Consider the following 48,224-nt stretch of genomic DNA (forward strand, 5'->3'; position numbering starts at 1 on the left):
GTGGTTGGCTTGCCAACTGCAGGGCTACCGAAAGCCCGCCCTGTACTGCGAAGCAGTCAGGGTCGGGTAGTTTACGTCTCGAATCAAAGTAGTGCGCAGAGGTGCTGGGATCAAAATCGCGTGTGAGCAAATCTGCCAAAGCTGCCTGCTGCTCTGGCGTAAGCCGCCGCAGATAAAAATCCAACTGCCGGCTCACCGTGCCATTGTGAGCAAACTGGGCCAGATCCTCCACGGGCAAGGAGAACTCAATCAAACAAAGGCGGCAGAAACACCCCCAAGCGCTCTGCACCCCCCATCTGGTCCAGACCGAAGAAAACTGTCCCCAATCCTAGAGCCAAGGCCAACAGTCTCCGTGGCCAGTTCATGCCTAGAGTACTCCCTTCGAACTGGGGATCCCTTCTTGTCGGCGGGGATCCCGTTCTACAGCCATGCGCAGGGCACGGGCAAACGCCTTAAAACTGGCCTCGACAATGTGGTGGGCGTTGAGACCGGCAGCTTGGCGAATGTGCAAGGTAAGCTGGGCGTGGTTGACCACCGCCTGATAAAACTCCCGCACCAACTGGGTTTCGTAGCGGCCAATGCGCTCTGTGGGCAGCTCCAGGCCATAGCTGAGGTGAGGGCGACCCGAAAAATCCAGCACCACCTGCACCAGGGCTTCATCCAAAGGCGCCCAAAAATGGCCGAAGCGATGAATGCCCCGCCGATCCTGCAAAGCCTGCGCCAGAGCCTGTCCCAGCGTGATGCCCACATCTTCGTTGGTGTGGTGATCGTCGATGTGCAGATCCCCTATGGCCTTGATCTGCAAATCGATCAACCCGTGGGTGCTGAGCTGGGCCAGCATGTGATCCAAAAAGGGGATCCCAGTATCGATCTCATGGCGCCCGCTGCCATCCAGGTTCAGATGAATTTGGACATCCGTTTCTCCAGTGCGACGGTGAACAGAGGCCGTTCTGGGCTGGAGCAGGCGCGAGGAGTCGAGGGCAGTCATGGGAAAAGTATCGAAGCAGGCGGGAAGTCCCAGCTCTAGGATCGCACAAGCCCGCCGCCATCGACACCTTCACCCATGCAGCAGGTGAGAATCCCTTCTCTGCCGGGGATCCTGATCCCAGCCCCCTGGACACGGGGATAGGTGTGACAGGGATCCCCTACAGGCAAGCCGGTGGGGCCGATCCTCTGCGCCCTCACCCCTTGGGAGAGGGGAGCTAGCAGGTTCAGCGGGATTTGAAATAGCCTATAAGACAGCTTCTCCCGAAATCGCTGTAGATTGCTGAAGGAAATTGTTGAAAAGGGGGTTGCCGTTTGCAAGATTGGCAGCAAATCCAACAGGCCCTCAAGCAACACTGGGGTTACGAGACGCTGCGCCCACCGCAGGATCAGGTGATCCAAACTCTGCTGGACAAGCGCGACGCGCTGGTGGTGTTGCCGACGGGGTTTGGCAAATCCCTGTGCTTTCAGCTAGTAGCCCTGCTGCAAACAGGGGTGACGCTGGTGGTTTCACCCCTAATCGCCCTGATGGAAGACCAAGTTCAGGATCTCTGGAAACGCAAGCTGCCGGCAGCCTGTCTCCACAGCGAACTGGATCCAGCCCTGCGCAAGCGGGTGTTGAAGGCCCTTGAGGAAAACCGACTGCGCCTGCTCTATCTGGGGCCGGAGACCCTATTCAGCCCCCCCGTTTGGCAACGGCTGCAACAGCCTCAGGTGCACATCAACGGCCTGATCGTGGATGAGGCCCACACGTTGGTGCATTGGGGAGGATCCTTCCGGCCCGACTACCGCCGTCTGGGATTGCTGCGCCCGGCTCTGGCCCCGGTGAAGTCCTCCTTTCCCATTGCCGCTTTTACCGCCACGGCTGACCCCCAAACCTGCAGCCGCCTCAGCCAAATCCTAGAGCTGCGGGATCCGGAGTGCATTCGCGCCGATCCCCTGCGGGCCAATATCTCCCTCAATGTCGCGATAGCCTGGAGCCCGGCGCATCGTCGTCGCCGTCTGCTGCGATTCCTGGGGGAAAATCCCGGCTCGGGTCTGGTGTATGTGCGCACCCGGCGGGATGGGGAAGAGCTGGCCGAGTGGCTGGGCCGACAGAACTTGAAAACCGCCACCTATCACGGGGGGCTGGAAGCGGGATCCCGCCGTCGGCTGGAACGGGCCTGGCTGCAGGGGGAACTGCGCTTTCTGGTCTGCACCAACGCCCTTGGCATGGGCATCAACAAGCCGGACGTGCGTTGGGTGCTGCACTTTCATCCCCCGCCCAGCTTGATGGATTATTTGCAAGAGGTGGGACGAGGCGGTCGGGATGGTGGCCCTTGTCGGGCCCTGATGCTGGTCTCGGAGCCGACGGGCATGCTGGATCCCAGCGATCGCCGGCGCCAGGCCTATTTTTATTCCCAGCAGGAGCGCCTTCAGGCCCGAGCACGCCACCTGCTCCAAACCCTACCCCAGCAGGGATCCTACGCCGACCTGCCGCCTGGAGAGGTACGGGTGGCCCTGGGTCTATTGCAGGAGATGGGCTGCCTGCACTGGCCGGATCCCTTTCACTTTCAGGTGTTGCACCGCCGTTGGCAGCCTTTAAGACGAGAGGATCCCTGGCAAGGGATGGAAGCCCTCATCCACGCCCGCGGCTGTCGGTGGCAGGCGATCTTGCCCTATTTTGGCTACCCTGGGGAGCAGCCCGGCCTGCCCTGTGGCACCTGTGACCGTTGTCGGCTTTCTCGTTAGCCCTCAACAGCCCGCTGCGAGCCGCAACCGGCAGGAGTGGCTATCATGATCTGCGTTTCTGCAAAGGGAGCAGTTCCCCTTGCTGACGAACTTTCGGCTGTGCCTATGAGTGTTTCCGGATCTCCGCTTGAGGAACTGGATCGACCCTTATCCCTAGCTCGGCAGGTAGCCCAACTGTTGGTGGTGCCGGTCTCGGCCCGTCTGGGATCCCAGTCTCCTCCCCGAGAGATCCTCAAACGGCTTATCCAGGAGGTGGGGATCGGGGGCATCTGGCTCACGGATGGCCACGTGGCCGAGGCCCTGCTGCTGATCGAGGAGGCCCAGTCTTGGGCGGCTCTGCCCCTTTTGGTGGCAGCCGAGGTCGGGCGGGGGCTGGCCCTGCAGGGGGCGACCCCTTTCCCCCATCCTCTAGGGTTGAGCCGCCTGGGGGCGGAAGCCGAGCGCTGGGCCGAGCAGTGGGGGCGGATCACGGCGCGGGAGGCGGCGGCCATCGGCATCAATTGGTTGCTCAGCCCGGTGGCAGAGCCACTGGGGGAGCTGGCTTTGGCGGAGGATCCCCTATCTGCTTTGCAACTGGCGCGAGCTTTTGTGCGCGGATGTGAGCAAGCCACCCCGGGCAGCACAGGCGGGATCCTAACCACAGCCAGCTCTTTTCCGGGCAAAGGCTGGAGGGATCCGGTTCAGGCCGGACTGAAGCCATCCCCAAAGACAACAGACACCCCCTGGTGCCCCCGATTAACCCTGACCCTAGCCCAGCTTCAAGAGGGGCCTTGGCTGCCCTTTCGAGGTTTGGTGGAGCAGGTGGGGGCGATCTTGGTTTCCCACGTGGTGCTGCCGGAGTGGGATGAGCGCTGGCCTATCACCCTGCTGCCGGAGCGGCTGACCCAACTGCTGCGCCAGGAATGGGGGTTTGGTGGGCTTATCGTCGTGGATAGCCTCGATCAAGGCTTTCTGGCAGAGCTGGCCGTTCGCGTTAGCGGGACGGAGTCCTTTCCCAACTCATTGGCCGTGCGGGCTTTCCAGGCCGGTGCCGATCTGATTCTGACCCCCCCCGATCCAACGGCATCCTTGGCAGCCGTTTTGGAAGCGGTGCAACAGGGATCCCTCAGCACAGACCAGCTTGCCCAGTCGGTGACGCGGGTGCTGCGGGCCAAACAGCGACTCCTACCCGCCGCCTCAGCTCTCCTCAAACAGGTGTGGCCGGCCCTGGCAGAAACCGACTTCAGCGCCCTTGGCGGATGGATGGGAGCCAAGGATCCCACGGATCCGGCCCTCAACCGTGGCTCTCCCGCCGAGCAACTGAAGCCTTTGCTGCTGGGGGATCCCATCTCCAAGGACAAGGACTCCGTTCCGCGGACGCGAACGGCGTTGGGAAAGTTGTTCAACAGGCGCTCCCACCTGACCTCTGCTCTGCACAGAGCCGCACAGCTGAGATCCCTCTTGGCCGAGAAGGATATCGCCCTCTGTCAAGCGGCTATGGCCCGCGGTGGCGTGGAAGGAGGCCGGCCCCTCAGCCCGCCCGCAGAGCCCGGATGGTTGAACTGGATCTGGCAGGATCCCCCCTTGGGTGCTGCCGATGTGCAGTTGCAGTCTCCCGCCCTCCATGTTCCGGCTGCCCTGGGCATGCTTCCTGTGCTCAGCGATGCCCTTACCCCCCTGCCTTGGTTGGAAGCCGCTCTAGACAACGCCCCAGGGTTGATTTTCCAAGGTTTCCTTGGGAATCCCTTGCCCAACTATGTGCTGGATTGGCTGCAACAGCATCGGGAGCGGGTGGCAGCCGTCGTCATTTACGGTAATTTATCTCTCTACCGTCGCCTGCGGGCGCACTTTCCATGGGCCAATGCCATCCACAGCCTCAACCGGGATCCCTGGGCCCAAGCGGAGGTGATGGGGCGGCTCTTTCCCAACCGTTCCCCCTCAGAGGGATCAAAGTCTCACGTGGCCCAGCCAACCATTAAGAAAAAGTAAATACCTTTACAGATTATTGGCAGGGAAAGGCTCCTGAGTTATCGTGTTGGTTGAAATGTAAAAGATTGAAACGGTTTCTCTCAGCGTTGTCTGTGTCTCCCTCCCTCTCAGACACTCCTCAATCCTGCAGCAGCCAGTCGTCAACTGGCAGTTGGGTTGAGTTTGAGCAAAAGCGACTTCAGCCTCCATCCCAACGACGTTTACAACCCTTTCTCAAATCCTTGCAGCGATTCTTTACAAGTGTCTGGTCTCAAAAAACTCGGCTGGGTCTTGCCCTCCTCGGCCTAGGGCTGGCGATATTGACCTGGGCTTGGCTAAGTGCTGAGGCTCGTCTGGATCCCTACACGGAAGCCGTCCTCAGCTTACAGGGGCAGGTTAGCCATGGTGCATCCTTGTTTGCCCTCAACTGTGCAGCCTGCCACGGAGAAGAAGCGGATGGCCGGGTAGGGCCCAGTCTGCGGGGGGTGAGCAGCCGCCGCTCGGATCGGTTTATTATTCAGCAGGTGACCGGTGGCAAAACGCCTCCCATGCCCCAGTTCCAGCCGGATCCTCAGGAGATGGCAGATCTGCTCAGCTACTTGAAAACCCTCTGAGGCCGTTTTATGGGCCTGGCCCAGCAGCTTGCTTGCTATGCTCTCTGGCTGGCCGCCGTATTTGCTTTTGCGGAATGGCTGCGCTCCCGGCAGGTGGACGGGGAATGGGTGCGCAAGGCCATTCACATTGGTGTGGGCAATATCATTTTGTTGGCTTGGGCTTTGCAAGTGCCTCGCTGGCTAGGGGTGGGATTCTCTCTGGTGTTTGCCGGCTTGGCGCTGCTCTCCTACCGGGTGGCCATCTTGCCCAGCTTGAATGGAGTCGGTCGCCGCAGCTTTGGCACCTGTTTCTACGCCATCAGCATTGGTCTGTTGCTGTTTTGGTTTTGGCGTCCCCAGCGACAGGTCTTCGCGGTGATCGGCATATTGGTGATGACGTGGGCCGACGCCTTGGCAGGGTTGGTGGGCAAAACTTGGGGCAAACACCCCTACCAACTGGGATCCATTCAAAAAAGCTGGGAGGGATCCCTGACCATGTGGGCGGTGAGCAGCTTGGTGATTGCAGCTCTGCTGCTGGGGTACTTTGGCTTCTCTCTCCCTTTGCTCGGAGTGAGCCTTTTGGTGGGAGGGATGGCTATGGGACTGGAGGTGTTCTCTTGGTGGGGGTTGGATAACCTGACCGTGCCCCTGGCCAGTGCCGGCCTCTGTTTCGTCTTGATCCAGATCCTCAATTATTTGTAACGCTTGCTACAAAACGTTCCTCTCCCGTCCCCGGCGGTATAGCGTGGAAACAGCCCTTTCTTCTTCTCCACCATGGCTGCAAGTCCCATGCTCGCCTCTTCTGCCCCTCCCTCTCCCGCCCACATCTGTCCCTTTGCCCAGGCTTGTAGCTACCTGGATTGGGCAGCTCGCGAGCTGAAGCTGGATCCCGGCTGGGTGGCGATCCTCAGCACCCCCCGCAAAGTGGTGACGGTGGCGATCCCCGTGCGGCTGGACAACGGACACATCCAAGTGCTGGCCGGCCATCGGGTGCAGCATTGCAACGTTCTCGGCCCCTACAAAGGGGGGATCCGCTACCATCCCGCGGTCACCCTTGAAGAGGTATCGGCCTTAGCGATGCTCATGACCTGGAAATGTGCCCTTATGGGCATTCCCTACGGTGGGGCCAAAGGGGGGATCCCCCTCGATCCCAAGCGTTATTCGGTCTCGGAGCTGGAGCGCATTACCCGCCGTTACACCAGCGAGCTGATCAAGGATATCGGCCCTGCAGAGGATATCCCCGCTCCAGACATGGGAACTTCCGCCCGCGAGATGGCCTGGGTGATGGATACCTATTCCATGAATGTTGGGCATGCGGTGCCGGGAGTGGTGACGGGCAAACCTCTCTCGATTGGGGGATCCCGAGGGCGAGAACTGGCCACCGGACGGGGGGTGATGATCACGGTACGGGAAGCCTTGGCCCGACATGGTGGATCCCTGGCAGGGGCAACGGTGTTGATCCAAGGCTTTGGCAATGTGGGCGGGGCAGCGGCCAGCTTGCTGCATGAGGCGGGAGCTAAGATTGTGGCGGTTTCCGGCAGTTCTGGGGGCCTTTATAACCCCAAAGGACTGGATATCCCCGCCCTCAAAGCTTACATGAAGGAACGGGGAGGCCGCATGGCGGGCTTTCCACAGGCTGAGCCCATTAGCAATGCCGACCTGCTGGTGCAAAAAGCGGATGTGTTGATCCCTGCTGCTCTAGAAAACCAAATTACCGAAGCCAATGCCCACCAAATTCAAGCCCGGATTGTGGCAGAAGCTGCCAACGGGCCAACCACCCTTGCCGCCGACCGGATTTTGGAATCGCGAGGGATCCAGGTATTGCCAGATATCCTAACCAATGCCGGTGGAGTGGTGGTGAGCTATCTGGAGTGGGTGCAGGGACTCTCTTACGTCTTCTGGGATGAAGAGCGAGTTTATCAAGAAATGGAAGGTCTGATGGTACGTGCCTTTGAACGGGTGGTGCAGGAGGCAGAACGGCGGCAAGTGTCGCTGCGACTGGCTGCCTACACCCTAGGGGTAGGCCGAGTGGCCCAAGCCCTACAGGATCGCGGCCTTTACCCGTAGACGCTCCCCCACCTGGAGACCGGGAACTCTTGGCTCAACAAGCCCACTTGCCAGGGTTCGGCTGCCCAAACTCTGCTGGAGGTAGTCCTTTTCTCAAGCCCGACGGCGTTCTTGCTCCTGCTTTTCCTGCTGCTGCCATTGCTTGAGCAGCTCTTTTGCCGCCTGCGGGGTAAAGTAGTCCAGCTCCATCAGCTTACGGTAGGTCAGAATTTGTCGCATCTCCAGGGGCATATCTGCTTTTTGGTAGAAGTAGCGAATGCGATTGATGTTTTGCTCCATTTCTGTAAACTCTTGCTCCCGCTTGATCTGCCTTTCCTGCTTGAGCACTTCATGGGGAGCGGACAGGCGGCTGTAGTTGGGGATCCGTTGCGTGCCTGTGGTTTTGCTCGCAGCAGGCACACGGTGGCCTCCGGTTTGTCGGTTGTTGGCCTTGTTGGAATTGAAGAAGAAAGAGAGCATCGGCAAACCTCACACAAACAGATAGACGGCCAGATAGACGGCGGCAGCTTAACGCCAAGTCAACAATATCAAGTTTAGGTGAAGAAGCCTGTGATCCAGATCCTTCTTGGAAAAACCCGTACTTCCGGCGCGGCGCTGTATCTCTCTGCTTTTCCCACCCCCGCGGATGGTCAAGGAAAAGCTGGGGTTTGGCCTCAAGCCAATCTATTCATGAGTCCAGCCTACCGTGTTTACACGGAAAATGACTGAGATCACGTCCGAGAGTACAAGGTATTTAAGTATCTTCACGTCCTTTTGTTCGGGATCCCTGTATCGGATGTACTTTCCCGCAGGCCGCTACAGGTGGGATTCATCTCCGCTCAGCAGCCAAGTGACCGATACCCCCAACGCCTTGGCAAAGGCCACCAGTTCTTTGTCAATGACGCGCCGTTTTCCCTTTTCCACCTGGCCAATTTTGACGTAGTCCAACTGCACACCGTACTTGGCCAAGCGACCCGCCAGTTGATCTTGGGTGAGTTGCAGCTTCTCCCGTACCCAGCGCACCCGTTCCCCAATCAAGTTGGCCGATGGATGGTGCCGGTCGTTAGACTCCATAGGAGCAGAAAGCCGTAAATATTCTTTGTCCAGACTGAGGAAGTTGAGGGATCCTCACATGGTAGCCTGAGCTGGCAAGGTTCCCTTTTTCTGGGATCCCACCCGGCAGCCGTTGAGCTAACCGGCTCACAAACAAGCTTACCTCAAGGTCTAGATCGAAAATCGCTTACCGCTTTTTGCCGGGCAACCCCTTGCCTGCAAAGACTTGGCGGACGGGACCCCTGCTGTTCCCGCATCCAAGCGGAAAAATCTCCGGACAAAAAAGAGGGTCATGATCGATTTTCGCTCGCAGCAGCAGCAGAAACCTTTTTAGACTGGGAGATGAAGTTCTCTCCTCACCTGGCCGTGGTTTTTTCTCGTCCTCATCCTGAACACTCTGCCTCTTCGCCTCAGGAGTTCGACGATCTCTGGTTCGACCCTGAGTCTGCCCCTCAAGACGACCTCGCAGAAGTTGACTCAGAGCCAGGGGCCGGCGGATCCCGGTTGAATGAAGACGCTGTCGATCACTACCTGAATACCATCGGTCGCGTGCCCCGCATCGATCACGCTGAGGAAATCGAGTTGTCGCGCAAAATTCAGCAAAAGCTCCTCATCGACCAAGCCCGGCAGGAATGGCGGCAACGGCGGGGGGAGGATCCCAGCGATGAGGCTCTGGCCGAGGCCCTGCAGATTTCCGTATCCACCCTTCGCTCCCGCATCCGACAAGGGGAGCAGGCTCAGCGCAAGCTGGTCAACGCCAACCTGCGCCTGGTGGTCAGTGTTGCCAAAAAATACCTCAATCGGGGGGTGCCCTTTTTGGATCTGATCCAAGAGGGCAATATCGGGTTAATTCGGGCCACCGAAAAATTCAATGCCGAACGGGGGTTTCGCTTCAGCACCTACGCCCATTGGTGGATTCGCCAAGGCATTACCCGCTGCATTGCCAACCAAGCGCGGACGATTCGCCTGCCGGTACACATGGTCGACAAAGTACGCCTGCTCAAGCGCACCAACCGCGAGCTGATGAAGCTGCAGGGGAGGCGGCCCACCGAAGCGGAGCTGGCAGAAGCCTTGGGCATTAAAGTCAAGAAACTGCGCATGATCCAGCAGGCTGCTGCTTTGCCCCTGTCGCTGGATGTGCCGGTCGGCCAAGAAGGAGAAAGCCGCCTTGGAGATTTGCTGCAAGATGAGCGGCAAGAGCAGCCCTTTCAAGGGATCCTCGTGCAATCGATGCAGCAGGATGTGCGTTCTGCCATGCAAACCCTGAAGCCGATTGAGAGGCAAGTGCTGGAGTTGCGCTATGGGTTAGACGGGCAACAGGCGAGAACCCTGCGGGAGGTGGGGGATCACTTCAACCTGACGCGGGAGCGGATTCGTCAGATCGAGCGGGATGCCCTGCGCAAGTTGCGGGTGGGATATTCTTCGCGGGCTTTGGCTCAGTACATTCGCTAGTGGCTACAGGCCTGGCAGACCGATTTCCGGGCCAGCTTCTGCCCAGGGATAGCCTTTTTTCAATCTTCTTGGGTTGAACACCATAGCCCCTTGCAGCGGCGATGATAAGGATCCCTTATCCCCTGAGCCTATTGGGGCTGATGACCCCCCGGCTACCTCATCTTCACGACCAGAGCCAGTGGGAAGGACTTTGGCAGCTAACCTCTTTGGTCGTTGAGGAGTTGGCTGATCGGTTTCCTCTGGCGCTCAGGCATTGTAGTCATTCCAAACGAGATTGAGACACTCCCGCTGCCGCCCAAACGCTTCGCGCCGCTGCCGCGACCCCTCTCCCAGGGGGAAAAGGATTGGTCTGCTGGCTTGACTTCCCAGAGGTGCCTAGGATTCGGAACACCTGTGCGCCGAGAAAGAAATTCTTAAAAAGCCTTCGCCAGCCACAAAACCGCATTTAGGATTGGCTTCGAGGAATAGTCAGCGAGTAACCTGCGTCTTTGTTTCCAGATGGCCCGATACCAAGCCGGCTAGGCTTTTTCAGCCCAGCCTCTTTTTCAGTGCAGATGCTCGAGCCGTCAGCCCAGTCTTTGCTATGCCTTCAACTGCAATGGATTCTTCGATCTTTCATCAATCCCAACCTTCTTCCCAGCGGAATCCTGTGCTCTCAGACAAGCTTTCCCTGCGTATGGGACAAGCCCTACTGGGGTTAGCATTGGCCACTTGGCTGCTGATGGGGTTAGGCAGTGCCACCCGCGTCATGAATGCTGGGCTGTCCTGTCCAGATTGGCCCCTTTGCTACGGGGCAATTGTGCCCAGCCAGCAGATGAACCTACAAGTCTTTTTGGAATGGTTTCACCGCATGGTGGCTTCTGGGGTAGGCTTGGCTACGCTGGTTCTGATGGGGTTTGCTTGGCTGAAGCGTCAGGCATTGCCCACTTGGCTGCCCTGGGGTTTGAGCTGGGCTTTTGTTCTGGTCTTGATGCAAGGGATCCTGGGTGGGCTGACGGTCACGGAGCTGCTGCGCTTTGATATTGTGACGGCCCACTTGGGCACGGGCCTGCTGTTTTTTGCCACTTTGCTCACCCTGGGATTACTGATCTGGACAAGAGCCGGTTCTAAGGACTCCATCCTGCCGCTGCGACTGGGTGAAGGGCCATTTTCCGTCGGCTACTTGCCTTGGCTGGGCTTGGGGGCGGTGCTGCTGGTGTATGTCCAGAGCCTTCTGGGCGCCTTGGTGGCCTCCCAATGGGCTTTGCATCAATGCTTTGCTGCCGGCGAGCTGTGCTGGGTGATGAATAGCCACTTGCTGGGGGTTGCTCCGGCCACCCTTGGGGTGTTGGCGGTAGCGGTGGCCACCGGGCTGCGGCGCAAGCGGATCCCCCGCCTTCTCAAGTTCTTGGGCCATGGGTCTGTTGGCCTGCTGTTGGCCCAGGTGGGGATCGGTGTTTTGACCTATCATTACCGGCTGCAGGTGGAGCCTCTGACGGTGGCCCATCAGATGACAGGGGCAGCTTTGCTGGCCTGTCTGCTGGGTTTTACGGTGCTGGCCTGGCGAATGCGAACCCAGGGGGAAGAAGGCCAGTGGATGGCCATGACCACAGAAATGACCGGTGAGTGAATTTCATGCAAGATAGCGTTTTAGTCGACCGTCAGGCTTCCTACCAGAACCCGATGGGGGGGATCCCCTCTGAGCAGAGCCCATGTGCTCTGGGGTGCGAGCGCCAGGCGCTTGTCCAGGTTTTGCGCAGCTACAGCCAGTTGGTGAAGCCCAAGATCATCGCCCTCTTGCTGATGACGACGGCTGGGGCCATGTGGATGGCAGGCAACACCGACCCGTTCAGGTTTTTCATCACCCTTTTGGGGGGAGGAATGGCGGCGGCGGCAGCCAACGTCATCAACATGGTGTATGACACCGATATCGATCGGATGATGGAGCGAACCCGCCATCGTCCCCTGCCTTCCGGTCGAATCCGGGCGCGGGATGCTCTGATTTTTTCGGGGATCCTGGCTTTGGCTGCCTTTGGGTTGTTGGCTATTTTCACCAACCTGCTGGCTGCCGGTTTGGCCATGTCGGGGATCCTGGTGTATGTGGGGGTCTATACCCACTGGCTGAAGCGTTCCAGCACGCAAAATATTGTCATCGGTGGAGCGGCAGGAGCGATCCCACCTTTGGTGGGCTGGGCAGCAACCACAGGCGAGCTGAGTTGGGCCGCGTGGGTGATGTTCGCCATCATCTTTTTGTGGACTCCACCCCACTTCTGGGCTTTGGCCATTCTGAAGCGGGAAGACTATGCCCGTGCCGGGGTGCCGATGCTGCCGGTGGTAGCGGGCGAAAGACTCACTGCCGCACAGATTTTGCTCTACGCGCTGCTGATGGTTCCGGTCAGCCTGTTGCTGGTTTACCCCTTAGGGATGCTGGGATCCTTTTATCTGAGCGCGGCGGCGCTGCTGGGATCCCTCTTGGTTTGGAAGGCGGTGCAGTTGCTGCAGGATCCCTGCAATCGAGATCGGGCGGCCTCGCTCTTCACGTTTGCCAACCTGTATCTGCTGCTGTTGTGCGGGGCCATGGGTCTGGATAGGTGGTCGTTAACCCACATCCTCTGGAGCCAGGCCACTGCGTCCCTCCAAGGGATTTACACCACCCTCATAGCGCTGGCCAGCTGACTTGCGCGAATGGGGGATCCCTGGGTTGATAACCCCCGTTGGCCAGCCGGTTTTTCCTCAAAATTGCGGCCCATTCTCAGAGAGTGACACTCCATACCGTGCAGGGTAGAATGAGCTAATCATTAGCCAAGCAAGACACACCCGGCCATGACCAATGAGGAAATTGAGACGCGCTTTGTCCAGTTGGCCGAAGCTGTGACCAAGGTGGCCAATACAGTTGCCCAGGTTACCGATGCTCAGCTTGCCTTGCAGACTCTTTCGGGGCGTCTCGCTGAGGTTGTCCTGGAATTGCGGCAGGAAGTGCGGGAATTGCGGCAGGAGCTGAGAGAATTGAGGCAGCGGCAGGCTGAATCGGATCAACGCTTTGAGGTTCTCCTTCAGGAAATCCGCTTCTTAATCCGCCGTCAGGGAGAGGGGCAAGCGTGAGTTGGGAAATCGCCTGGTGGAAGCCCCTGAGATAGGTCAGGATCCTCTCTGTGGAAAGGGTGAAAACAGCGGAGGATCCCTTGCTGCCTAAGGTTTGCTCCCAAGCAGAATACTTTCATTATTTCAAACAGCAATGAAACGGCTTGCTGCGTCGATCCCTAACTCCCCTCTCCCAGGGGAAGAGAAGCCGGAGGTGAGGGAAGGCCGCCTTACAGGAGAGGAGTTGGGGGTAGATTTTGCCGAGCCTTTGTGGACACTTAAGAAGCCCAGAAGCCTTGCTGGATAGGACTGTCTGGGCTTGGGGAGATGTTGCTGAACCGTTTCGCAACGCATAGTCACTTATCTCACCGTCAAGGTGAAACAAACAACCGCTTGCTTCCTGCTAAGGCCTCCGGCCCGCTAGCGCAAGCAGTAGAAATAGATGGTAATAGAAGCCACGACTGCTATCAGCCCTCTGGGGATGGAGCTTAGCGGACTTGAACCGCTGACCCCTTCAATGCCATTGAAGTGCTCTACCAACTGAGCTAAAGCCCCAATCACTTGGCTTCGAGCCAGAATCCCGCTCAAGGATCCTACCCTCTACTCCAGCTTACACTGGCAACCTGCAGAAGATGCCTCAGCGGTAAAAAACGCTGGAACCTGATCGTAAATAAGTGGAGGATCCTTGTCAATAGCTTGGATGGCTCAACCGAGATGAGGAGTTTGCTTGGTTCTCAGCCTTTTGGTGTCAGACGTTGCGAGAAGCCCGCGGGGTGGTAGAACGGAGTCAGTGGCAATTGAGGGGCCTGTGACACAAGAAACTCAGCTTAACCGCATTTTGGCGGCTTCTTTGCTGGTCGTCTGCCTTATTGCGGCCATTGTCGGGGGCACGCGCCCTGCCCCAGAGTCTACCCGAGGCGGGGTCGGTCTAGAGGCCGCACGGGGGGCGGAGCGCATCGAGGTGGTCACCCTGGAAGGAACGATAGGCGGCCCAGGGGGTTCGACTTTGGTAGGCCTGCCCACTTCTCCTGTGGAACAGTTGCGGGAGGCAGCACGGGATCCCTCTGTCAAGGCTGTATTGCTGCGCATCAACAGTCCCGGCGGAGCTGTGGGATCCAGCCAGGAACTCTACCGTGCCGTAACTGCTCTGCACGAGGCGGACAAGCCGGTGATCGCTATCCTAGAAAACATTGCTGCCAGTGGGGGGTACTACGTGGCCAGCGCTGCCGACAAAATCTATGCCAACCCTGGCACCCTGACCGGCAGCATAGGGGTTATCATCAGCGGCCTCAGCTTTGGTAAGTTGCTGGAGAACTACGGCATAGAGCCGCAGACCTTCAAAACCGGCGAGTACAAAGACCTTCTCTCTCCTTTCCGCAGTGCCACTCCTCAAGAGCAGCGCCTTCTGCAAAACTTGGTGGAGGATACCCTCGAGCAGTTCATTCGCGATGTGGCCCAAGGACGCCAGCACCTGCCAGAAAAGGCAGATGAGGTGCTGGAAGCAGAGATGATCGCGCGACGGCAGAGCTTGGATGAAGACCGGGTGCGACAATTGGCCGATGGACGCATCTTCACCGGGGCGCAAGCTGTGGAGGTGGGCTTGGTGGATGCTTTGGGGGGGTACACGGAGGCGGTGGAGGATCTGCGGCGCATGACCGGGGATCCCTCTTTGTCGCCGGCGGGTGAGGGAGAGGGCTTCCAACGAGTCCTGCGACGCCTGTTAAGCCAAGGACTGTCCTCGCAAAGGCAAGCCGCTTGGCTGGGCCGGCTGTTGGAGAGCAACGAGGCTGTTGGGATCCCAGACGTGCCGTTGCTGTGGATGGCGCCGGAGTGGACTTTGCGCTAAACCTAAATCTAATCAGGACGGGTTTTGGGTGTGGGGGGTGAACGGTGAATCGAGAACCGGTCGCGCCGGCGGCGCAGGGCACTTTGAGAGCAGCTGCTCTGGGAGTGCAGGGCAATACTTGGAGAGAGGGATCCCAGAAGGCCAATTCCTTGGCGGAGCTGGATTGGGCCATCGACCTGGAGCTGTTGACCAGTCGGGCTTGGGTGGAAATTGACGCAGCCCAGCTGCGAGAAAACCTGCGGCTGTTGCAGAGGCGCCTAGGCTCAAACGTCGAGATCTGGGCGGTGGTGAAGGCCAATGCCTACGGGCATGGGGCGCAGTTGGTGGCTCCCGTGGCTATTGCGGCTGGGGCCAAGGGGCTATGTGTGGCCACCCTGGCCGAAGGGATCGAGTTGCGGCAAACGGGGCTGCAGGCTCCGATTCTGGTGTTGGGAGCTTTGAATACCTGGGCAGAACTACAGCAGGCCATGGCAGCCCGGTTGGAGGTCAGCCTCACCTGTGCAGAGCAAATCCCGCTGATGCGCCAGGTAGCCCGTTGGGCCGGGCGACCCATCCCGGTGCATGTCAACGTGGATACGGGTATGACCCGTTTGGGGATCCCCTGGAAGGAAGCTGCAGCCGTGTGGGGGCAGATTTGTCGGATCCCGGAGCTGGAAGGCTGTAGCTTGTTTTCCCATTTGGCGACGGCGGACGAGCCCCATTCTCCAGTCATGGAACAGCAGCACGCCCGCTTTGCCCAGGTGGTGGAACAGATCCGCCAAGCCGGGGATCCCTTACCGGCGCTGCATCTGGATAACTCAGCCGGTGCTTTAACCCATCTCCACTACTCCCGTGTGCGTTTGGGGTTGGTCCTCTATGGCCTGTCCCCTGCCCCTCACTTGCCGGTGCCAGGTCTGCAGCCAATTCTGCGGCTCAAGGCGCGGCTGTCCCACATCCAAACTGTGCCTGCTCAAACTGGCGTGAGCTATGGGCATCGCTACATCACCTCTCGCCCCAGTCGCATTGCCACTCTGGCCATCGGCTATGCGGATGGGATCCCACGGCGGCTTTCCGGCTGGCTGCGAGGATGGGTGCGCGGCGGCTTGATCCAACAGGTGGGCACAATCACGATGGATCAATGCATGTGGGATGTAACCGAGAGGCCGGATATCCAGGTGGGGGATGTGGTGGAGCTGCTGGGCCCCAATCTGGCAAATGCGGGTTTATCTGTGCAGGATTGGGCCGATCAGTTGGGTACTATTTCCTATGAGTTGCTGTGTGGACTTTCTGCCCGTCTGCCAAGAGTGTTGGTTAATTCTCTGGGTTTTGATGATGCCTGACACGACAGATTGGATTGCCTCAAGCACGGATAGGAGCGGGCCAGAGGCTGTTCGCGTCGGCAGCAGAGGGCTTGACTTGACGTGTCAACAGAGAGTAGAGCAGCATCGAAGGTAATCGAGGGCACTCCTGCTCCCTGAAAGACAGGGGCTTGGCGGCGGGTTCGATTCACATCAGGAGGTAGCGATGGCGGAGCAACATAAGCCTCTGAAGAGCCTGGAAAATCAAATGGAACGGGCTGTTCTGGAGATGGTCAATGAAATCCTGCTGATGGAGAGTCAACAGCGCTACTGCTTCTGCGAGAAATTCTGTAACGATGCTGCCGCCCTGGCTTTGAACAACCTCCAGCCTCGATACGCCACCAGTTTTCACGGCTCTCTCCGAACTTTAGAAGCCATTCAAGCGGATCAGGAGTTGCAGAGGCTGATCCGATTGGAGGTGGTGAAGGCCATGGACAAGGTGGCGGCCAATCCCCGTTGCCCAGAACCTGAATGTCCTTTGCTGCTGCGCGACGCCGAGACGATAGAGTTAGAACTGGCCCCTAGCGACAATTGAAGGAATGGCTCTGATGGAGCTGCGCTCCGCTAGCGCGAACGTTTCCCCTTCGCCAGTGGCCTTCCTCGGCCCTGCTGGAACCTACACAGAGTTAGCAGCTTTGCTGGCCTGCCCTGAGCAGCCTCACCTGCACAGCCAGGGATCCCACCCCTTAGTGCCTTATCCAACGATCAGCGCCTGTCTAGAGGCGGTAGCTGCCGGCCAGCAACAATGGGCGGTGGTGCCGGTGGAAAACTCGGTGGAGGGGGGGGTCTCGATGACCTTAGACGCCCTCTGGCAACTGGAGGGGCTAGGGATCCGACAGGCGCTGATCCTGCCCATTCGCCATGCCCTCATCGGACGTGCCTCGCGGTTGGAGCAAATTGAGCAGGTCTACTCCCACCCGCAAGCTTTGGCCCAATGTCAGGCTTGGCTGAGATCCCATCTGCCCCAGGCCACTTTGATCCCAACCCGCTCGACCACCGAAGAATTGGATCGCCTGCAGGAGCAGCCCAACGCCGCCGTCATCGCCTCAGAACGAGCTGCCACCCTCTACCAACTGCCGGTCTTGGCCTGCCCGATCAACGATCACCCCGACAATTGCACTCGCTTTTGGGTTATTGGCCGTGCGCCGCTCTCGCGTTCCGGTCAACAGGGTGAAACCTCTGCCGATCCTGCTTCTCCGGGGGGATCCCATACTTCCTTGGCCTTCAGCCTGCCCCACAATGTGCCGGGAGCACTGCTGAAACCTCTGCAAGTGTTTGCGGAGCGAGGCCTGAATATGTCTCGCATTGAGTCGCGCCCCACCAAAAAATCGGCAGGGACGTATGTCTTTTTTGTCGATTTGGAGAACCCTATCGGCCAACCCTATTTGGATGCCGAGGTGGTTGCGGCGCTGGAATCAATTGCTGAAACCTTGAAGCTCTTCGGCAGCTACCCTGTGCATGACCTCTGCAAACAAGGGGATCTATCCCAAGTAGCAAAAGCCCTGCCCTCTGAGGGGAAAGCGCGTCCAGCGTAGCCAAGTCTTTCAAACCGTTGAATCCATCTGAGTCATCAGGCCCGAAAGCTGGGAGCGACACCCGATAGAGTCATTTCAGGTTAGGGTGAGACGCCTGGGCTGCTGATCGCGCCAGCGGGACGGAGTCCTTGAAAAGCCTTCTGGATCAGTGCATGCAACATTTTGGGTTTGAGTTCAGTGTCCCAGTTTAAATCCAAATGACCGTAGCTTGGAACCAGGACTGCTGTCCCGAGCACTGGGGTAGACCAGGATCACTTCACAGAGCTCGATAACCTTGCCAGGCTTGCCAAAAAATGTAAAGAGAAAGAATGGCCAGGAAGCCCCGAAACAACAGACTGACGGTTTCATCGGGCAATTTGGGCAGGGTGCGTGTGCTAATCTGTACACCGATTAACCCCCCTGTGCCCAAGATTAAACCTGGGATCCAGAGCACATTCTGGTGGATGGTGCCGTCCCCGAACCCCAGGCCATTCCAGATCCAATCGCTGAGGCCCGCATGGCTGGCAGTGGCAGCAACTGCTGTGATCACAATGGCCCCCAGACTGGTCTGAATCGCCACTTTGATTGTCTCTTTCAGCAGCAGGATCTGCATTGGCACCAGGATCACCCCACCGCCGATGCCAAACAGCCCGGCCAACAAACCGGCAGTGCCGCCGGTCAGGGCGCGGGCTAACCAGGGAGACATCTGCCCTGAGGACTCCGTCCCGCTGAGGTGCTCGGCACCGCTGACGTCAGCCCCCAATTCTTGGGCCTGGATAACCACCTTTTTGTTGAGTTGCACCAGGTAAGTGTTGGCCAGCAGCAACACTCCAAACGCTGCCAACAGCAGATAGCTGGGAAGGCGACTGGCGATAATTGCTCCTACTTGAGCCGTAAGCAACGCTGGGATCCCCAGCAGGATCACCCGTTTCAGATCCAGCATGCCCATCCGCCAGTTTTGGATGCTGCCTGCAATCGAGGTCATAACGATGGAAAGGTTGCTGGTGGCTGCAGCTTGAACCGGTGGTATCCCCAAGCTGACCTGTAAGGGCACCAGGATCGTTCCACCGCCAATGCCCAGAACCCCGGCTAGGATCCCTGCCACCAAGCCCCCAACTGCCAAGGCCAGACCCTTTTCTTCCATTGCTTCTCGGCCCTGCTCATCAACAAAACAAGCAAAATGTCTGTTATGGTAGCATTCTCCGTCCTCGGCAAGACCATCAGGGAAGGGATCCCTTGGGGCGGGGTTGAAAAGAGGCGCATCATAATAATGTTGGACAGTAAATATTGGACAGTCGTACCGCCTTGGTGCAGATCGCGCCAGCATGTCAACTTCATCCATAGGCAAGGAAGCCTTCATGGTTGCCATCCATCCGGCAAATGATCTGGGTGCTCTGAAAAATCCGGGTTCTACGGCAGAAGGATCCCAGCCCGCTTGGTGGCCTCAATCTGGGCAGCAACAGGGAACTGTGGCCCCTCTGCAACCTCTGGGGCTGGTTGCTTTGGAAGGTTTGGCCACCTGGGGAGATCGCCTGTTGGGCTTGGATCGGGTGAGGGGCTATTTGGTGGAGATCCAAGAGCACAACACCCTGCTGCTCAACCCCCACCATGTCCACTCTTTCCAAGGTGCTTACGGTTTGTGGGTAGAGCCAGAGGGGGATCAAGCGTGGATTTGGCTCAGTCCGCAGCAAGAGGGGCAGATCTTGCGCATTCCCATGGCCGCTCTGCAGGAACCGGGATCCCTGGAAGCCTTTCAAGTGTGTAGCTGCCCCTGCCCCATCGAAGGGATCGCCCTCTGGATCGATCCCCACACGGGAAACCGCTACCTCTATGCCACCTGCTACAAACGGGGAAAAATCCTGCAACTGGATCCCAGCCGTGGTCTCATCGTGCAGGAGATGCCCGCCCCTGGGGTTGGCCGAGAACACATTGCGGTGCAGGGAGACTACCTCTGGGTGAGTGATCGGGTGGAAGAGACGATCTACGTGCTGGAGCGCCAGACCGGGCGAGAATTGGCCCGCATCCTCACCCCTTCTCCTGGGCCGACAGGCTTGGCCTACTGGCGGGGGCAGCTCTGGGTAGCCTACGCCCACGAAGAAGCCTATATCCACGACAACCCCAACGCTCCGGATCCCTTGTCGGTGGCCCTGCGCGATAAAACCTGGGTGGCCCCCCTACGCCTGCGGCCTTTGGATCCCCCTAGCTCCCCCGACCCCTCTGGCGGCAGTGGAACCGAGGCCGAGGATTCCCCCATTGCCTGTCCGGTAGTTTTTCAGCCCCAGTGTCTGGGGGAACGCGCCACCTACACCCTCTCCCACGGCTATCGGGTGGAGCTGACCTATGTGGAAGAAATTGCCCAAGAAGAGCCGCGCTTCCTGCCCGATTTGGTCTGGCGAATTGCCTTGCCCTGCAACAGCCTTCGCCAACGGGTGCGCAGCCTGCACTGGGTAGGTCTGCCGTTTGAAGTGGAAGAGCAATCCGGCCAACAGGTGGCGGTGTTTTCGCTGGGATCCCTGGGGGCCCATGAGGTGCGCTTGTTTGGCTGGCGGGCGGTGCTGGATCTCTACAGTATCAAGTACTGCATCGATCCACTGGATGTAGAGGCTGCCGTTTTGCCCAGAGAGCTGCGGGATCGCTACTTGGTGGACGATGACTACCTGGCCATGGACACCTCGATTGTCCGAGACGCAGCGCGGCTGGCCGTTGGCAGCGAGACCAACTTGCTGCGCAAAATGCTCAATATCCGGGCCTATGTTTACGACAAGCTCTCCTACCGGGTCACCTCTCGCATCGATCCGCCGGATGAGGTTTTGCGGCGTGGCTCCGGTTCTTGTGGCGAATATGTGGGGGTGCTGTTGGCTTTGGCCCGCCTCAATGGAATCCCTTGCCGCACGGTGGGGCGCTACAAATGTCCTCCCCATCCAGAACTGAAAGGGATCCCGCTGTTTCCCCAGTACAACCACGTGTGGATTGAGTTTTATCTGCCCGGCTGGGGTTGGGTGCCGATGGAGTCGAACCCCGACGATCGGGGGGAGCGCCCCTATTCGCAGCGCTACTTCATGGGCTTGCCCTGGACCCATGCCGAGATCGCCAAAGGGATCCCTTTCGAGACGATCAACACCGACCAAGCCTCAATTGGGGAGCTGGCCATTAACCATGTGCAGTTTCGCATCTTAGAAGAAATTTGAAAAGCGAATAGAGTGAGAAAACGGGCCTGAGATTGGCCAACACTGCTCCGGGAGTGATTTTTGCCGAAGATAACAATGTGGCTCCTGATGTGGTGTGGGTAAGCCGCTCTCGACTGAGAACAGCGTTAGGGGCGGATGGCAAACTCCACAGTGCCCCAGAATCGGCGGTAGGAGTGCTGAGCCCTGGAGCTCGCAATATTGGCCAAGATAAGCAAACTAAGCTCAAGCTTTACAGTCGGCTTGGGCTACAGGAGTATTGAGTGGTGGACTGGCAACAGCAACAAGTGGAAGTCTACCGGCGTCAGCAAAGGCAGTTGGTGTTGATCAAAACTTGCTTGGGAAAGATGAATTGGACTCGAATTGGACTCGCCGTTGCTGCCGGGGCTTGCGTGCCCGATTTCACAGCTGTGGATGCCACCTCTTGCCTGAGTCTGGTGGGAGCCCCATTGCTCGCTCGAAAAGCTGCCACCCGAATGGGGAGCTGTCAATAGAGCTGCACTCCGCGGGCGCGAATGTCGCTTTTTCTTCCCCAGCCTGATGCTGGAATGGCTATGGGCCAACAACAGGGCTCTGCCCCCATCTGGGGCTTGCGTTAAAGACTAGGATAGGAGACTACGGCGGGGCTTGGCTTCGCTCCAGGCACATCCATCCAAAGCAATCCGCTCTACCTCCGAGGCCAGCCTCAATGCTTTCAGGGCCTGTTCCCCACCCACAGAAGGTTGGTTGCCCCCCCGCACGCAATTGATGAAGTGCTCCAGTTCGGCATGCAGCTTGTCGATATTGTCGGTGTGGACTTTCTCAATCAAACAATCCCGCTGGTAGGGCATTTGGCCGTAGTCGCTGGTGCTGCCGACGGATCCCTGGCGGTACACCGAGATCTCATTGTGTAGAAAATCTGCTTCTACCAAGGCATTCTTGCAGTGGACGGCAATTTTGCGCACCTTGCGGTGGGTGACCTTGCTGGCAGTGAGGGTGGCGATGGCACCGTTGGCAAAAGTGAGAGTAGCCGTGACGTAGTCCAGGTAGCCCAGCTTGGAGATGCGGTTGCCGCTGGCGGTAATCTGGGTCACGGGCGACGGGATCAGCTCCAGCAACAGATCGATGTCGTGGATCATCAAGTCGAATACCACCGACACATCGCTGGCGCGGTCGGAATAGGGGCTGAGACGGTGAGCCTCGAAAGCCAGAGGTTCTTCACTTTGCAAGACTTGGCCCAGCTTTTGGAAAACAGAGCTGAAGCGCTCGATGTGCCCCACCTGCAAAATACAATTGCAATCGGCAGCTCGGTTCACCAGCGATTCTGCTTCGCTGATGCTGGCAGCGATGGGCTTTTCGATCAGCACATGTACCCCGGCCTCCAGGCAGGCCATACCCACCTCGTGGTGCAGAACCGTCGGCACGGCAATGGCCACGGCAGCTACATGGGGCAGCAGATCGCGGTAGTCCTCATAGAAATGAACGCGGTGGCGGCTGGCCACATCCAATCCCCGTTCCACGTTGATATCCGCTACCCCCACGACCCGCACATCCTTCATCAGGCTGAAAACGCGGGTGTGGTGCTGGCCCATGTTGCCTACCCCGATCACCCCAACCGGGACAGCTTGCTCTGAATAAGCCAGTGGACGGCGGGGAGAGTTGGCAGAACTCGGGCAAGATCGGGCCATGACGTTTCCACTACCTCCACCACAAGGGTTTCGCGAACCTCGCTCCATCTTTCGGTAACGGAGCGCCGCATTTCACGAAACAAACTTCACAAAGCTTACCATGCCTCCCTTAGATCCAGTTCAAGCCGGGGATGGGCGGCAGGTGCAGCGGGGGCTGTTGGCAGGATTGGGGGCTGAAACAGAACAGCGGCACCGGGCTAGAGCGAAACCACATGCGGGCGTAGAATCCGCTTGGACTGAGGGGCAGGCCAAGCCAAACGGGGAAAAAGAAGACAAAGGACGCCAAAACCAAGGCCACCGCCGTGATGCTCGCCCCGCGCCAAAAGCGGCGATAGCTCTGCCAGCCCAGCAGCACCAACCAAGCCAGGGCTAGGGTGCTAAACGCCAGAGCGCTCATGTAGTGGTAGATAAAAACGCAGCGGCTGACCCTAAACCAAGGCAGGTAATTGGCCGCATAGCCAATCAAAATGAAGGCTTCGAGACCGTGAAAGCGGCGGATCCCTCGCCAGACAAGCACCAAGATGGATCCCGTCCCCAGCCACCACAGCCAAGGATTGCCCAAGCCATGAACAGCTTGCCAGAGGTTGCCCTGACTGCCGAAGTAGTAGGCCACGGGGCGGCCCAGAATTGGCCAGGACCAAGCTCCTGCCGAGGCCAAGGGCGTAGTCAGCCAAGGACGCAAAGCCGGGAACCAAGCCACCAGGGATCGCAAGCTGGTGGAGCAGTAGGGGTGAACAGGGGTCTCTTCGTTCACCACCAGGTGGGCTGCCATGTGGCCGCCGTAGATGGATTGGTTGATGAGCACCAGGGATCGGAAATAATTCTGGATGCCCGTCCAGCTCCAATCCAGAGTTAGTCCCTGTTGGGGATTCAGCTGCAGGTGCGGGATCCACTGAATGGCATAAAAGGCCAGCGGAGCGAGGACGAAGCAGAACGCATAGTGCCACCAGCGCAGATGACGAATCTGGCTCAAAATGCCCAACCGTGGGATCCACTGCGGGCGCAGCCAGACCACCCCCCAGACGAGGATCCCCAACAGAGCAAACATGAAGGTAAACCAGAGGCCATTCCACTTCACCGAAGCTGCCGCCCCCAACAGGATCCCGGAGCAAGCAAAGTGAGCAGCCCGTCGCCAACCTTGGTCTTCTAGACCTCTCAGCAACAGAATGGTCGCTGCCAGCCCAAAGGCTACCAGATACACGTTGATCAGGCCAAAGCGGGATTCCACCAGAAACACCCCATCGGTCAGCAGCAAAACCCCGCTCAACAGAGCAAAGCCCACGTGGTAGGTGAGGCGGTAGGCTAAACCGGTCAGCAACAGAGGGATCAGGGATCCGCAAAAAGCAGTGGCGAAGCGGAATCCCCACTCGTTGCGGCCAAACACCTGAATGCTAAGGGCAATGAAGTACTTGCCCAAGGGGGGATGCACATCGTAAAAAGGCTTGCCATCCAGGTAGTTCTGGGCAAACTCCGGGAAGTACACCTCATCGAACACAGGTGCCGGGAACTCGTCCAGCCGCCACAGGCGCAACCCCAGACCCACCAGAAAGATCCCCAGCGCTCCCCATACCAGCCACTGTCGGGATCCCACAGCACTGTGCGGGGATCCGAGGATGGGCACAGCTAGCAGCAAGCTGCCCTGAGACCGCTCCGGCCCGGGGTCAATGGGGGTTGGCTCTCCAGTCATGGATAGGGCACTCTCAACACTCCGGCGAGGATCCCTAGGGATCCCCAGTGTTACTTTAGCCGACCGTGAAAGCCTAAGCGATTCCAAAGCAAACCACTGCTAGACTGTAGAATTGAATACAAAGTTGGCCAACTTCTGGCCAGTACCCTGTCTGCGCTGGCGCTCCTGAGAGCAGGCGTTTGACGTTCGGTCATCTCAGTGGGGAGGAGACACCGTGGCGACTGGTGGATATGCGTTGGTGGACAGCCTGCACCGGCATGGGGTGCAACACATCTTTGGCTATCCGGGGGGAGCCATCCTCCCCATCTACGACGAGCTGTACAAAGCCGAGTCTCAGGGGCTGCTCAAACATTACCTGGTACGCCACGAACAAGCGGCTGCCCACGCCGCCGACGGATATGCTCGCGCCACCGGCAAGGTGGGGGTGTGTTTTGCTACCTCTGGCCCAGGGGCGACCAACCTGGTGACGGGCATTGCCAACGCCATGATGGACTCTGTACCGATGGTGGTCATCACTGGGCAGGTACCTCGCCATCTGATTGGCACCGACGGCTTCCAGGAGACGGATATCTTTGGCATCACCCTGCCGATTGTCAAGCACTCCTACGTGGTACGGGATCCGCGCCAAATGTCTCGGATCGTGGCAGAGGCTTTTCACATTGCCGGGACAGGGCGGCCCGGGCCGGTGCTGATCGACATCCCCAAAGATGTGGGCCTGGAAGAGTTTGACTATCAACCCGTCAGCGAGATCAACATCCCCGGCTACAAGCCCACCGTGCGTGGCAACCCACGGCAAATCCACACAGCGGCCAAGCTGATCCTGCAGGCCAAACGGCCCTTGCTGTATGTGGGGGGTGGAGCGATCATCTCCGGTGCCCACGCCGAAATTGCCGAGCTGGCCCACACCTATCGGATCCCGGTGACCACCACCCTCATGGGCAAAGGGGCTTTCGATGAGAACGATCCCCTGTCGGTGGGGATGCTGGGCATGCACGGCACGGCCTATGCCAACTTCGCCGTCACCGAGTGCGACCTGCTCATTGCGGTGGGGGCCCGCTTTGACGATCGCGTGACCGGCAAGCTAGATGAATTTGCCAAGCACGCCAAAGTCATTCACATCGACATCGACCCAGCCGAGGTGGGCAAAAACCGTGCGCCCGATGTGCCGATTGTAGGGGATGTGCGCACTGTTCTGGTGGAGATGCTGGCTCAACTGAGCAAAATGCCCTCTACTCCAGGCCTAACTCAGGCTTGGCTGGATCGGATCGAGCGCTGGAAGCGGGACTATCCCCTGCAGGTGCCCAGCTACGAAGGCGTGATTGCCCCCCAACAGGTGATCGATGCCTTTCGTCGTCATGCTCCCCACGCCTACTACACCACCGATGTTGGCCAGCATCAGATGTGGGCGGCGCAGTTTCTGCGCAACGGGCCGCGCCAATGGATCTCCAGTTCTGGGCTGGGCACCATGGGCTACGGGTTCCCCGCGGCGATGGGAGTCAAGGTAGCCCTGCCTCACGAAGAAGTCATCTGCATCAGTGGCGATGCCAGCTTCCAGATGAACATGCAAGAGCTGGGCACAGTGGCTCAGTACGGCATTGCCACCAAAGTGGCCATCATCAACAACGGCTGGCAGGGCATGGTGCGGCAGTGGCAGCAGGCCTTCCACGGCGAGCGCTATTCCCACTCGGATATGTCTCCCGGAATGCCGGATTTTGTTAAGCTGGCCGAGGCTTTTGGGGTAAAAGGGATCCGCGTCGATCACCCCGATCAACTGGAAGATGCCATCCAGGAGATCCTCAAGCACGAGGGGCCGGTAGTGGCCGACTTTGTGGTCAAGCGGGACGAAAACTGCTACCCGATGGTGCCTGCCGGCAAAGCTAACTATCAGATGATCGGGCTGCCGGAGAAGCGGCAACTGGAACAAGCCGCCGAGCTGATCTACTGCCCCAATTGCGGCACCAAAAACCCCACCCTGCACAAGTTTTGCGCCGAGTGCGGCACCAAGCTCTAGAACCGACGGCCTGACCATTCGGCTGGGGAAGGCGGGCCCCAGCAGCAGGGAGTCTTTGGGGATATCGGGGCTACTGAACAAGCCAGATTAAAACGCTCCCTGAGCGCTCTGCGAGGCCAACACGAGCGACTCCTGCCCCTTTCCCAAAAGGAGAGGAAGGTTGGGATCAGCGCAACGAACGGAGGATCCCTCCTGCCCTGGGGTAGTTCGATCCCCTCAAGGAGGGTAGCCGGAAACTTCTGCCTCTGGTGTCTCTGGCGGTCGGAAGCAGGCACCCTCCAGACCTGCCCAACCGGCTTAGAGGGGTCGGTAAACCCGGTAGTTGATATTGGGGAAGATGTTGTCCATGTATTCCACCTTGGCCAGCCACTGCTCCTCTTCAGGGGTGGCTTTTTCTCGCCGAAACTGACCCTCTTTGATCTTCTCGTAGAGGTGGTTGAAGCGCAGCAGATGGGACTTGGTGCGGCGCACTGCATAGGGAACCATCGTCCCTGTGCGCATGATAAAAGCCCAGTCAGACGATTGAGCCAGTAGCAATTCTCGCGCAGCCTGGTTCAAGGCCCGCCATTCTAGGTCATCGGCAGGCTCGCGACGGCTCAGCTCGATCATCCGCTCGGTGGCCTTGTGCAGGTGGGGGTAGATCCAGGCGTTGGTGGGGTTGAGCCAGTACTCGTGGAAGCCGCGCGCCCCCCAACTGGACTGGGCAGGTTTGCACACCTGCTGGGTGGGGTTCTCCCGCAGGTACTCCGCCAGGTGAGTCATGCGGTAGGTGTTTTGGTCGAAGTAGCTCTTGCGGATGAGAAAATCCAAAAACCAAGGGCCCTCGTACCACCAGTGGCCGAACAACTCCGCATCGTAGGGGGCCACCACCAGCGGCGGGCGGCCCATGACGCTGTACAAATATTCGATTTGCCGCTGGCGGTTGAACATAAAGTTGCCCGCATGCTCTGCCGCTTTTTCCCGCGCCCAATAGGGGTCGTAAAGCTGCTTTTGCCCCAGGTCCAGGTTGCGCCCGGTGATGCGGTGGTACTTGATGCCGGTGTTTTTCCGCTGGCCGTTGGGCATGATGTAAGGCTTGATGTACTCGTAGTCGGCCTCATACCCTAGGTCTTTGTAGAACTCGCGGTAAACCGGATCCCCTGGATAGCCCACCTCTGCCGACCACACCTGCTGCGAAGACTCGTGATCCCGACCGAAAACGGCGACGCCGGTCTCGGTAAAAATAGGGGCGTACATGCCGTAACGAGGCCGGGGCTTGGCGTAGAGAAGACCATGGGCGTCGGTGATCATGTAGCGCAGGCCGGCATCGGCAATCATCCGCTCCAGCCCTTGGTAGTAGGCGCATTCCGGCAGCCAGATCCCCCGCGGCCATTGGCCAAAGTGCTCGTTGTAGTGCTCACAAGCTACAATCAACTGCGCCCAGACTGCCTGCGGGTACATCTGCATCAAGGGCAGGTAGCCGTGGGTAGCCCCACAGGTGATGATCTCCAGGTTGCCGCTGTCTTGAAACTGCTTAAAAGCTCGCACCAGATCCCGGTCGTAGCGCTCCCAGAGATCCCGCACCATGGCAAACTGCTTGATGTAGTGCTCCGCCAGGTAGCGAATGTGGCCGTTGGTGGCGTTTTTGTCGTACTCCAGCTGGGCCAGCTCTTCCAATTTGGTTAGGTAGTGGTCGTAGCGCTCCTGCAGCAAGGGATCCCGCAGCATCGACACCAAGGGCGGCGTCAGGGACATGGTGAAGCGAAAGTCGATGCCATCTCGCTGTAGCCCCTCGAACATGTGCAGCAGCGGCACATAGGTCTCCGTGATGGCTTCGTAGAGCCATTCTTCCTCCAGCACAAAGTCTTGCTCAGGGTGGCGCACAAACGGCAGGTGCGCGTGGAGTACCAAGGCGAGATAACCCATGGCAGCCGGGGATCCTTACAGACAGGGAAAGATAACGGAGCAGACTTACCCTTCTCAGCAGCAAATCTGTAGAGAAGGTTAAGCCCAAGATTGCTACCTATCGTCCAGCATTTCGTCCTTGGGGTCAAGAGCTGGGATCGCTGGGGATCGCTGTTGGGCTCAGCGGTGACGAATGAAGTCGTAGATCTCCAGATACTCCTTGCCAGGATAGTTCCAGGAGTAGTCGTAGCTCATGCCTTGAATCTGCAGTTGACGGAACTGGTCAGGAGCGGTGTACCAAAGGTCGATGGCCCGATCCAGAGCCGACTCCAAAGCAGCTGGATCTGTGTGATAAAAGACGTAGCCGTTGCGTTGCTCGGGCAATTTGTGGGGATCGTAGTCGCGGTCGAAGACGGTATCCACCAGGCCACCCACTCCTCTCACCACCGGAACTGTGCCATACTTCAAGCCAATCATCTGAGTGAGTCCACAGGGTTCGTAGTGGCTGGGCACTACGATGATGTCTGCCCCCGCATAGATAAGGTGGGAAAGTTCTTCGTTAAAGCCCAACTCAATGTGAACATCGGGGTTGTTGTTGAGGTAGCTTTTCTCGTGGGCAAACCAAGCGCCGATCCCTCGCTCCGTAGCGGATCCCAGCAGAACAAATTGGGCATTTTTGAACAGGGAGCGGTAGATGGCATGATGCACCAAATGCACGCCCTTTTGCTCGTCCAATCGCCCGATATAGGCCACGATAGGCTTGTCAACATCCTGCAGTAGCAGCCGATCCCGCAGAGCTTTTTTGTTTTTAGCTTTATTTTCCAGCGTTTGAGCAGTGTAGCGCACGGGGATAAAGCGGTCGATCTCCGGGTTCCAAATGTCGTAATCGATGCCATTCAAAACGCCGCGAAACTTGTGCCGGTGCAAGTAGAGGGTATGGCCAAGTCCATAGCCGTAGTCGCCAAATTGCACCTCCAGCGCGTGATTGGGAGAGACCGTAGTGACAAAGTTGGAAAAAACAATTCCCCCCTTCATAAAGTTGAGAGAAAAGGGGTTGAAGTTATCGCGCAAACGGTCGTAGTGGAAGTAGTAGGGTTCGCGGTTGAGGCCGGTAGCCCAAAGAATCTCTGGGCCGCCAAAGCCTTGGTGTTTGAAGTTGTGAATGGTGTAGCACACCCGCTGGTTTCCCATGCCGTGGTACTTGTAGATCTCAAACAGCAGCACCGGTACCAACCCTGTCTGCCAGTCGTGGCAATGGATGATGTCGGGGCGCTTGTTGCTTTGTAGGAGAAACTCTAGAGCCGCCTTGCTGAAAAAAGCAAAACGCATGTTGTCATCCGGGCAGCCGTAATAACACCCGCGATTGAAGAAGTTATCGCCCGAGTGGGGCTCAATAAAAAAGCAAAGGCGGCCATGCACCCAGCCGCAGTACACCGAGCAGTGAATGGCTCCCCCGTACCAGGGCACCCAGAGATCGCGATAGGCGTCGTGCAAACCCCAGATCTGGTCGTAGCGCATCGTGTCGTACTTGGGCAAAACCAGCTCGACACAGTGGCCCCGCACCTCCAGCTCGCGGCTGAGGCCGTACACCACATCCCCCAGTCCCCCCGCCTTGATAACCGGGGCGCATTCAGACGCAATCTGCACGATGTACATTTCGAGACCTCCCGTAGCACCGCCTTAGCTTTCTTTACAAACGATAATCTTTTTGGCCTCGACAGAACATCCCTCCCAATGGCAAGGGATCCCTGCACTGGGGAACAACCTCTGGGCCGACCGGGTTCGAGCCCCAGCTGCGCCGTTTGCCGGGGAACCTGATCTACGGGAGCAGCCCTCTGGGCAATTATGGGCATTTCGATTCAAACTAGAAACGTTGAATGCACGGGGCCAGAAGGCTTTTCAAGGACTCCGTCCCGCTGGCGCGATCAGTAGCCCAGGCCTCTCACCCTAACCTGAAACGCGACTATGAACGGCTGATCCCGCTGGGGCGGTACCGTTCTTCGAGCCAAGTGCGCAGCTCATCTTCCGGGAAGGCGGCAGCCAAGGTGCCCGTTCTGGGATCGTGGGCATGCCAAAGAACATGGCCGGATGGATCCTGGCTTTACGGTAACTGCAGCCGGCTGCACCTCCCCTCGTCTCTTGCGAGCAGGCTTACTCTCTCCGGCTAGGGGTAGCCAGGGATCCTTCAAGGTCACGCGAACTCAATACCACTGCTGAGCGTAAAGGCGCTGCACCAAATAAAACACGAATAGGTTGACATCCACGCGCCGCTCGTCGATCATAAAAGACTCGATGGTGCTGGCCGGGGATCCTTCGGTGGTACAGCGGAAGAACTTGCGGCCATTCAAGGATCCCTCAGCAAACAGCACGCTAAATTGCTTCTTGCCTCCTGCAAACGCGCCGACCAGCGTCTTGCCTTCCAGGCGCAGCTCCAGATCGCTGACTCCGCGCTTTTGAAAAGCCGCAATGGCTGCCGGGATCACCTCTTCCGTGATCTGTTGCTCGAAGGGCTTTTCTTCCTTAGCAACTTTTTTCGCAGCGGCTTTGGGGGAATCCTCAGCAGCAGGCTTGGCAGCTTCAGCGGGTTTCTCGGCAGCAGCGGCCTCGGGGGTGGGTTCTCCAGACATGGGGAAACGCTCCGACAATCAGATGGGTAAAAGCCTTAGATGCAGAACAATCAAAAACTCCGTCCAGAACCGGCAAAGAGCTAGCCCTTGGGGATGTATTGGCCGACAATTTCTTCAGCAGGGATCTGGGGAAAGCCCATGCTGAAGTTGGGGGCACGCCCCTGCAGGTTATAGGCAATCTCCCCTTGCTTGAGCAGGGATCGGATGAAATGTTCCAGGTCAGACCCAATGCGGCGGATGTTGTACTCGGTCAAGTCTCGCCCCCGGTATTCTTCCACCAACTCTTCGAAACGGGCATAGACCTTTTGCAGGGCAGCATCAGTCCAGACCAGCTCGTTGTCCGGATCCACATCGAGGGTAAACAGGTCGTCGCGGGGCACGAAGTTGTTGTCGGCAGTAACTTCACCGGCAAAGATATGGACGTGACGAGTGGTGCATTTCAGCATTGCAATGGCTCCGATCCGGATCTAACCTGCTAAACAGCGTATCACTACCTAGCGCTTGTGGGGGATCCGCTATTTGCCCTCGACTTGTTCCGGCCCTCTCTATGTCTGCTGTTAATGTCTGCTGTTATTCCCCAACTGGAACGCTTGCACATAGAGGTGACCAACGTTTGCAACTTTAAGTGCGAGTTTTGTCCAGATGGGATCATGCAACGGCGGCGGGGGCACATGGAGCCCGCTCTGCTGGAGCAGATTTTGGAGGAAGTAGCGGCAACAGGGCTGGCCCGCGTGATGGCTTTTCACCTGATGGGGGAGCCGCTGCTCTACCCATACCTTTTCGAGGGTATTCGCAGGGCCGCTGAGCTTGGCCTTCGCCTGCACCTGAGCAGCAACGGCAGCACCTTTGCCCTCTGGCCGGAGCACATTGAAAAGCTGAACCGCAGCCCCTTTGCTAAGCTAACCATTTCCCTGCAAACTCCCGATCCAGTCACCTTCAGCATTCGCGGAGCACCTCCCCGCCTCACGCCGGAGCGCTACTTTGCTGGGATTACCCAATTTCTGCAGGTGCACTTGCGCTCCTCCAGCCCTACGCAGGTGCATCTCAAATTCCTGGATACTAGCCCCCACCCGTTTTTGGTGCCGCATAAGGCTCTTTCGGTGATCGATTCTGCACAGCAGATGCGCGCTCAGCTCTCGGCTTGGGCCAGACGAGCTTTGCAAGGGATCCCGGATGCACCGGCTCTCGATTGGGTAGAAGCCCAGATTGCTACTTACCGACCGGGCCGCTGGCAGCAGATCCGCATCCATCCCCGCTTGGTTTTGGAAACGTTTCCCTTGGACAGTTGGGGCAACGTGGAGACAGACCGGGTAATCCCAGCTCGCTGGGGATACTGCAATGGCGCTTCCGGTCAGGCGGGGATCCTCTACGACGGCACGGTGGTGCCCTGTTGCAAGGACTATGAAGGGCAAATCCCGCTGGGGCAAGTGACGCTGGGGGGATCCCTGGCCGAGATTTTGCGGGGCCAACCGGCCTGTGCGCTGCGACGGGGGTTCAATCGTCTGCAGGTGAACCATCCCGTTTGCCAGCGCTGTATGGGTGGAGACACTTGCATCAAAGCCTTGGCCAGACAAGTGGGTTCCGTTGTCTACTTCAAGGTGTATCGGCCTTGGAAACAGAGGCTGGATCCCGGTTGGGGACAAGTGTAGACAGTTTCGGGAAAAGTCAACGCCCCACAGCAGCGGTTTCCCTGCCGTGGGCATAGCAACAACGTGACTTTCTTTCGTGATTTCTTCTAAGGGGCTCAAGCCTTGGGAGGGAGTTCCAAGGCCAGCGGCCCCAGCAAGCCCTTGCGGTAGTCGTTGAGAACTTGCCGTGCCGCCCGCTGGGGATCCCCTTGATACCGCCGCTCGGCCAACTCCTGCACTGCAGCACCACCGGGAGGGATCGGATCCGGCCAACCGTAGCGCATTTGTAGGAGAGATCGGGCTTGGGGCTGCACCCTCAGCACTTGATCCAAAAAGTGGGCCGCCACCCGTTCGGGATCGTAGGCCGCTTCGCCGATGTCATCGCAGATGGCCAATAGAGAGGCCGCCTGTTGATCCGGCAGAGAGGGCGGTAGGATGCCCGGCGAGTCCAACAGATCCAACTCTCCCCCCAGCCGCACCCACCGCAGTTGCCGCGTCACCCCAGGACGTGCTGCGCTCTCGGCTGCCCGCCGCCCCAAAAGCCGATTCAGCAGAGCAGATTTGCCCACATTGGGAAAGCCCACCACCACCGCCCGAACGGCCCGCGGTCGCATTCCCCGCTGTTGACGCCGCATATTGACTGATTGCCCCAGTTGCAAGACCGCCTGCTTAAGGCGATTCACCCCTTCTCCTGAGCGGCCATTGGTGGGATAGACAGGGATCCCTTGCCGTAAAAAATACTCCTGCCAAGCTTTCAGATCCCCAGCCTCAATGCAGTCCGCCCTGTTCAGAGCCAGGAGGCGAGGTTTTTCCCCCAGCCACCGGCCCAGCTCAGGATGACGACTGGCCAACGGGATCCGCGCATCCAACACCTCGATGACTGCATCCACCCGCTGCAACTCTTCCCGCAACTGGCCAATTGCCTTGGCAATATGGCCGGGATACCACTGGATGGCCGGAGAACTCATGCCGCCAGAACCCTAGAAGTGGACAGCAGAAATCAACAGTGGGATCCAATCTAGCCCGATTCCCCAAAAGAGGCTCGACCTGCCGGCTGAAGTAGCCAATAATACAACGTGAGTGCCGCTGGGATCCCTTTCCTGGGCAACCTAATGTTTAACCAACGGGGGTGCGGGGGCAACAAGCCCCGCGCTCTACCCGCAGGGTTAGCGTCGGGATACATGGATCCCTGCATGCTATACCATTATCTTTTTAGTACCCAGGAATGCTGGGGAAGGGAAACCACCTGTCCAGTTGTTCTGTCGGGGGTCGTAGACCTAGACAAGTGGCGTGGGGTAGGAATACCCAACCGCGAGGTAAAGACTCCATCCCGCTGACGCCAAGGGAAGCCCGCGCTCTGTCCGTAGGACGAGCGCCGGGAGGATGTCACGAATGCTAGGGTCTGTAACAGAGGGGAGCTTGCTCAAGATCGACAGGGATCCTTGGCCAGCCGAGCCAGAGCCTCCAAATCAGCACCCACCACGCGGTTGAGAATCCATTCGGGATGTTGCTGGGCACCCATGCGTCGATAGAACTCTATCGCCGGCTGATTCCAATCCAAAACCATCCACTCCAGCCGCCCATATCCTTTGGCCACCGCCTCCTGAGCCACCCGCGCCAAGAGCGCTTTGCCAATGCCTCTGCCGCGAAACTCCGGCAACACGAACAGATCCTCAAGGTAAATCCCTGGTCGGGTCAGGAACGTGGAAAAATTGCGGAAGTAGAGGGCAAATCCCACCGCTTGCCCCTCCACTTCTGCCAACAACGCCGAGGCCAAAGCCTCTGGGCCAAACAAATAGTGGCGCAACAGATCAGCGGATCCCGTTACCAGGTGGCTCAGCTTCTCGTACTCGGCCAAAGCGCAGATGAGGTCAAACAAAACGGGCACATCTAAGGCGGTGGCAGGACGGATTTCCATACTTTTGCCTGGCTTCACAACCAATTCCTTGAATTTCCTGAGATACCGGCACGAGAACAGACCACAGTTTATTCTTGTTGTGGACAGAACGCCCAGGCAGCATCTTTTGGACGCGCAGCGTGGTGGGGGCAGCGGCAGGGGCCCAGAGGACTCACCGCACAAGGCAGGTAGGGTGACCGAGAAAAGTAACGGCAGGAGGGATCCCAGGCCGAGTCAGAAAAGAGAGTTGGCATGGCCCGGCGCTCGTCCCCGATTGAGAGGCGGCGGGATCCCCTCTTTTTCAGCAGAGGGATCAACTGAGCCCAGAACGTTAGCCCCAACCACAAGCCAACTCCCACTCAGCGCTTGCACAATTGCCCTCCCTCGTCGGCCAACAGCGTTGTCTTTCAACCAGAATCAGCCTCGGCCAGCCTGCTTGCCCAGGACTAGCGTGGCAGCCCGTTTTGGAGCTGTCCTTCCCTGCCGACAAGAACCCGAGAAAAACCGATTAGAGTGAAATATGGACTGACCCGCTGAGCCTTTGGATTCCATGACCACCTCCACCCTCGATGCTGCCGCCATCCTTGAAGCGTTGCGCCCTGTTCAAGATCCGGAGCTGCGCCGCAGCCTGGTGGAACTGAACATGATCCGGGATATTCGCGTCGAGCCTGGGCGAGTGGCCTTTACCCTGGTGCTGACCACGCCGGCCTGCCCTTTGCGAGAATTCATTGTCGAGGAGTGCAAAGCTGCCATCCGCCGGTTGACCCCCATCGAAGCCATTGATGTCACGGTAACGGCAGAAACCCCCCGTTCCCCTTCCCTGCCGAATCGCCAGTCCATCCCCGGTGTGCGCAACATCATCGCCATTTCCAGCGGCAAGGGGGGCGTGGGCAAAACTTCGGTGTCGGTGAATGTGGCCGTGGCGCTGGCCCAAAGTGGAGCGCGGGTGGGGCTGCTGGATGCCGATATTTACGGTCCCAATGTGCCGCTGATGCTGGGCCTGCAGGATCGGTCTCTGGTTGTGCAAAAACGGGAAGATGGCGGCGAAGACATCTTCCCCTTGGAAAATTACGGCGTCAAGATGGTGTCGATGGGCCTCTTGGTGGGACGGGATCAGCCGGTGATCTGGCGGGGGCCGATGTTGAACGGGGTGATCCGGCAATTCCTCTATCAGGTGCAGTGGGGAGAGTTGGACTACTTGATTGTAGATATGCCCCCCGGCACCGGCGATGCCCAATTGACCCTAGTGCAGGCAGTGCCGCTGGCAGGAGCTGTGATCGTCACCACGCCCCAATCGGTGGCCCTGCTGGACAGTCGCAAGGGCTTGAACATGTTTCGGCAGTTGGGGGTGCCCATCCTGGGTATTGTGGAAAACATGAGCTACTTCGTCCCGCCCGACCTGCCGGATCGCCAGTACGATATTTTCGGCTCAGAAGGGGGAGAGACCACGGCCCGCGAGCTTGGTGTCCCGCTGCTGGGGCGGATCCCGCTGGAAATCGCCCTGCGCCAAGGGGGAGATATGGGTACGCCTATTGTCATCGGCCAACCTGAGTCGGCTTCAGCCCGGGCCTTGAAGCAGATTGCCAAAACCTTGGCAGGCCGCGTTTCCATGTTGGCTTTGGGGGCAGGCTAGAAGCGCTCTGCTTCCACCAACGAGACCCCGAAGCTGCGTCCCCCCACCACAATCCCCTCTTGGGCCTTGCCGCGCACGGTCACTGTGCTGTTCATGGCCGGCAGCCCCTTGTCGGTGATGACCCAAAGGGAACCGCTGTTGTCTTGGAGCTCATACACACCCTGGCCGAACACCCCTATCTGGTTCACCACGCGACCGCGGACATACACATCGGTGTAGCGGGAGGGATTTTGCTCTACGGTGGCGATGGGAGTTGTGCCGATGCCCAGCCGCGCCAGTTGCCCACACCCTGCCAGGGCTAAGCTGAGGCCCAGCAGGAGCGCCAGGGATCCGCCGCGGAACGATTGGCCAAGTTGCTGTTTCATGGGTTGCTTCCACTGACGAGCACCTGCTCCCACCATAGCAAGCCGGCAGCCGATCCACGGCCAAGTCAGAACTTCTCGCCAATGCCGAAGTGCAGTTGGCCTTGGCCGGCTCCGCCTTGCCCAACCGCGTAGTCGATGCGCAGCGGCCCCAAGGGAGATTGGATGCGAATGCCGACCCCCAGCCCCAAACCACTGCCCGGCTTGTTGCGCACCAGGGCAGGATTGCCGGCCACCGCAGCTCCACTGCCCAAATCGGTGCCGTAGTCGGCAAAGACCACTGCCCCCACCGGGTCAAAAAGGGGGAAACGCAACTCGGCGGTTGCCGTAGCAAAGCTGCGACCGGAACCGATACCCCCCTCAAAAAAGCCCCGCACCGAGTTGCCGCCACCAATGGCAAAAGCATCGTAGGGAGCCAAGTCGCCGATGGTCGTGCCCGCCCGCACATCAAAGGCCAATACCTGCGGTCGCTCGCTGCGGGTTTGAAACAGGTTGACGGGGATGAACTGGCTGTAGCTGGCCTCGAGGCGGTTGGCATTCAAGCCATTTTGAAACAGACGTACCGACTGTTCTGTGGAGATGCGAAAGACCGAGCCCTGGCTGGGGCTGTTGGGGTTGTCGCGGGTATCGTTGATGAGGCCGAGGCGCAGGGTGGTGTAGCTGTCTTGGCCGCTCTCGCTGAAGGTAATCGGGTTGCCCAGCACATCGAAGCGCTGCTGCTCCCCGTTGCTGTTGCGAGCTTCTACAAATTGGATGCGGGTGCCCAAGCTGGCCCGCCAATTGCCCCCAATCGGGCGAGAGAAAGTCACCCCGCCACCAAGACGGTTGATGCGCACGGGATCCCCATTGGGCAGGGTGAATCCCTCATTAAAGACAAAGCTGGAGCTCTGCTGGTTGGAGATGTTGACGTTGTAGGAGGTGGGAATGTCCAGCGTGGCAATCCGCGGGTCGGTGAAGTTTAAGTCGAAGAGGGTTTCGTTGGTGCCCACCTGCACGTTGAAGCTGGCACTCTGGTTGTTGCCGCCCAAGTTTTGTTCGGAGACGTTGAGGCCGGCGAAGACCCCTGTGGCGGAGCTGACGCCGATGGTGCCTCCCAAAGTGCCGGTGCGACGTTCTTCCACGTTCACCACCACCACCACCTTGTCGGGATCCTGGCCGGGGTTGAGCCCCACATTCACGTCCTGAAACAGGTTGAGATTAAAAACCGCCTGCAGGTCTTCCTGGATTTGGTTGCGGTTAAACACATCCCCCGGCTTGGACTTCAGCTCGCGGGTGATGATGAAGTCGCGGGTTTTGGTGTTGCCCTGAACGCGAATATCCTCGATCACCCCTTCGGCGATTTCCAGGGTGATGGTGCCGTCTTCAGAGGAGCGCACATCCGTCACTTTGGCCAGCACGTAACCCTTATCGGCGTACCACTGCTCGATCTCGGCCACCGCCGATTGCAGCTTGCCAAAGTTGAGCACCCGCCCTTCCTGGTCGGCAAAGGCGGCCCGCAGCACTTCCGGATCCAGAACTTTCGCCCCTTCCGTGCGCACGGCTTTCAGGATTGGGTTGGGCTTGACCTCAAAGGTGACCCGCACCCCCAAAGGCGTATCGGAAGGCACTGCCCGCACATCGGCAAACAATCCGGTGGCAAACACGGCATTGATGTCTTCCCGCAACTGGGATCGGGTGGAAACCTCGCCGGCGCGGGTGCGGATGACGCTGTAAACCCGGTTGATCAGCTCCGGATCTTCAGTGCCCTCAACCACTACCTCCGCTACCAACACTTCTGGCTCGCCGGCAGTGGGGGGTGGGGTGGGGGAGGGCTGGGCGGGGGTGTCGCCACCGGTGCGCAGGTCGAGGGTGCCGGGCTGAGGAACCGATTGCGCCCAAGCCGGGGATCCCATCAGCAGAGCGCTACGGGACGCTTCAGCAAACGCAAAAGCGGTGCTGAGCACCATCCCGCGGGTGAGCGCTGAAGTTAGCCAAGGGCGAAGTTGCCTGGAACGATTCATGGGGATCCCTCGCACACCAAAAAGCAAGATTGCAGAGCCGGGCCAAGCTTGCGTTAAAACCCTCTGCCGCCCAGCAGCGGACAATTGCCCTGGATTATATCAATCCCCATCCACCCAGATCCGAGCGTGGCCGCGAACCGGATTGCGGACTTGGGCAGTCTGGAGTGCAAAAAGCAGCCTCCCCCGCTCAAGGCAGGCGCAGGGATCCCCGGTGATGGGAGCAGGAGTGGGAGGCAAAGAGCGGCTGCTCCTCCAGCCCCAACTGTCGGCGTACTGTTGTGGGGGAACGTTGGGCAGGATCAGGACGGTGTTTTGCAGGACGTTGCTTTGCAGGGTGGTGGCGTTGCCGTTCAGGATCGCCATCTGCTGGGTGTGGGAAGTCTGAGCCAGGACGGCTGGAGCAAACCCGAAGCCGAGCAGAGCTGCCACTCCGGGGAGGAGGAGTTGGGTGGACAACATCGAGGATTCTCCACAAGACGCCAGGATGCCGACACTTTAGCCTGCTTTGCCCTCCGCTGAGTTGCCGCAAAAAAAGCTACGTGATGGGGAGGGATCCCTGCTGGGGACGTACAGCCGCGCGGCCCAGATCCACAAAAAAGCCTGCAGAGAGTGCTCTGTGCAGGCCTGCCTTACTCATCTTGATTGTCTTGATTGAGCTTGGAAGGAGAAGCCGGCCCCGCTAAGGAGCCCCAGGGGAAATTAGCTCCCCGGCTCAAACACTTTCAGATCGACCACCTTCCCCCCTTGGAACGTCCAGTGGGCAAAGGTTCCAGCCACATCCCCCTTCTCGTCGAAGTCCAGCGAGCCGGAAGCGCCGGTATAGTTGATGTCTTCCCCTTTCTTCAGCAGCTCTACCGCCTTAGCCCACTCGCCGGGCAAGATCTCAGTGCCGGGGGGATTGGCCACTTGGCGCAAGGCATCGCGAACGGCAGTGCCATCGGTGCTGCCGGCTTTTTGGATGGCCAAAGCTAAGAGGAAGGCGGCGTCATAGGCGGTGTCAATGTAGGGGGTGGGAGGTAGCTCCCCGTAGGCAGCTTTGTAGGCGTCCGCAAAGGTCTGGTAGGCCTTGCTGTCGGTGAGGGCCTGGGGCGAGGTGCCGATGGATCCCTCTAGCTTGTCGGCTCCCACCTGGGCTGCCACATCGGGAGAGCGCATGCCATCTGTGAAAATAAATCGGTCAAATAGACCTTCTTCCAAAGCTTGCCGCAAAATGACCACGCCGTTTTCGGGGTAGCCAATCAGCACCAACGCCTGGGGATCCCCTTCCTTGAGTTGGGTCAGCTCACTGCGGTAGGAAGCCTTGCCGGGCTCGTAGGGAACAGCCTTGGTGATCTTGCCGCCCTGCTTTTCAAAGGCCGCCTTAAAGCTGTCGGCGAGGCCCTTGCCGTAGTCGTTGTTGATGTAGATGACTGCCAGCCGCTCCAGCTTCTCTTCGCGGGTGACCTGAGCTAGGGCTACCCCTTGGAAAGCATCAGAAGGAACGGTGCGAAACAGAAAATCGTTGTCCTCTAGGGTGGTGATGGTGGGGGCGGTGGAAGCGGGGGAAATTTGCGGGATCCGATTGGGAACAGAAACCGTCGTGGCCACCGGAATGGTGATGCCACTGCCCAAGGCGCCGATGATGCCGGCCACCTTCTCCACGTTGACCAACCGCTGAGCTGCGTCGATAGCCGGCTGAGCCGACGTCTGGTCATCCGCTTCGACCACTTGGGCAGGGGATCCCAAAATGCCACCGGCAGCGTTGATTTGGTCGAGGGCCAACTTGATGCCCTTGAGGCAATTTTCTCCGTAGGCCTGCAAATCTCCTGTCAAAGACAGCAGAGCCCCAATTTTGACCGGCGTTTGAGCCGCCTGCTGGGCTGTGCCGGGCAGCAGAGTGGTGGCCAGAGCAGCAGCCGTGAGGGCAGCCGCCGCCGCAAAAGCGCGTCGAGTGAGTTTATTCATCCGAGACATAACCAACAACCTCCTGCGAGGGAAGAGAAAGTAGAACTCAGATCGCAAAAGCCGAGTGTTGAATCGTATCCATCAGACGTTGGCTCACCTCAAAGCGTTCCCCATTCCCTCAAAAATAAAGAGGGCTCCAGAAAACAGGCGGGCCAGACTCCGTATCTTGCTTGTTCCTTGGCCGCTACAAAGCCGGCTACAACCTCCAAGGGCAGTTGCCCCCGTAGGAATCCAGGAAGGATAATGGGCAAACCCGGCAATTGGGCTCATTATGAAATACTGAACCCATTGGGCAGCGGGGTTCTTCCGAGGCAGCGGCGTGATTGTTATCGACGACATCTCCAAGCGGTTTGGCGGCATTAGCGCGGTGGATCACTGTTCCTTCCGCATCGAAACCGGTCGGATTACGGGCTTGATCGGCCCGAATGGGGCAGGGAAGACCACGCTCTTTAACATCATCGCCGGGTTTATTCGGCCCAGCAGCGGGCGCATCTGGCTAGATGGGGAAGACATCACCGGCCTGCCCCCTCACCATCTGTTCCGTCGAGGGCTGGTGCGCACCTTTCAGATCCCGCGGGAGTTTGGCCGCATGACCGTCTTGGAGAACTTGATGGTGGTTCCCCCCAACCAGATAGGGGAAAACCTGTTCGCCACTTGGTTTGGTTGGCGGCGGGTGCAACGACAAGAACGCAACCTGCAAGCTCGGGCGGAAGAGGTTCTGGAACGGCTGAACCTGATCCATCTGCGGGATCAACTGGCCATCACCCTTTCCGGCGGGCAAAAAAAACTCCTGGAACTGGGACGTACCTTGATGACCGATGCGCGGGTGATCCTGCTGGATGAACCGGGGGCCGGCGTCAACCGCACTCTGCTGGCGGATTTGATGCGTTTTATCGAGTATCTCAACCGCGAGCGCGGCTGCACCTTCTGCATCATCGAGCACGATCTGGATCTGGTGACCCGTCTCTGCGACCACGTGGTGGTCATGGCTGCCGGCAAGGTTCTCACCCAGGGATCCATGGAGGAGATCAAACAAAACCCAGCCGTGCGGGAGGCCTATTTGGGATCTGTGGCACTGGCCGACTCCCTAAACCCACCCCAACCCTCCCCTCTGCCTTCGGAGGGATCCCTCTCATGACCCCTTTGCTGGACATCCAAGATCTCTACAGCGGCTACCGGGGGGTGGACATCCTCAAGGGGATCCACCTGAAGGTGAACCCCGGGCAAATTGTGGTGATCATCGGCCCCAATGGAGCCGGCAAATCGACGGTGCTGAAATCCTTATTTGGCTTGGCCACCATCCGCTCAGGCCGAGTGCTGTTTCAGGGATCCGACATCACCCACTTGCCTGCCGAGCAACTGGTGCAGCGGGGAATCGGCTTTGTGCCCCAGACCAACAATGTCTTCCCTTCCCTCACCGTGCAAGAGAACCTGGAGATGGGGGCCTTCATCCGACGCGACAACCCTGCCGCCCAACTGGAGCGGGTTTATGAGCTGTTTCCACCCCTGAAAGAGAAACGACGCCAAGCGGCGGGATCCCTATCGGGTGGACAACGGCAGATGCTGGCCATAGGGCGAGCGTTGATGGTGGAGCCGCAGTTGTTGTTGCTGGATGAGCCGACCGCCGGCCTGTCACCGCTGTACATAGAACAGACCTTCGCCCTCCTGCAAGAGATCAACCGTCTCGGCATCAGCATCCTCATGGTGGAGCAGAATGCCAAGCAGGCCCTGAAGATGGCGGACTGGGGCTATGTTTTGTCCACCGGAGAGAACCGCTTTGAGGATACCGGCCCCAACCTGCTGAGCAATCCTGAGGTGCTGGAGCTGTTTTTGGGTGGTTGAGGCCCTCACCCCCCTCCCCTTTCCCAGAAGGAGAGTCAAGCGGGACTGGCCATTTGCTGCTTGCGCAGTTGAGCTGCTTGGTTGAGAAGAGCCTCCACAAACGTCATCGCTTCTTGGGCAGAGTGACCGGCAGTGAGTTGGGCCAGTTCTTCGCGGCGTTCCCGTTCTCCCAAAAGCTCCACCCGCACAGAAGTTCGTTTTTGGTGCACCACCTTGTGAACCCGCAGGTGGTGATCCGCCAAGGCAGCGATCAGGGGTTGGTGGGTGACGCAGAGGATCTGGTGATCTCGGGCAATGCTGTGCAGCTTGGTGGCGATGGCTTGCGCCACTTTGCCCGACACGCCGGTATCGATCTCGTCGAAAACCATGGTGGCCACCGGATCGATGCGGCTGAATACGGCTTTCAAGGCCAGCAGAAAACGGCTCATCTCGCCGCCCGAGGCAATGCTGGCCAAAGGTTGAAGAGGCTCACCCGGGTTGGGGCTAATCCAAAAACTCACCTGATCCACCCCCTCTGCTGTCGGGGGGCCGGGTTGGATCTGCACCCGGAATTGCACTGCGCTCATCCCCAGCGGGCTGAGCTCTTCTATGAGGGCCTTTTCCAGTTGACAGGCCGCTTGTTGCCGCAGTTGAGAGAGCACCTGGCAATGGCGCTCCAGGTCTTGGGCAGCTTTGTCCAGCCGCACCTGCAATTCCTCTAGGTCGGTGTTGTCTCCTCGCAGTTGGGCCAACTCCGTCTGCACCCGCTCCGCATGGGCCATCACCTCGGCCAAGGTCGGGCCGTATTTGCGGCAGGCTTGTCTGAGTTGCGCCAAGCGCCGTTCAATTTTGTTCAACCGACCGGGATCCGCCTCCAGCGTCTCGCCGTAGCGAACCAGCTCCCGCCCCACCTCCTCCACCTGAATGAGAGCGCTGCTGACCATTTCCGCCAGAGGGGCTAGGTCGGGATCCCGCTGGGTCATGGTCTGGAGCAGCCGCTCTACCTGGCCCAACAGATCGGCGATGGCCGGTGAGCCGCTGTCGTTTTGATAGAGCAATTGGTGAGCTGCGTAGCTTTGCTGTTGCAGTTCCACGCGGTGGGCCAGGCGCTCCCGTTCCCGCTCCAGCTTGGCCATTTCGTCGGGATCCTCCAGGCGCAGGGCGGCCAGCTCTTGCGCTTGAAACTCCAGTAGGTCTAGCCGTTGCAGGCGCAGTTGTTGGCTTTGCTGGCGGGATTCCACCTCTGTTTTCAGATGGTTCCAGGTTTGGTAAAGGGCAGCCACCTCCGCCCGTGTTCGCAACAGCTCTTCGCCGCCAAAATCGTCCAGCCAACGGCGCTGGGTTTGCGGAGATTGGATTTGAACGGTTTGCCCCTGGGCGGTGATCTCCACCAATTTGGCCCGCAGGTTGAGCATCTGGGCTTTGTTCACCAGCACCCCATTCACCCGCAGGCGGCTGGTGAGCTTGCCGTTGCGCAACACCAGCTCGCGACTACAAACCAGGCCCTCCTCTAGGGGGTCGATGTGCTCTTGTTCTAGCCAGGCTTGCAGTTCAGGATTAGGACTGAAGATCGCTTCCACCAGACCTCGTTCGCTGCCAGTTCGCAGAGCCCGAGCTGTACCTCCTAGAGCTGCATCCAGCGCATCGAGGATGATGGATTTGCCGGCCCCGGTTTCTCCGGTGAGCACGTTTAGCCCCGCTCGAAAAGGGATCTCCAATTGCTCGATCAGGGCAAAGTTCTCGATCCGCAGCAGGCGCAACATAGGGATCCCGTGGGCTCAGCGTGCCGTTGGCAGTTTTCAGGATAGGGCTTGCGGGGTCGCTCTGTCCCACGTTAGCGTACCCACCATCCCTCGGCGGACGGGTACAGCGGCCAGCGGGGAGTCTGTTATTGCAGGGGTGGGGAGCACCACCCGTTCTGGTTTGGGGATCCCCTCGGGGAAATTGGCAGCCCGGCTCAGCCCACCAGGGGGTAGCGCTCCATCAGGTAGCAGAGGCAGTCTTGGCGGATGATGCGGCTGTTGAGGGTGAGCATGCCCGGCATGATGGGCACGCTGGTGCGAATTTCTCCATTGCAGGCATAGAAAAAGCGATCCGCCACATTTTGGCCCTGCTCGTCTTGCACCTCCAGGTGGAAGCCGTTGTTCGTCCAGCCAATAGGGGTGTGGGGGGGAAGCTCCCGAAAATTGAGGAGATCCAAATCCGGCGGGAAGCGGATGTGGGAGGGGGATCCCTCTTGGTCGCCATTCTCTTCCCCAAAGCTGAAGCTCACCTGATCCGGGACTTTGACAATGGCGACGCTGTGGAAGAGGTCGATATCTTGGCTGAGGACAGGGCGCTGCGGGATCGCCGACAGGTGCAGGCAGGCTTCCAGAAATTCGTAGGCATGCTGGGTGCCATAGGGCTGATCCGGCTTGCCGCATTCCAGGGTCACCGCCGGGCAGAAGCGCCCGAAGGCCATGCTCTGCACCCCTTCTGGCTTGGTGAAATAGAGGACGGTGCGCCCAAACAAGGTGGCCAGGTGCAGGGTAGGGGCATCCAGGTGATTGACACAGGCGTAGTGGGGGTTGGTGCCCGTGTTGTTGTGGATATCGACGCTGGCAAAAACGCCCCGCTGCTGCATTTGCTGCAGGACGGCCTGGGCCATGGCATGTTCGGGGGTGGAGCCGGAGCCCCAAATGCGGTTGTAGTCCGGTTGGCCATCTAGCCGCCGTTGCCGGTGGCGGGCAGCCTGCACGTTGCCAATGAAAAGGGAAAGAGAACGGGGCAATTCCCGCTGGGCGTGGTGGCGGAGGAGCTGCCGCACCGCCTGCCAACCGGTGGTTTCGTTGCCGTGCAGCAGGACGGACACAAACAGGGCCGGATCCCGTCGCCCCGGCAGATGGATGAGGGTTGGCCCACCCAATCGGTCGTAAAGCTGATGGGCCTCTAGATCCAGCAGTTGATCCGGTAAATGATCGAGGACGGTGAGCATGCTGTTTGGGCTAAGAGGCTCGATTCAAACTTCTGGCTTCCGGCCCTAGAGTGGGAGGGAGCGGGAGTCCAAATGAACCGTTTCGCTGCGGTAGCTCGGGTCGCGAAAGACCCTCTGAGCAAGAATCTGCCCGCTCGAAATTTGAGCAAGGGTCCACCCTGCCGCTGCGGTGGCCCACCGCTGGTACAACCGGCTGTGGAGAGAGCCCTAGCTGAGATCCCAGGTGTGTACCGGTTGGCCTTGCCGCTGCCGTTCCCAGTAGGCACAGGTCAATTGTTGCATATCTTTACCATGCCGAGCCACGTAGCGGCGCTGCCAGGTGGCCCCATTCTGCCCCGACTCCACCCGGGCGCGGAGAATGCCCAGGTACTCCTGAATATCGGAGGGGGCCAGATCCAGTTGAACCAAACCCGCCTCTGCTTGGGGGATCAGCTCTTCCAGCAGCAATTGGCGCAGGGATCCCTGCCAACCCTTGAGCCAAGTGATGGGGGCCTCCAGGCCGAAGCGGGCAGCCGTGTAGAAATTGGCGCGGCACTGGGCAAAGCTCAGCTCCTGCTCGGGGGGGACGGGCTGGGATCCCAAGGCTTGTACCAGGCCAAAGTAGAAGGCCGCGTTGGCGATCATGTCGGGTAGGGTTGGGCCTGCCGCTGCCACCCGCTGTTCGATGCGCAAGTGGGGAACGGGATCCAAGCCGATGAGGGGGCGGTTCCAGCGCCAGATGGTGCCGTTGTGGAGGCGCAAATGGGCCAGCTCTGATGGGGAAGTGGCTAACCTTTGTGGCAATACCACCGGGTAGCGATGCAGGTTTTCCCAGAACAGCTCCATCAGGGATCCCTGTACATAGCCTTGCCCGAAGGTGACGCGGGGGCAGTGGGTGGGGGAGGGCGGGGGTGGCCCATCCAAAGCTTGCTCAAACAAAGGGATGCGGGTTTCTGCCCACAGATCGTGCCCGAACAGGTAGGGGGAATTGGCCGCCAGCGCCACCAAAGGGGCCGAGGCGATGAGAGAAGCGTTGAAGTAGCGGGCTGCCTGGTGGGGGGCCACCTGCAGATGGATTTGGAAAGAGGTGGTTGCCGCTTCCAGCATGATGTCCGGGTGGGTAACCCGCAACCGCCCAGCCGGTCCTTCGATATCTAGCCCCAGGGAAGGGATCGCTTGGGATTGCTCACGCCGGTGCAAGTTCAGGATTTGCTCATTGAGGGCCAGGTAACGCTTGCGGGGGGAGATCATCTCCAAGGTCAGTTGCTTTTGCTGCACCGTGGGCAAAATCCCGATCATCATCAACCCCGCCTGCAAGTGTTCGGCCACCTGGCAACAGCGATCCCACGTTTGGCCCAGCTCTTGCTGAAACTGCCGCAGAGCCAAGCCGGTCAAAACTTGGGGCCGGCTGTTGATCTCCACGTTAAACTGGGCCAGTTCCGGCACCACCAGCGGATCATTCACCGCTTCCAGGTAGGCTGAGTTGATCGGGGCCGGATCCCCCTGAGGGGTGACCAGCCACGCCTCCAGCTCAAACCCGCCCACCGGGGATCCCTGGGCAAAGGGCCGGCAGGCGGGATCCAGCCCCGGCGCACCGGCCAACCAGCGCTCGAGCAACTTCGTCTCTTGCTGGAGCCGAGCTGCAAACTGAGCAAAGTCTGCAGTACCAAAACGGAGGCAGGTGATCTCCTGGCCCATGGGAACAACTCCGCAGCTTTTGGGAATGAGGTTAATCGCTGTTGCCGGGATCTCGACACCCCTAGCTTTACTTAGCCCGCAGTGATGGATACATCTTCAATGCGCAGGGCGGGAAAGGCAGCCGTGCCGTTGAAAACCGTTACTTCCTGGGAAATGGCGGAGATATTGCGCAAACAATCGTAGAGATTGCCGGCAATGGTGGTCTCCAGGATGGGGCGTTTCTCGCCGCCTTTGACCAAGAAGCCCCCTTTCACCACCCCAGAAAAGTCACCGGTAATGGGGTTGCTGCTGCCGGAGAGGCGGGTGACGATAACTCCCCGATCCATCGCGTAGAGCTCGGACAGGGGGGTTGTCCCTGGGGCCACCCTCAGGCAAGCCGGCCCTACTCCCGGCAGGCTGCCTGCTCCCCCTGTGGCATGGCCGTTGGAGGGAACGCCAGCAGCGCGGGACTCGTAGCTGTTGTACATGAAGTTGCAGAGGATCCCTTCGTGAACCAAGGGGGTGATTTGGCGAGGGATCCCTTCGCGGTCGAAGGGCTCAATGGGGTAGCCGGGCAGGCCCAGGCCTTCAGAAACCACGGTGAGCAACGGGCTGGCGATCCGGGATCCCATTTTTTGCGCCAAGGGGCTTTTGCCTTTGCGCACCGCATCCGCCCCCAGCACAAAGAGGAGATCCCCTAGAAACTCCTCCACCACATCTGGCGGCAGGACAATGGGGCCGCGGAAGCTCTCCCCCTCGCCAGCCCCCAGCGCGCCCACGCATTTCTGGACAAAGCGATCAAAAGCCCGCTCCAGCGCCGGCACCAGATCAGCCCGCTTCTGCACACTGTCGCCGTCGTAGGCAAAGCTGCCCACCTCGTCCCCGTCGATGGCCATGCCAAACAGGGATCCCCCCGCCTCGACACTGTGGTAGTTGGCCCGGATGCCGGTGGAAGAGGCGATGGCCAGGGTCTCTTCCTCCACGCTGAGGGAGCCGCTGTCGATGGTGATGCGAGGGTCTTTGGAGCGCACCCACTCCAGCAATTGGGATCCCAACTGGGTCAGCTCGGCGGCATCCAGTTCCAGCAGGCCTGGGTCGAGGGCAAAGGGCACCTGGGGCAAAGGTTGGGGCTCCGGCAGCCCGTTGAGGGGATCCGCCGGCGAAGCCTTGGCCATGGCTACAGCCTCAGCCGCCGTCTCGACCAGCTCTTCCGGGCGGTTGGAGGTGGCAAAGCCCAGCCTGCCGTCGCAGAAAACCCGGATGCCGAACAGGGTCTCGCTGCTGCTGCGGGCCAGGTTGAGGTCATTTTTCTCAAAAGTGACTTCCGTTTCCCGGCCTGAGTTGGCAAACACTTCTGCCTGGTCGGCTCCAGCGGCCAACGCCTTGTACACACCCTGTTCACAGAGATCCAGCAGGTTTTCCGGGGAAATGATGGAGCTGGGCATAGAAAGCGGGATAGCAAGAGGACAGTCCTATTATCGGCCATGGCTCAGAGCTACTTTTCCCTGACCCCCTGCCGTCTATGGAGTCCCAGCACCAACCCCTTCGTCCAACAACGTCACTCTGGTGCGCACCTTCCGGCCCGCTCCCCCTGGGCAACAATCAGCAGAGAGCATGACTCTAGTCAATAATAAGCTCAACTATACTGAAAATAATGTATAATATGTTCAGTACGGATTACTACC

The 48,224-nt window shown here is 59.1% G+C and carries 41 protein-coding genes, 1 tRNA gene and 1 pseudogene; 20 read left to right on the forward strand and 23 right to left on the reverse strand.

All coding sequences use genetic code 11. The features are described 5' to 3' along the window. Positions 1-166: 166 nt before the first annotated feature. Positions 167-289, reverse strand: a pseudogene (locus tag NW828_RS04895) (alpha/beta hydrolase); the annotation flags it as partial. Between the two features lie 78 nt (positions 290-367). Next, the gene (hisB, locus tag NW828_RS04900) at positions 368-988 is read right to left on the reverse strand and encodes an imidazoleglycerol-phosphate dehydratase HisB (protein ID WP_011432314.1); all 621 of its coding nucleotides are present in this window, start codon (positions 986-988) and stop codon (positions 368-370) included. A 311-nt stretch (positions 989-1,299) separates the two neighbouring features. On the opposite strand from hisB, the gene NW828_RS04905 reads away from it, so the two are divergent. The 5 genes from NW828_RS04905 (at position 1,300) to NW828_RS04925 (ending at position 7,322) form a co-directional block, all read left to right on the forward strand. Then, entirely contained in the window at positions 1,300-2,715 is a 1,416-nt protein-coding gene (locus tag NW828_RS04905; RefSeq protein WP_414382040.1) for a RecQ family ATP-dependent DNA helicase, read from the forward strand. Between the two features lie 105 nt (positions 2,716-2,820). Continuing rightward, positions 2,821-4,683 (forward strand): glycoside hydrolase family 3 N-terminal domain-containing protein, encoded by a 1,863-nt coding sequence (locus NW828_RS04910; RefSeq protein ID WP_414382043.1) that lies wholly within the window; start codon positions 2,821-2,823, stop codon positions 4,681-4,683. Positions 4,684-4,982: 299 nt separating this feature from the next. Then, positions 4,983-5,276 (forward strand): c-type cytochrome, encoded by a 294-nt coding sequence (locus NW828_RS04915; protein ID WP_369791762.1) that lies wholly within the window; start codon positions 4,983-4,985, stop codon positions 5,274-5,276. A 9-nt stretch (positions 5,277-5,285) separates the two neighbouring features. Further along, positions 5,286-5,957: a diacylglycerol/polyprenol kinase family protein gene (locus NW828_RS04920; RefSeq protein ID WP_414382045.1), complete on the forward strand. Its 672-nt coding sequence runs from the start codon at positions 5,286-5,288 to the stop codon at positions 5,955-5,957. An 87-nt stretch (positions 5,958-6,044) separates the two neighbouring features. Next, positions 6,045-7,322, forward strand: a complete 1,278-nt coding sequence (locus NW828_RS04925; RefSeq protein WP_414382047.1) for a Glu/Leu/Phe/Val family dehydrogenase — start codon at positions 6,045-6,047, stop codon at positions 7,320-7,322. Positions 7,323-7,415: 93 nt separating this feature from the next. On the opposite strand, the gene NW828_RS04930 is transcribed toward NW828_RS04925, so the two are convergent. Further along, positions 7,416-7,721, reverse strand: a complete 306-nt coding sequence (locus NW828_RS04930) for a hypothetical protein (protein WP_414382050.1) — start codon at positions 7,719-7,721, stop codon at positions 7,416-7,418. A gap of 396 nt (positions 7,722-8,117) precedes the next feature. Continuing rightward, positions 8,118-8,375 carry a helix-turn-helix domain-containing protein gene (locus NW828_RS04935; RefSeq protein ID WP_041436246.1) on the reverse strand — a complete coding sequence of 86 codons (258 nt, stop codon included), beginning with the start codon at positions 8,373-8,375 and terminating at the stop codon, positions 8,118-8,120. Positions 8,376-8,696: 321 nt separating this feature from the next. Between NW828_RS04935 and NW828_RS04940 the strand changes: the two genes are divergently transcribed. The 4 genes from NW828_RS04940 to NW828_RS04955 all read left to right on the forward strand — a co-directional run bounded on the left by NW828_RS04940 (position 8,697) and on the right by NW828_RS04955 (position 12,887). Next, the gene (locus tag NW828_RS04940) at positions 8,697-9,806 is read left to right on the forward strand and encodes an RpoD/SigA family RNA polymerase sigma factor (RefSeq protein WP_414351534.1); all 1,110 of its coding nucleotides are present in this window, start codon (positions 8,697-8,699) and stop codon (positions 9,804-9,806) included. Positions 9,807-10,455: 649 nt separating this feature from the next. After that, positions 10,456-11,415: a COX15/CtaA family protein gene (locus NW828_RS04945; RefSeq protein ID WP_414382052.1), complete on the forward strand. Its 960-nt coding sequence runs from the start codon at positions 10,456-10,458 to the stop codon at positions 11,413-11,415. Positions 11,416-11,468: 53 nt separating this feature from the next. Then, positions 11,469-12,461, forward strand: coding sequence for a heme o synthase (locus NW828_RS04950; protein WP_414382110.1), 993 nt, complete (start codon positions 11,469-11,471; stop codon positions 12,459-12,461). Between the two features lie 147 nt (positions 12,462-12,608). After that, positions 12,609-12,887 (forward strand): hypothetical protein, encoded by a 279-nt coding sequence (locus tag NW828_RS04955; protein ID WP_414382055.1) that lies wholly within the window; start codon positions 12,609-12,611, stop codon positions 12,885-12,887. A 461-nt stretch (positions 12,888-13,348) separates the two neighbouring features. Here the strand turns inward: NW828_RS04955 and NW828_RS04960 are convergent. After that, a tRNA-Ala gene (locus NW828_RS04960) sits at positions 13,349-13,421 on the reverse strand. Between the two features lie 253 nt (positions 13,422-13,674). On the opposite strand from NW828_RS04960, the gene sppA reads away from it, so the two are divergent. The 4 genes from sppA (at position 13,675) to pheA (ending at position 17,584) form a co-directional block, all read left to right on the forward strand. Beyond that, positions 13,675-14,712 carry a signal peptide peptidase SppA gene (sppA, locus tag NW828_RS04965; RefSeq protein ID WP_414382058.1) on the forward strand — a complete coding sequence of 346 codons (1,038 nt, stop codon included), beginning with the start codon at positions 13,675-13,677 and terminating at the stop codon, positions 14,710-14,712. Between the two features lie 44 nt (positions 14,713-14,756). Continuing rightward, positions 14,757-16,031: an alanine racemase gene (alr, locus tag NW828_RS04970; RefSeq protein ID WP_414382060.1), complete on the forward strand. Its 1,275-nt coding sequence runs from the start codon at positions 14,757-14,759 to the stop codon at positions 16,029-16,031. A 184-nt stretch (positions 16,032-16,215) separates the two neighbouring features. Beyond that, positions 16,216-16,584, forward strand: coding sequence for a late competence development ComFB family protein (locus tag NW828_RS04975; protein ID WP_414330167.1), 369 nt, complete (start codon positions 16,216-16,218; stop codon positions 16,582-16,584). Positions 16,585-16,597: 13 nt separating this feature from the next. Beyond that, positions 16,598-17,584, forward strand: a complete 987-nt coding sequence (gene pheA / locus NW828_RS04980) for a prephenate dehydratase (RefSeq protein WP_414382063.1) — start codon at positions 16,598-16,600, stop codon at positions 17,582-17,584. 256 nt (positions 17,585-17,840) lie between these two features. Here pheA and NW828_RS04985 read toward each other — a convergent pair whose 3' ends face one another. Beyond that, positions 17,841-18,707, reverse strand: a complete 867-nt coding sequence (locus tag NW828_RS04985) for a sulfite exporter TauE/SafE family protein (RefSeq protein ID WP_414382066.1) — start codon at positions 18,705-18,707, stop codon at positions 17,841-17,843. Between the two features lie 214 nt (positions 18,708-18,921). Here NW828_RS04985 and NW828_RS04990 point away from each other — a divergent pair, with 214 nt between their 5' ends. Continuing rightward, positions 18,922-20,751, forward strand: a complete 1,830-nt coding sequence (locus NW828_RS04990; protein ID WP_414382068.1) for a transglutaminase domain-containing protein — start codon at positions 18,922-18,924, stop codon at positions 20,749-20,751. Positions 20,752-20,783: 32 nt separating this feature from the next. Then, on the forward strand, positions 20,784-21,011 hold the full coding sequence (locus NW828_RS04995; RefSeq protein ID WP_414382071.1) for a Uma2 family endonuclease: 228 nt from the start codon (positions 20,784-20,786) through the stop codon (positions 21,009-21,011). 339 nt (positions 21,012-21,350) lie between these two features. On the opposite strand, the gene NW828_RS05000 is transcribed toward NW828_RS04995, so the two are convergent. Together NW828_RS05000 and NW828_RS05005 are read right to left on the reverse strand one after the other, a co-directional pair. Then, complete coding sequence (locus tag NW828_RS05000; protein WP_414382073.1) at positions 21,351-22,415, reverse strand: Gfo/Idh/MocA family oxidoreductase; 1,065 nt, start codon at positions 22,413-22,415, stop codon at positions 21,351-21,353. Positions 22,416-22,524: 109 nt separating this feature from the next. Continuing rightward, the gene (locus NW828_RS05005; protein ID WP_414382076.1) at positions 22,525-24,102 is read right to left on the reverse strand and encodes a phospholipid carrier-dependent glycosyltransferase; all 1,578 of its coding nucleotides are present in this window, start codon (positions 24,100-24,102) and stop codon (positions 22,525-22,527) included. Between the two features lie 214 nt (positions 24,103-24,316). On the opposite strand from NW828_RS05005, the gene ilvB reads away from it, so the two are divergent. Then, positions 24,317-26,113: a biosynthetic-type acetolactate synthase large subunit gene (ilvB, locus tag NW828_RS05010; protein ID WP_414343257.1), complete on the forward strand. Its 1,797-nt coding sequence runs from the start codon at positions 24,317-24,319 to the stop codon at positions 26,111-26,113. 297 nt (positions 26,114-26,410) lie between these two features. Here the strand turns inward: ilvB and NW828_RS05015 are convergent, their stop codons facing one another. The 4 genes from NW828_RS05015 to NW828_RS05030 form a co-directional block, all read right to left on the reverse strand. Then, positions 26,411-28,018, reverse strand: a complete 1,608-nt coding sequence (locus tag NW828_RS05015) for a glycoside hydrolase family 57 protein (protein ID WP_414330234.1) — start codon at positions 28,016-28,018, stop codon at positions 26,411-26,413. Positions 28,019-28,177: 159 nt separating this feature from the next. Further along, positions 28,178-29,653, reverse strand: coding sequence for a glycogen synthase GlgA (gene glgA / locus NW828_RS05020; RefSeq protein WP_011432291.1), 1,476 nt, complete (start codon positions 29,651-29,653; stop codon positions 28,178-28,180). A gap of 545 nt (positions 29,654-30,198) precedes the next feature. Beyond that, positions 30,199-30,624 (reverse strand): DUF2996 domain-containing protein, encoded by a 426-nt coding sequence (locus tag NW828_RS05025; RefSeq protein ID WP_011432290.1) that lies wholly within the window; start codon positions 30,622-30,624, stop codon positions 30,199-30,201. Positions 30,625-30,704: 80 nt separating this feature from the next. Continuing rightward, positions 30,705-31,070, reverse strand: a complete 366-nt coding sequence (locus NW828_RS05030) for an NAD(P)H-quinone oxidoreductase subunit M (protein WP_011432289.1) — start codon at positions 31,068-31,070, stop codon at positions 30,705-30,707. A gap of 114 nt (positions 31,071-31,184) precedes the next feature. On the opposite strand from NW828_RS05030, the gene NW828_RS05035 reads away from it, so the two are divergent. Beyond that, the gene (locus NW828_RS05035; RefSeq protein WP_414382079.1) at positions 31,185-32,273 is read left to right on the forward strand and encodes a radical SAM/SPASM domain-containing protein; all 1,089 of its coding nucleotides are present in this window, start codon (positions 31,185-31,187) and stop codon (positions 32,271-32,273) included. A gap of 95 nt (positions 32,274-32,368) precedes the next feature. On the opposite strand, the gene ylqF is transcribed toward NW828_RS05035, so the two are convergent. From ylqF to NW828_RS05050, 3 genes are all read right to left on the reverse strand, one after another. After that, positions 32,369-33,220 carry a ribosome biogenesis GTPase YlqF gene (gene ylqF, locus NW828_RS05040; RefSeq protein ID WP_414382082.1) on the reverse strand — a complete coding sequence of 284 codons (852 nt, stop codon included), beginning with the start codon at positions 33,218-33,220 and terminating at the stop codon, positions 32,369-32,371. Positions 33,221-33,675: 455 nt separating this feature from the next. After that, positions 33,676-34,170 carry a GNAT family N-acetyltransferase gene (locus NW828_RS05045; protein WP_041436262.1) on the reverse strand — a complete coding sequence of 165 codons (495 nt, stop codon included), beginning with the start codon at positions 34,168-34,170 and terminating at the stop codon, positions 33,676-33,678. A gap of 68 nt (positions 34,171-34,238) precedes the next feature. After that, positions 34,239-34,403 (reverse strand): DUF6464 family protein, encoded by a 165-nt coding sequence (locus tag NW828_RS05050; RefSeq protein ID WP_414382113.1) that lies wholly within the window; start codon positions 34,401-34,403, stop codon positions 34,239-34,241. Positions 34,404-34,699: 296 nt separating this feature from the next. On the opposite strand from NW828_RS05050, the gene NW828_RS05055 reads away from it, so the two are divergent. Further along, entirely contained in the window at positions 34,700-35,782 is a 1,083-nt protein-coding gene (locus NW828_RS05055) for an Mrp/NBP35 family ATP-binding protein (RefSeq protein ID WP_414382085.1), read from the forward strand. On the opposite strand, the gene NW828_RS05060 is transcribed toward NW828_RS05055, so the two are convergent. From NW828_RS05060 to NW828_RS05075, 4 genes are all read right to left on the reverse strand, one after another. Further along, the gene (locus NW828_RS05060) at positions 35,779-36,147 is read right to left on the reverse strand and encodes a hypothetical protein (RefSeq protein WP_414347463.1); all 369 of its coding nucleotides are present in this window, start codon (positions 36,145-36,147) and stop codon (positions 35,779-35,781) included. The genes NW828_RS05055 and NW828_RS05060 overlap by 4 nt on opposite strands. 65 nt (positions 36,148-36,212) lie before the next feature. Continuing rightward, complete coding sequence (locus NW828_RS05065; protein ID WP_414382088.1) at positions 36,213-38,144, reverse strand: BamA/TamA family outer membrane protein; 1,932 nt, start codon at positions 38,142-38,144, stop codon at positions 36,213-36,215. A gap of 99 nt (positions 38,145-38,243) precedes the next feature. Then, on the reverse strand, positions 38,244-38,603 hold the full coding sequence (locus tag NW828_RS05070) for a hypothetical protein (protein WP_414382089.1): 360 nt from the start codon (positions 38,601-38,603) through the stop codon (positions 38,244-38,246). A gap of 240 nt (positions 38,604-38,843) precedes the next feature. Further along, a complete protein-coding gene (locus NW828_RS05075) occupies positions 38,844-40,088 on the reverse strand; it encodes an ABC transporter substrate-binding protein (protein WP_414382092.1) in 1,245 nt (414 codons plus the stop codon). A 319-nt stretch (positions 40,089-40,407) separates the two neighbouring features. On the opposite strand from NW828_RS05075, the gene NW828_RS05080 reads away from it, so the two are divergent. Together NW828_RS05080 and NW828_RS05085 are read left to right on the forward strand one after the other, a co-directional pair. Further along, the gene (locus NW828_RS05080) at positions 40,408-41,226 is read left to right on the forward strand and encodes an ABC transporter ATP-binding protein (protein ID WP_414382094.1); all 819 of its coding nucleotides are present in this window, start codon (positions 40,408-40,410) and stop codon (positions 41,224-41,226) included. Next, positions 41,223-41,930 carry an ABC transporter ATP-binding protein gene (locus NW828_RS05085; RefSeq protein ID WP_414382097.1) on the forward strand — a complete coding sequence of 236 codons (708 nt, stop codon included), beginning with the start codon at positions 41,223-41,225 and terminating at the stop codon, positions 41,928-41,930. Before NW828_RS05080 ends, NW828_RS05085 begins: the two co-directional genes overlap by 4 nt. A gap of 35 nt (positions 41,931-41,965) precedes the next feature. Here NW828_RS05085 and recN read toward each other — a convergent pair whose 3' ends face one another. The 4 genes from recN to NW828_RS05105 form a co-directional block, all read right to left on the reverse strand. Beyond that, on the reverse strand, positions 41,966-43,672 hold the full coding sequence (gene recN, locus NW828_RS05090; RefSeq protein WP_414382099.1) for a DNA repair protein RecN: 1,707 nt from the start codon (positions 43,670-43,672) through the stop codon (positions 41,966-41,968). A gap of 194 nt (positions 43,673-43,866) precedes the next feature. Continuing rightward, positions 43,867-44,883 carry a M14 family metallopeptidase gene (locus NW828_RS05095; protein WP_414382102.1) on the reverse strand — a complete coding sequence of 339 codons (1,017 nt, stop codon included), beginning with the start codon at positions 44,881-44,883 and terminating at the stop codon, positions 43,867-43,869. 207 nt (positions 44,884-45,090) lie between these two features. Next, positions 45,091-46,479 (reverse strand): glutamate-cysteine ligase family protein, encoded by a 1,389-nt coding sequence (locus tag NW828_RS05100; protein ID WP_414382105.1) that lies wholly within the window; start codon positions 46,477-46,479, stop codon positions 45,091-45,093. A 152-nt stretch (positions 46,480-46,631) separates the two neighbouring features. Continuing rightward, a complete protein-coding gene (locus tag NW828_RS05105; RefSeq protein ID WP_414382108.1) occupies positions 46,632-47,984 on the reverse strand; it encodes a TldD/PmbA family protein in 1,353 nt (450 codons plus the stop codon). Positions 47,985-48,224: the final 240 nt, after the last annotated feature.

The sequence above is a fragment of the Synechococcus sp. W55.2 genome (assembly GCF_047461635.1).
Taxonomy (GTDB): domain Bacteria; phylum Cyanobacteriota; class Cyanobacteriia; order Thermostichales; family Thermostichaceae; genus Thermostichus.

Coding starts and splice junctions, on each gene's coding strand:
- hisB (WP_011432314.1), bottom strand. CDS start 988: ATGACTGCCCTCGACTCCTCGCGCCTGCTCCAGCCCAGAACGGCCTCT.
- NW828_RS04910 (WP_414382043.1), top strand. CDS start 2,821: ATGAGTGTTTCCGGATCTCCGCTTGAGGAACTGGATCGACCCTTATCC.
- NW828_RS04920 (WP_414382045.1), top strand. CDS start 5,286: ATGGGCCTGGCCCAGCAGCTTGCTTGCTATGCTCTCTGGCTGGCCGCC.
- NW828_RS04925 (WP_414382047.1), top strand. CDS start 6,045: ATGCTCGCCTCTTCTGCCCCTCCCTCTCCCGCCCACATCTGTCCCTTT.
- NW828_RS04935 (WP_041436246.1), bottom strand. CDS start 8,375: ATGGAGTCTAACGACCGGCACCATCCATCGGCCAACTTGATTGGGGAA.
- NW828_RS04940 (WP_414351534.1), top strand. CDS start 8,697: ATGAAGTTCTCTCCTCACCTGGCCGTGGTTTTTTCTCGTCCTCATCCT.
- NW828_RS04950 (WP_414382110.1), top strand. CDS start 11,469: ATGGGGGGGATCCCCTCTGAGCAGAGCCCATGTGCTCTGGGGTGCGAG.
- NW828_RS04955 (WP_414382055.1), top strand. CDS start 12,609: ATGACCAATGAGGAAATTGAGACGCGCTTTGTCCAGTTGGCCGAAGCT.
- NW828_RS04975 (WP_414330167.1), top strand. CDS start 16,216: ATGGCGGAGCAACATAAGCCTCTGAAGAGCCTGGAAAATCAAATGGAA.
- pheA (WP_414382063.1), top strand. CDS start 16,598: ATGGAGCTGCGCTCCGCTAGCGCGAACGTTTCCCCTTCGCCAGTGGCC.
- NW828_RS04985 (WP_414382066.1), bottom strand. CDS start 18,707: ATGGAAGAAAAGGGTCTGGCCTTGGCAGTTGGGGGCTTGGTGGCAGGG.
- NW828_RS04990 (WP_414382068.1), top strand. CDS start 18,922: ATGGTTGCCATCCATCCGGCAAATGATCTGGGTGCTCTGAAAAATCCG.
- NW828_RS05000 (WP_414382073.1), bottom strand. CDS start 22,415: ATGGCCCGATCTTGCCCGAGTTCTGCCAACTCTCCCCGCCGTCCACTG.
- NW828_RS05005 (WP_414382076.1), bottom strand. CDS start 24,102: ATGACTGGAGAGCCAACCCCCATTGACCCCGGGCCGGAGCGGTCTCAG.
- NW828_RS05015 (WP_414330234.1), bottom strand. CDS start 28,018: ATGGGTTATCTCGCCTTGGTACTCCACGCGCACCTGCCGTTTGTGCGC.
- glgA (WP_011432291.1), bottom strand. CDS start 29,653: ATGTACATCGTGCAGATTGCGTCTGAATGCGCCCCGGTTATCAAGGCG.
- NW828_RS05025 (WP_011432290.1), bottom strand. CDS start 30,624: ATGTCTGGAGAACCCACCCCCGAGGCCGCTGCTGCCGAGAAACCCGCT.
- NW828_RS05030 (WP_011432289.1), bottom strand. CDS start 31,070: ATGCTGAAATGCACCACTCGTCACGTCCATATCTTTGCCGGTGAAGTT.
- NW828_RS05035 (WP_414382079.1), top strand. CDS start 31,185: ATGTCTGCTGTTATTCCCCAACTGGAACGCTTGCACATAGAGGTGACC.
- ylqF (WP_414382082.1), bottom strand. CDS start 33,220: ATGAGTTCTCCGGCCATCCAGTGGTATCCCGGCCATATTGCCAAGGCA.
- NW828_RS05045 (WP_041436262.1), bottom strand. CDS start 34,170: ATGGAAATCCGTCCTGCCACCGCCTTAGATGTGCCCGTTTTGTTTGAC.
- NW828_RS05050 (WP_414382113.1), bottom strand. CDS start 34,403: ATGCCAACTCTCTTTTCTGACTCGGCCTGGGATCCCTCCTGCCGTTAC.
- NW828_RS05055 (WP_414382085.1), top strand. CDS start 34,700: ATGACCACCTCCACCCTCGATGCTGCCGCCATCCTTGAAGCGTTGCGC.
- NW828_RS05060 (WP_414347463.1), bottom strand. CDS start 36,147: ATGAAACAGCAACTTGGCCAATCGTTCCGCGGCGGATCCCTGGCGCTC.
- NW828_RS05065 (WP_414382088.1), bottom strand. CDS start 38,144: ATGAATCGTTCCAGGCAACTTCGCCCTTGGCTAACTTCAGCGCTCACC.
- NW828_RS05070 (WP_414382089.1), bottom strand. CDS start 38,603: ATGTTGTCCACCCAACTCCTCCTCCCCGGAGTGGCAGCTCTGCTCGGC.
- NW828_RS05075 (WP_414382092.1), bottom strand. CDS start 40,088: ATGAATAAACTCACTCGACGCGCTTTTGCGGCGGCGGCTGCCCTCACG.
- NW828_RS05085 (WP_414382097.1), top strand. CDS start 41,223: ATGACCCCTTTGCTGGACATCCAAGATCTCTACAGCGGCTACCGGGGG.
- recN (WP_414382099.1), bottom strand. CDS start 43,672: ATGTTGCGCCTGCTGCGGATCGAGAACTTTGCCCTGATCGAGCAATTG.
- NW828_RS05095 (WP_414382102.1), bottom strand. CDS start 44,883: ATGCTCACCGTCCTCGATCATTTACCGGATCAACTGCTGGATCTAGAG.
- NW828_RS05105 (WP_414382108.1), bottom strand. CDS start 47,984: ATGCCCAGCTCCATCATTTCCCCGGAAAACCTGCTGGATCTCTGTGAA.